The organism is Ectothiorhodospira mobilis (assembly GCF_016584115.1).
GTDB classification, from domain to species: domain Bacteria; phylum Pseudomonadota; class Gammaproteobacteria; order Ectothiorhodospirales; family Ectothiorhodospiraceae; genus Ectothiorhodospira; species Ectothiorhodospira mobilis.
In genome coordinates, this window is the sequence record NZ_NRSK01000020.1 from 1 (window position 1) to 52126 (window position 52126).

Sequence of the window (52126 nt, forward strand, 5' to 3'; positions counted from 1 at the left end):
CGGCTCAACCTTCGGCCTCGCAAGCGGCTCGGGTACCGGGCCCCGATCGAGGTCCTGGTGGGGTCTTTACAGCGGCAACGCGCCGCATGACGGGGCGTTGCGGTTATTGGTTGAATTCAGGTCCTGAATCACACCGAATCCGCCATGGCGCGGAATCTCTCGCCCTACACCCCGGCCAGCGGGAACGGGTTCGCGAGTGAATGAACGCATCACCCAAGCCCTGCGTGTCGGGCTCGGCGTTGCGGCCCTGATCCACGGGGTGGCCTCTGCCTCCGGTGATACCGGAGCCCGCGTCCTGGTGGAAGGGATGGGGGCGGCGGTGGAGCGGCTTACCTATGAGGGGGTGCTGGTGGTGGGCCGGGACGGGGCCATGGAAACCCTGCACGTGGCCCACACCCATGACGCCGTCCACGGTCCCCGGGAGCACCTCATGGCCCTCACCGGCGTGCCCCGGGAGGTGTTCAGAAGCCGCGATGCCGTCACCTGTCTGGCCCCGCAGGGGGTGGATCCCTGCCTGAAGCCGGGTGACGCCATGCTGGGCCTGCCCGGGGTGCTGCCGTTGCATCAGGAATCCGGAGAGCAGGAGGGATCGTACCGCTTCCTGCTCGACGGCGAGGATCGCGTCGCCGGGCTTGCCTGCCACCGGGTGCGGATCCAGCCCCTGGATCAGCTGCGTTACGGTTACGACCTGTGCATCCACGAAAAGACCGGCCTGCCCCTGCGCGGTGCGCTGCTGGACGGGGAGGGGCGGGTGCTGGAGCAGTTCCTGTTCACCCGCATCGCCTTCCCCGAGAGCTTGCCGGGGGAGCGCTTCGAGCCCTCCGAAGAGGATGGCCGGGCGGTGCAGCGACTCTCCGCGGTCACTCCGCAGACCCCGTCCGGGGAAGGGCATGACTGGCATCTGGAAGCCCTGCCGCCGGGATTCCGGTTGCGGGCGGCGGGGCTGCGGCGCATGGACGTGAGCCCCGAACCGGTACACCATCTGATGCTCAGCGACGGCCTGGCCACCGTCTCGGTCTTTATCGCCCCCGCCGAGGGCCCGGAATCGGAGCAGGTGCGTCTGCTGCGCTCGGGCCCCCTGCATGCGGCCTCCCTCACCCGGGACGGCCGCCAGGTGACGGTGCTGGGGGAGGTGCCGGGAGAGACGGTACAACGCATCGCCCGCGCACTGCGCTTTCCCCTGGAGGAGACCCCATGATCGAGGAAGACGCCCGGGTCATCGCCGTGGACGAGCCCGGTTTCGCCTGGGTGGACACCCAGCGCAGGAGCGCCTGCGGCGGCTGTTCCGCCTCCGGTACCTGCGGCACCGGTGCCCTGGCCCGGTTCTTCGGCGACCGCCGCACCCAGGTGCGGGTCCTGGATCCGGTGGGGGTGCGCCCGGGGGAGCGGGTGGTGGTGGGTATCGAGGAATCCACCCTGGTGCAGGGATCCCTTGCTGTCTATCTCCTGCCCCTGCTGACCCTCCTGGGGGGCGCCCTGCTGGCCAGTGCCCTCTGGCCCCAGGCGGGGGAGGGAGCTGCGGTCGCCGGCGGGGTCCTGGGGCTGGGGGCCGGTCTCGGGCTGCTGGCCCTGTTCACCCGGCGCATCGCCCGTGACCCGCGCTATCAGCCCGTGGTGCTGCGGCGCCTGGAGATCCCCATGCAGGGGCCGGAAGGCATCCTTGCCCCCTGACTCCGCCCCCCTGAATTCAAACGCGAGCATCGAACCATGATCAGAACCCTGATGCGCAGAACCGCCGTCCTCTATCTGCTGGGGGCGGTGGCCCTGGTCGCCGCGCCGCTCCAGGCCCGCGATCTGCCGGACTTCGTCCCCCTGGTGGAGGAGCACAGCCCGGCCGTGGTGAACATCAGCACCTCCCGCAAGGTCTCCGGGCCCGAAGGCTTCGGGCATCCCCCGCTGGAACTGCCGGAAGGCCTGCCCAAGGACAGCCCCTTCGGTGACCTGTTCCGTCATTTCTTCGGTGAGGGCGGCCCCGGGGCCCCCCGGCGTGAATTCGACAGCGAGTCCCTGGGCTCGGGCTTCATCCTCTCCCGGGATGGCTATGTGGTCACCAACCACCATGTGGTCAAGGACGCCGAGGCCATCGAGGTGCGCCTGAGCGACCGGCGCACCTTCGAGGCGGAGGTGGTGGGCTCCGATCCCAAGACGGACATTGCCCTGCTGCGTATCGATGCCCGTGACCTGCCGGTCCTGGAACTGGGGGATTCCCGGGACGTGAAGGTGGGGGAATGGGTGCTGGCCATCGGTTCCCCCTTCGGCTTCGATCACTCCGTCACCGCCGGCATCGTCAGTGCCAAGGGACGCAGCCTGCCCAGCGAAAGCTATGTCCCCTTCATCCAGACCGACGTGGCCATCAACCCCGGCAACTCCGGCGGGCCCCTGTTCAATCTGGACGGCGAGGTGATCGGCATCAACTCCCAGATCTACAGCCGTACCGGCGGCTTCATGGGCCTGTCCTTTGCCATCCCCGCCGAGGTGGCCCGGGACGTGGTGGACCAGATCCGGGAGAAGGGCCACGTCACCCGCGGCTGGCTCGGGGTCCTGATCCAGGAGGTCACCCGTGAACTGGCCGATTCCCTGGGGATGGACCGGCCCACGGGGGCCCTGGTGGCCCGGGTGCTCCCGGACAGCCCGGCCAGGGCCGCCGGACTGCAGGCCGGGGACGTGATCCTGGCCTTCAATGGCCACGAGATCCCCCGCTCCGCCGCCCTGCCGCCGGTGGTGGGTGCGGCCCCGGTGGGCGAGGCGGCCGGGGTGGAGATCCTGCGGGACGGGGAGCCCATGACCCTGGAGGTGACCATCGAGGCACTGCCCGAGGAGGAAAAGGTGGCCCGGGGGGCGAAACAGGAGGCGGAACCCGCCGAGGAGGACCGGAGCCTCGCCGGTGAGTTGCTGGGCATGGAGGTGACCCCGGTCCCCGCCGAGGTGCGCGAGCGCCTGGACCTGCCCGAAGGCGGGGTGCTGGTCTCGGATGTGACCGCGGGACCCGCCGCCCGGGCCGGGATCTTTCCCGGGGACGTGCTGGTGATGATCAACCACACCGCCCTGGAATCCCCCGATCAGCTGGAGGCGATCCTGAAGGATCTGCCCCGGGGCCGGGTGGCCCGTGTGCTGGTACAGCGCGAGCGCGGCCCCATCTGGCTGCCCCTGGAGATCCCCGAGTGAGGGGTATCCCCCCTGTGGTGACGGTGTATCACCGCGAGGGCTGCCACCTGTGCGACCGCCTTCTGGATGAACTGCGCCCCCTGCGGGGGCGCCTGGGGTTCACGCTGCGCGTCGTGGATATCGACGACGACCCCGCCCTGGTGCAACGCTTCGGCCTCAAGATCCCGGTGGTGGCGGTGGAGGATGAAGTGGTGTGCTGCCACCACCTGGATGCCGGGGCCCTGGAGGATGCCCTGGCCTCCTGACGCCCATGGGTGATGAGGGCCGCGGTTCCCGACCTAGTCCAGCGTTGCATGTTCGGCGATCTCGGCGCGCCGCTGAGGGCCGATCCCGTCGATGGCTTCCAGTTCGGCCATCTGACGGATCGGGCGGATCCGGGTGATGGCCTCGGCGCGTTCCGGGCCGATGTGCGGGAGTTCCTGAAGCGCCTCGATGGAGGCGCGGTTGAGATCGATCCGTCCGGGGACAGACCCCCTGGATGCCGACCCGTCCTCCGTGGCGGGCTCGGCCACCTGCATCCGCACCCCCGCGAAGTCACCCAGGACCTCAATCCACCGTGCCTGTCGTGCGGTGCGCCCACCCTGGGCAAGGGTCAGCTCATCGATCTCAAACAGGATCTCCGGCAGCGTCTCGCCCGGCAGCCGCGCCGCTGCCCGTCGGGAGAGCAGGCCCAGAAGGGCCGGTTCGGGATGCGGCCCATCAGTATTCGCCGAACGCCAGCGGACCAGGGTCTTCGCGGCCTCATCCAGGGCACCGCGCGCCCGCGACAGCACAGGGAAGGCCCTTTCTGATTCCAGGCGATCCCGGAGTGCGGGAAGGGCTGTCTGAAATGGCTCGCCGCGCCCCCAAACGCCCACGATCAAGGTCAGGGCAGCGGCCAGCCCCTCGGTGCTGAGCGCGTCCGCCTCGGTACCGATCACCCGCTCCAGGGCATTCACCCGTGCATCGAGTGCGGCGTTACGCCGTCGTCGTCGCCATAAACGCCAGACTTCCGGGATCGTTCCCAGGAGCCGATGGAGCAGCCCGGCGGTGTACAGGATCAACCCCATCGCACCTGCCATGAGGGCGATCAGCAGTTGCACCGTCAGGATCACCGCGGCCACGACCCCGTAGATCGTCTGCAGGTAGACGGCCGTCTTGCCGCGGAACTGCACGCCGAGGATCCTGGCGGAGGACCGATTCGGTTTGAACCAATTGATCGTGCCGATGGGGTTTCGCGTCGAGATCGACAGGCCGGTCTTGGACACGTTGAGCTTCGTCGGTCCACGGCCGTAGTGCCCGCGCAGGATGAAACGCCCATTCTGGGAGCCTACCTGGGTGCCCTTGAGCGGCGTGGTGGAGACCCGGAGGCCGTGGGTGGTGTTGGCGGTGAGATTCACACCGGCCGCCTTGACCTGTGCCCGCAGGGCCAACCCACCGGTGCGGCTGGCCCGCAGATGCCTTCCACGATGCTCAATCCGCCGCTGTCGTCCGTATTCGTCCTTGCTTCCGAGATTCAGAAAGCCCATCCATCCCCTCCTTGCCGGGCATCCCCCCCGTGGCCTGGAAGCCCTTGAGTATCAAAGCCTATTCCAGGCTCTTCCGCCCCCGCAATCACCAGGTCGTTACCCGCGGCCCCTGCTGGATGCGTTGAAGGGTTATCGGATGCTTACGGAGGGAAGCCCCCCCTGTGACGGCTACCGGCTGCCGTTTGCGCCCATCCTCCCCAGCCGCTACAGTGGAGCCGAGAAGACACACAGGGAACGTCGTCCTCCATGGATCTGCCCGCCGCTCCCCCATCCGCCCGCATCCAGCGAGCCGCGCACGACAACCCCGCACCATGGTTTCCCCGTGATACCCACTCAGTAACCCCGCACCATGGTTTCCCCCGTGATACTCACTCAGTGGGTCATCGAAGACACGGTCCTACTTGCCTGCGAATGGAAGGACATGCCCGGACCGCGGGTTCCAGGGCATGTCCTGCCGCCCAAAGGCGAGGTCGCATTGGGCTCCACTGAGTCAGATTGCTTTCCCAAGTCCGTGCCATTCTACGGCGGCAGCTGGCCCACCCTCTATCCATTCAGGCGTTGCGCTTATTCTGTGAATTCAGGCGGCATAACGCAGATGCCGATGGGCTTAACGCGCTTACCCGTTCGGAACCATGGATTCCCAATGCGCCACATGAAACCCAACCTGCCCACCAAGGTCTGCCCGGTCTGCGGGCGGCCGTTCACCTGGCGGCGCAAGTGGGCGCGCGTGTGGGATGAGGTGCGTTATTGTTCCGAGCGTTGTCGTCGCCAGCGCGGTTCGGGCAGGAAGGGCAGGGGATCGGCATGACGGCATTGCGCCTGGTGCTGGGGGATCAGCTCAACGCCTCACATCCCTGGTTTCGCCAGCCGGATCCCGGTTGTGTGGTGGTGATGATGGAGATCCGCAGCGAGACCGACTATGTGGTCCATCATGCACAAAAGGTGCTGGCCCTCTTTGCGGCCATGCGGCGTTTCGCCAAGGCCCTGCGTGCCGCCGGTCACCGTGTGCACTATCTGACCATCGGTGATCCGGATAACCGGCAGGATTTCGCCGCCAATCTCCAGTGGTTGGCCGCGCACTATGGGGCGACCCGATTCGAGCGCATGGAGGCCGATGAGTGGCGTGTGGAAAGGCGGCTGGACGAGGCCGCTGCCCGCCTCCACCTGCCGGCCACGGTGGTGGATTCGGCCCATTTTCTCGCGGGTCGGGAGGACCTGGCCCGGGCGTTCAGCGAACGGGTGCCGCGCCTGGAATATTTCTATCGGGACATGCGCCGCCGCCATGGCCTGTTATTGGACGAGCACTCCAGGCCGGTGGGCGGGCGCTGGAATTTCGATGCCGATAACCGCGCCCGCTGGCCGGGGGAGCCGCCCGCCCCGGACTGGCCCTGGGTGCCCACGGATGTATCGGCACTGTGGGAGGAGATCGTCGCCGCCGGGGTGCGCACCCTGGGGGATCCCGGTGCCGGTGCGCTGGCCTGGCCGTTGACCCGGGCCCAGGCCCGTGCAGGGCTTGAGGCGTTCGTGACCCGGGCCTTGCCGCATTTTGGGCGTTTCCAGGATGCCATGAGCCACCGGGAGCCGCTGCTGTTCCATTCGGCCCTGTCGTTCGCCCTGAACACAAAGATGCTGCATCCGCGGGAGGTCATGGATGCGGCGCTGGGGGCCTTTGCGGCGGGTGCGGTGGATATCGCCGCCTGCGAGGGGTTCGTGCGCCAGATCCTGGGCTGGCGCGAATACGTGCGGGGGGTCTACTGGGGGCGTATGCCCGGGTATGCCGAGACCAATGCCCTGCGGGCCCGCCGGCCCTTGCCCCGCTGGTACTGGACCGGCGAGACCCACATGGCCTGTCTGCGCCATGCCATCGGACAGTCCCTGGGTATGGCGTATGCGCACCACATCCAGCGCCTGATGGTGATCGGCAATTTCGCCCTGCTGGCGGGATGTGATCCCGATGCGGTGGATGCCTGGTATCTGGGGATCTATATCGATGCCTTCGAATGGGTGGAGATGCCCAATACCCGCGGCATGAGCCAGTACGCCGACGGTGGGGTGGTGGCGAGCAAGCCCTATGCGGCCTCGGCCGGCTACATCAAGCGCCAATCCGACTACTGCAAGGGCTGCCGGTACGACCCCGGCCGCCGCCATGGTGGCGATGCCTGCCCGTTCAATGCCCTGTACTGGGATTTCATGCTCCGCCACGAGGCGGAGTTTGCCGCCCACCCGCGTATGGCCATGCCCTACCGGGCCTGGCGGCGCATGGATGAGGGGGAGCGCACGGCCACCCTGGCGCATGCCCATCGCCTGCTGGAGCAATTGGATCGCCTTTGATCCCTTGTGCGGCAAGCACCCGGATGCCGCCGCTCTGCAGGACGCCCCCGTCCCGGGATTCCCCTGCACCCGGGCGGCCGCTGTTCCTGCCCGCGCCGGCCCTGTACAATGCCCGCAACCCACCGCGCACCCCCGCCGCGTGCCGTCCGATACGGGCCGCGGCGGGGGTACGTCATTGCGAGCCGCTTTCATGAGCAGTGATCTGACCGACGTCAAGCAGAAACACATCCGCAATTTCTCGATCATCGCGCATATCGACCACGGCAAGTCCACCCTGGCGGATCGTTTCATCCAGGTGTGCGGCGGCCTCACGGACCGGGAGATGGCGGAGCAGGTCCTGGATTCCATGGACCTGGAGCGGGAGCGGGGTATCACCATCAAGGCCCAGAGCGTATCGCTCCCCTATACCGCGCCGGATGGCCAGGTCTACCAGCTCAACTTCATCGACACCCCGGGGCATGTGGACTTCTCCTACGAGGTCTCCCGCTCCCTCTATGCCTGCGAGGGGGCCCTTCTGGTGGTGGACGCCTCCCAGGGGGTGGAGGCCCAGAGCGTGGCCAACTGCTACACCGCCATCGACCAGGGTCTGGAGGTGGTGCCGGTGCTGAACAAGATCGACCTGCCTGCCGCCGACCCCGACCGGGTGTGCCAGGAGATCGAGGAGATCATCGGCATCGAGGCCCACGACGCCCTGCGGGTGAGCGCCAAGACGGGGGAGGGGGTGCCGGAGCTGCTGGAGGCCCTGGTGCAGCGCATCCCGCCGCCGGAAGGGGACCCCGATGGGCCCCTGAAGGCCCTGATCATCGACTCCTGGTTCGACAACTACCTGGGGGTGGTGGCCCTGGTGCGGGTGAAGCAGGGCTGCCTGCGCCCCAAGCAGAAGATCGTCACCATGGCCACCGGCCGCACCCACCTGGTGGACAAGGTGGGCATCTTCACCCCCAAACCCACGCCCTGCGACGAGCTGTCCACGGGGCAGGTGGGGTTCGTGGTGGCCACCATCAAGGACATCAGCGGGGCCAAGGTGGGGGACACCATCACCAGTGCCGATCATCCCTCCGATGCGCCGATTCCCGGGTTCAAGGAGGTGCAGCCCCGGGTCTTCGCCGGCATCTTCCCGGTGAGCGCCGATGACTTCAACGACCTGCGCGACGCCCTGGACAAGCTGCGGCTCAACGATGCCTCCCTGCAGTATGAGCCGGAGACCTCCCAGGCCCTGGGCTTCGGTTTCCGCTGCGGCTTTCTGGGGATGCTCCACATGGAGATCATCCAGGAACGTCTGGAGCGGGAATACGGCCTGGATCTGATCACCACCGCGCCCACGGTCATCTACGAGGTGGAGACCACCGACGGCGAGGTGCTCTCCATCCACAACCCGTCGCAGCTGCCGCCGGTGAACCAGGTGGCGGAGATCCGCGAACCCATCATCAGCGCCAGTATCCTTGTACCCCAGGAGTACGTGGGGGCGGTGATCGGCCTGTGCACGGAAAAGCGGGGTGTGCAGACCAAGATGCACTATGTGGGTCAGCAGATCGCCCTCGGGTATGACATGCCCATGTCCGAGGTGGTGATGGACTTCTTCGACCGCCTCAAGTCGGTGAGCCGCGGCTACGCCTCCTTCGACTACGAATTCAAGCAGTTCGAGGCCTCGCCCCTGGTGAAGGTGGACATCCTCATCAATGGCGACCGGGTGGACGCCCTGTCCATCATCGTCCACCGGGACCAGTCCCAGACCCGGGGGCGGGATCTGATCGAACGCATGGCGGAACTGATCCCCCGGCAGATGTTCGAGGTGGCCATCCAGGCGGCCATCGGTTCCAAGATCATCGCCCGCTCCACGGTCAAGGCCATGCGCAAGAACGTCACGGCCAAATGCTACGGCGGCGACGCCACGCGCAAGCGCAAGTTGCTGGAGAAACAGAAGGCCGGCAAGAAACGCATGAAGAACATCGGCCGCGTGGAGGTGCCCCAGGAGGCCTTCCTGGCGGTGCTGCAGGTGGATCACAAGAACTGAGCACCGCCCCGGGGCGGTCTGGAGAAGGGGGAAGGCATTGGATCTGGAACTGGCACTGGTCCTGGGCACGGCGGTCACCGGCCTTGTCTGGCTGGCACATGCCCTCTGGCAGCGTCTGCGGGCCCGCTCACAGGGGCCGGATGCAGGGGGGGAGGCCCCGGGTCGGGGAAAGGGGAAGGAGCCCTGGTATGTGGAATACGCCCGCTCCTTCTTCCCGGTGCTGCTGGTGGTGCTGCTGCTGCGCAGCTTCGTGGCCGAACCGTTCCGCATCCCCTCCGGGTCCATGATGCCCACCCTGCTGGTGGGGGACTTCATCCTGGTGAACAAGTTCGCCTACGGCCTGCGCCTGCCCGTGGTGCACACCCGGATCCTGGATACCGGAAGCCCCGCGCGCGGCGATGTGGCCGTGTTCCGCTTCCCCCGCCGGCCCAGCGAGGACTACATCAAGCGCATCGTGGGGCTCCCGGGGGACCGGGTGGCCTTCCGGGACAAGCGCCTGTACATCAATGGCGAGCAGGTGCCCGTGGAGATCCTGGGGCGCTATGAGGGGGATGGGGCCGGGGAGGCGATGACCGGGGCCCGTTTGCTGGAGGAACGCCTCGGGCAGGTGCAGCATCGCATCCTGGAATGGCCCGGGCGTCCCTCGCCCCAGGGGGAGGTGAAAGTCCCCGAGGGGATGTATTTCGTCCTGGGGGACAACCGGGACAATAGCAACGACAGCCGGTTCTGGGGCTTCGTCCCCGAACAGAGCCTGGTGGGCCGGGCCATGCTCATCTGGATGAACTGGGACCCGGTGGCGCACACGGTGCGCCTTGAACGGCTGGGGGATCGGATCCGGTGAGGCAGGGACGGATCGATCCCGGCATCCCCAGGCAACCTTTCTGAAGAGGTGACAGTCATGCACAGACAAAGCGGCGGCGGCATCACGCAATGGTTTCTCCTCATCGCGGCCATCGTCCTGGTGGGGACGGTGGCCTTCCGGCTCATCCCCATCTATGCCGAGAACTGGACGGTGGTGTCCATCGTCGAGGATGTGGTGGACCGGCCCGGGGCCCGGGACAAGAACATCCGCCAGCTGCGCAGCGAGCTGGGCAAGGGATTCCAGGTGAATTCCGTGGACTCGGTGGAACCGGAGGTCATCTCCCTGGAGGAGAAGGAGGGCATCCAGACCCTGCGCCTGCAGTACGAGACACGCACCCACCTGTTGGGCAATCTGGATGCCGTGGTGGTGGTGGACCGCAGTTATCACCTCGCCCAATGAGTACAGGACGGCTGTTTGAACTGCTCCCCGCCCCGGTGCGGGATTCCACGGAGCTGCGCCAGGCCCTGACCCATCGCAGCGCCGCGCCGCGGCACAACGAGCGCCTGGAGTTTCTGGGGGATGGCGTGCTCAACTTCGTCATCGCCGCGCAGCTCTACGAGATGCGGCCCGAGGCCCCGGAGGGGGAACTCAGCCGTCTGCGGGCGGCCCTGGTGAACAAGGACAGTCTGGCGGCCATCGCCCGGGAGATGGACATGGGGGCCGTCCTCAGTCTGGGGGAGGGGGAGCGCAAGAGCGGCGGCCACCGCCGCGACTCCATCCTGGCGGACGCCCTGGAGGCGGTGATCGGCGCCGTCTACCTCCAGGAGGGGTTCGAGGCCACCCGGGCCTTCGTGCTGGCCCTCTACGCCCAACGCCTCCAGGACCTGCCCAGCGCGGAGTCCCTCAAGGATCCCAAGACCCGTCTGCAGGAATGGCTGCAGCGCCGGGGCCTGGAGACCCCGGAATACCGGCTCCTGGAGGTGACGGGCAAGCCCCACGACCAGCACTTTCGCTCCGCCTGCCGCATTCCCGGGCGCGACCTGGAGTGCGTGGGCGAGGGCAGCAGCCGGCGCCGGGCGGAACAGGCCGCCGCCCAGCAGGCCCTGGACACCCTGGCCGCGGCTCCGGAGGAGACATGAACATGCAGGATCCACCCGCCTCTCCCGCCCCGCAGGCGGACACCCGCTGCGGCTATGTGGCCATCGTCGGCCGCCCCAACGTGGGTAAGTCCACCCTGCTGAACCACCTGGTGGGGGAGAAGATCGCCGCCGCCAGCCGCAAGGCCCAGACCACCCGCCACCGCATCCGCGGCCTGATCACCCGCGGCCTGGATCAGCTGGTGCTGGTGGACACCCCCGGCATGGATCCGGACGCCCCGAAGCTCCTGGGTCAGGTGCTCAACCGCACCGCCGAGGCGGTGCTGCACGACGTGGACGCGGTGATCTTCGTGGTGGAGGCGGACCGCTGGCAGGCTGCGGACGAGGCCATGGCCCGGCTCCTGGAGGACTGCGGCCGTCCCCTGGTGCTGGTGGTGAACAAGGTGGACCGGCTCAAGGACAAGGGCCGTCTGCTGCCCTTCATCGACCGGCTGCGCCAGCGCCTGGAGTTTTGCGAGGTGGTCCCCCTGTCCGCCCTCAAGGGGGTGAACGTGGAGCCGCTGGTGGAGGCCCTGATGGCCCGGCTGCCGCCGGGGCCCCATCTGTTCCCGGAGGACGAGATCACCGACCGGCCGCAGCGCTTCCGTGTCGCCGAGGTGATCCGCGAGCAGCTCCTGGAGCGCCTGGGCCAGGAGGTGCCCTATGCCACCTCCGTGGACGTGGAGCGCTGGGAGGAGAAGGGGGATATAGTGCACATCGACGCCGTCATCTGGGTGGAGCGGGAGAACCAGAAGGCCATCGTGGTGGGCAAGGGTGGCCGCATGATCAAGGCCGTGGGCATGGGCGCGCGCCGCGAGCTGGAGGCCCTGCTGCAGCGCCGGGTGATGCTCCGGCTCTGGGCGAAGGTGCGTGAGTCCTGGCAGGCGGACCTGGCGGGTATCCGCCGCATGGGGATCGACGTGGACCCGTGAACCGCATTCAGGGCAGCCCCGGCTATGTACTCCACGCCCGCCCCTACCGCGAGAGCAGCCAGCTGCTGGAACTGCTCACCCCCGGGGAGGGGCGCATCGCGGCGGTGCTGCGGGGAGGGCGGGGCCGCGGTCGGGGCACCGCCCGGCCCTTCGTGCGCCTGGACCTGGCCTGGTCCGGCCGGGGCGAGGTGCAGACCCTGAACCGCTGCGACGAGGCCGCGGTGCTGCACCTGACGGGGGCGCGGGCGGTCTGCGGCCTCTATGTGAACGAGCTGGCGGTGAAGCTGCTGCCCCGGCAGCTGCCCGATCCCGGATTCTATGCCGCCTACGAGGCGGTCCTCACCGGCCTGGCCGATCCCGCAATGCCGCCGGAGCCCGGTCTGCGCCGCTACGAGCTGGCCCTGCTGCGGCTGCTGGGGGAGGGGCTGGACTTCATCGACCCGGCGGCCCTGGAGGCCCAGGTCACCTACGTGGTGCCTCCCCAGGCCCCGCCCCGGCCGGCGGCCCCCGGCGAGGATTCCCCCTATGCCATCGCCGGTGACAGCCTCGCCGCCCTGCTGCAGGACCGCCTGCAGGGACGCGGGCAGCAGCGGGAGGCACAGCGCCTGTTGCGCCGCCTGCTGGAACACCACCTGGAAGGAAAACCCATCGTCTCACGCCAACTCATCGCCCGCGGGCGATCGGATCGAACATCATGAATGCCGCAACGACACCACTGCGACTCGGGGTCAACATCGACCATCTGGCCACCATCCGCCAGGCCCGGGGCACGCCCTATCCCGACCTGCGTGAGGCGGTGCGCCGGGTGGAGGACGCCGGGGCCGACATCATCACCCTCCACCTGCGGGAGGACCGGCGCCATATCCAGGATGCCGATGTCTATGGCCTGCGCCCTGTGCTGCGCACCGGCATGAACCTGGAGATGGCCCCCACCCCGGAGATGCATGCCATCGCCCTGGATGTGCGGCCCGAGGCCTGTTGCCTGGTGCCGGAGCGGCGCGAGGAGCTCACCACCGAGGGGGGGCTGGATGTCCTGGGCAAGGAGGCGCATCTCAAGGCCTTCTGCGCGGAACTGGTGCGGGCGGGGATCCAGGTGTCCCTGTTCGTGGAACCGGAGCATGCCCATCTGGACGCCGCCCGGCGCATCGGGGCGCCGGTGGTGGAGCTGCACACCGGCGCCTACGCCAACGCCGCCGATGCACAGACGCGCCAGGCCCTGCTGGAGAAGATCCGGGACGCCGCCCGCTATGGCCGGGACCAGGGCCTGGTGGTCAACGCCGGTCACGGCCTGGATTACGACAACGTGGGGCCGGTGGCGGCCATCCCGGAGTTGCATGAACTCAACATCGGCCACGCCATCGTGGCCCGGGCCCTGTTCGACGGCCTTGGACCGGCGGTGGCCGGGATGCGCGCGCGCATGGACGCGGCCCGGGCATGCGCCTGATCGGGGTGGGCACGGATATCGTCTCCATCCCCCGGGTGGAGGCGGCCCTGGCGCGGCGGGGGGAGGCCTTCGCCCGCCGCATCCTGCATCCCGAGGAGTGGGCCGCCTTTTGTGCAAGCCCCGCCCCGGCGGCCCTGCTGGCACGACGCTTCGCCGCCAAGGAGGCGGCGGCCAAGGCCCTGGGGGTGGGCCTGGGGGCGGATATGGGGCTGCAGGATGCCCGGGTGTGCAGCGACCCCCGGGGCAAGCCCCTGCTGCGCTTGTCTGGAAGGGGTCAGGAAACGGCCCGGCGCCTGGGGGTGGTGCAGATGGAGCTCAGCCTCTCGGACGAGCGGGAATTCGCCCTGGCCTTCGTGGTCATGAGCGGCTGACCCCGGTATCCCAGGCCTGGAGCAGCCGCTGCACCTGGGTGTGCAGATCCGCCCGCAGCCCCTCCACGTCCTCCTCACCCGCCCGCAGGGCCTGTTCCAGGGCGGCGGCGGACTGCTCCAGAGTCGGTACGGCGCAATAGCGGGCCGCCCCCTTGAGGCGGTGGGCCAGTTCCACCAGTTCCTCGAACGGCAGGTCCGGCCGCTGGAGCTCGCCCCGGGCCGAGCGCAGGTCCTTCAGCAGCAGCCAGCGCAGTTCCTCGGCCAGCTCTGGACATCCCCCTGCGGCCTGTACCGCCTGTTGTGGATCGTGCAGGCCCTCTTCCGTTCCGGTCTTGGGGGCCCATGCCCCGTTGGCCTGGGGTGTGCTGCGGATGGCCGCCCGCAGCTGCGCCTGGGTGATGGGCTTGGACAGGACCTGATCAAAGCCCATGGCCAGCAGGGATTCCCGGAACTCGGGACGGGCATCGGCGGTGAGGGCGATGACGAAGGCCCCCGGATCCTCCTCCCGGATGGCCTGCAGGGCCTGGGGTCCGTTCTGCACCGGCATGTGCACGTCCATGAGTACGGCGTCGCAGGGTTCCTCCCGGTAGCGCGTCACCGCTTCGCGGCCATCCTCCGCCTCGTCCACGATACCACCGGCACGGCGCAGGAAGGTCTTCAGCAGGTGGCGGTTGACCGCATTGTCGTCGGCGATGAGGATGCGCCAGCCGTCGATGCCCGGCGGGTCGTTGGCGGGCGCTTCCGCGACCGTCGGCGGTGTCCCTGCCAGCCGCTGCAGGGTCTGGTGCAGGTGTGCCTCCAGGGTGCGCGACGAGATCATGGGGGGCATGAGCACGGCCCCCTGGCGCCGCAGGGCCGTGGTCAGATCCTCGGGCAGATGGGCGAAGGCGGCGAGGATGAGCCGTGGGATGCGGTGGCCCTGTGTGCGCAGCAGCGTGTCCAGACCCGGGTCCCCGTGCTGCGGCCAGACCAGGGCCAGGGCGCGCTCCGGCCCTTCTTGCAGGGCCTGCAACAAGGCTTCCAGGGAGTCGCAGGGGCGGTGATCGATGCCCAGGGCCCGCAGGCAGGCGCTGCAGGCCTGCAGCGCCTCGGCATCGTCCATCAGGAGATACACCGCATCCACGGCGGGGGGCGACACCGGGCGGGGCGGGGTGTCGTCGGGGGACACCGGCAGGTTGAGGTGGAAGGTGCTGCCCTCGTCCGGCTGGCTCTCCACATGGATTTCCCCCTGCAGTGCCTGCAGCAGCCCGCGGGTGATGCTCAGTCCCAGGCCGGCGCCCGTACCCCTGCGGCTGCCCTCCCGGTTCACCTGATAAAAGGGTTCGAAGATGGATTCCCGCTGGTCCTCGGGGATGCCGGGGCCGAAATCCTGCACCTCCATCTCCAGCAGCAGGGCGGGGGCGAAGGGGCGGATGCCGATGCGCACGATCACCCGCCCATTGCGGGTGAACTTGACCGCATTGCTGAGCAGGTTGGTGAGCACCTGCTTGATGCGCATGGCATCGGAGACCAACCGCTGCGGGATATCCGGGTCCATGTACACGACCACATCCACGGCCTGATGCCCCCCTCCCTGACGGCAGACCCGGGCCACCTCCGCCACCAGTTGTTCCAGATCGAACGGGGCCTTTTCCAGGGGCAGGTTGCCGGATTCAATGCGGGAGATGTCCAGCAGGTCGTTGACCAGCTTGAGGGTGTCCTGGCTGGATTCATCGATGACCGCGACCCAGGTGCGCACCTGTTCATCCAGGTCGCTGCGCTGCCGCAGCAGCTCGATATAGCCACGGATCGCCGTCAGCGGGGTGCGCAGTTCGTGGCTGATGCTGGCCAGGAACTGGGACTTGCGCCGGTTGGCCAGGTCGGCCTCGGCCCGGGCCCGGGTGAGGGCGCGGTTCTTCTCGTCGATCTCCGCCAGCTTCTCCTGCAGGCTGCGGGTGGCCTGGTTCACCCGCTCCGCCATGGAGCGCTGGGAGCGTTCGATGCTCTCGGCCATGGCATTGATCCCCCGCTGCAGCACCCCCAGTTCCCCGCTGACCCGGGCCCGGCTGCGGGCCGACAGGTCGCCGCGGCCGATGTGGCGCACGGTGGCGGCGATCCCCTCCAGGGGCCGGGACAGGCGCAGACTCCAGCGCAGTACCAGCAGCCAGGTGAGCAGTACGATGATCAGGATCAGGGCCAGGCTCTGCAGCACCCAGCGGATCTGATGCACCAGGGTGGGCTGGCTGGTGAGGCTCACGGACACGCTGCCCAGCAGCCTTGGGTCCTCCGCCAGGGCCCCTTCCATGGGGTCGGGCAGGGGCAGGTCGTATTCATCCAGGGCCGTCAGGGTGATGCGCTCCCGGAACGGGCGTACCTCGGCGTCGAACAGGTGGGCCGCCACCCAGGGCAGGAGTGCGTTTTCCCCGTCCGGCTCCTGCATCTCCTGGCGGTGGGTATAGAGTGGCCGGCCCCGCCGGTCGCGGATGATCACCTCCACCACATCGGGCTGGGCCCGGGCCTTGGCGGTGACCGCCTCCAGATACTGGCGGTTGCCGGAGATGACGCCGTATTCGGCGGCCGGGGCGAGGAAGGCCACCAGCATGTGGCCCCGCTCCATCATCTGGGCCTCCAGTTCCCGCACCTTGACCCCCGTCCAGTAGACCGTCAGCGCCATCGCCACCGCCAGGGTGGGCAGGAGGGCCAGGGCCAGGATGCGGTAGCGGATGCGCCCCTGCATCAGGGCCGCTCCACGTGGATACGCAGGGCCCGGGCCACCTGCTCGTTGACGGCGACCACCTGTTCGCGGGTATGGCGGCGGACACCGCCCCAATCCGCCGGGGGCCGGAGGATGAGGCTGGCGGCCTCGGTCCCCAGACGCTGCGGCGGGGCGTGGATGGACAACAGGGCACCGGCGCGCAGCAGGGCTTCGGAATGGCCGATGAGGGGGATCCCCTGGCGGTAGGTGGTCATCATGATGCTGACGATGGTGCGCGGGTTGTAGACCCGGCGGTCGGGGAGGGTGAGGATGGCGTCAGCCTGGCGGGCGGCGCGGGTGAAGGTGTCCACCAGGTCGGCCTCCCCGTGGCTGACCAGGCGCACCACCTCAGCGGGATCGTCCGCCCCCTGTGCGGCGAAGGGGCCCTGGGCGCTTTGCACGATGGCGAAGCGCTCCATGCCGGCCAGGTGGCGCCGGGTGATGGCGATGCGCTGCCCCAGGGGGATGTCCATGTAGACGGCGGCGTAACGCCGGAAATCGGGGACCTGCGCCATGATCCGGTCGTAGGCCTCCCGGGGGATGGTGATGCTCAGGATCCGGGCCCGGGAGACCCGTTTCACGGCGTGTTGCAGGGCGCGGGTGCCGGAGGTCACCACCAGGCAGCAGGGGCAGTCGGTGCTCTGCACCCAGGGGGCGGCGTCGGGACCGCCCAGGGCGGTGTAGACCAGGGGGATCTCCCGGGGCAGACGGCTGCGCAGTCCCTGGAAGACCTCCTGGTGCAGGCGCGTGTCGTCGCTGGCCAAAAAGAGGATGCGCTGGAACGCCCCGCAGGGGGCAAAGCCTTCCTCTGCCCGCGTGGATGGGCTGAAGAGGCAGAGGGCCGCCGTGAAGAACAGGGCGAACCAGGCTTTCCGTGTCTGCGTCATCTCTTTCCGTGTCAGTTTTCCCGGGATGGGTGGAGGGCGGTCCGTGTCCGCCGATCATGCCCCGGAAACCGCTTCCTGCACAGGGGGGGTGTGCGGGGCGCGCGGTCGGGGCCCGCGGGGCTCCGGGGCTGGCAGGGCGGCCGCCGCGGTCATGGTGGGATCAGAACTCCATGGACAGGCTGACATAGCCTTCGGTTCCCCGCCGGTTGGCCGGGGGCAGGGAGGCCGGCGTGCGGGTGTCGTACCCCGAGGCCAGCAGGTCGGTGAGGGACACGGCCAGGTGGGTTTCGGGTCCCAGGCGGCGGCGCAGGTGCAGGTCCAGGAATCCGTCCCCGGCGTCGGTGGGAGGACCGCGGGAATCGTCCACCCAGCGGATGTCGTCATAGTAGTAGTACTCCGCCGAAAGGCGCCACGGGCTGGAGAAACGGTACAGCAGCCCCAGGTTGAATATGTGTCCCGGCACCGAGTCGGCCTGGCGCCGGGCCTCGGGGTCTTGGGGGTCGGCATCCAGGAGGGAGAGCCCGCCGCGCAGCCGCAGGTCCGCAAACGGGCGGTAGTCCAGGTCTGCCTCGATGCCGCGCAGGTCCATGTCGCCGGCGTTGCGGAAGTAGCCATCGGTGCCGATGCGGTAGTAGGCGGCGTCGTAGGGGATCTGGATCAGGTCGCTGAATCGGTCCCGGAAGAGCTTGACGTCGCTGGCCAGACGCCCTTCGAGCCACTGGCCGTGATAGCCCAGTTCGAGGGACTGGATCGCCTCCGGTTCCAGGTCCAGGCCGGACATGGGGGGCGGGGCCAGGCGTTCGTTGAAGCGCTTCTCCACCTGGCTTGGGCTGCGCAGGGCCCGGGTGGCCACCAGGCGCAGGCTGTGGTGTGCATCGGGCATGTAGACCAGGGCCAGCCGGGGCATGAGATCGCTGCCGCTGAGCTCGTTGGATTCGTACATGCCGCCGAGATGGACCAGCCAGCGCCGGTCCGGGGACCATTCCAGGTTGGCGAACAGGCGGTAGACGTGGTCCCGGACCCAGCGGTCATGGCCCAGGTAGGCCTGGCTGCGGGAGGCGTCCAGGCGGGCGCCACCGCCCCAGACCATACGCAGGCCGTCCCGGACCTGGAGGTGGGACTCCACCTCCAGGTCGTGGCGGCGGGAATGGGCGTCCCGTTCCACGGTGCGCCGGGGGTCCAGGCTGTAGCCGTCGTGGAGGTTATTGAAATTGAAAAAATACTGCACCTTGAGCAGGGCATCGGGATCGCGGTTGTCCTGCAGGGTCAGGTGCAGGTGCCCCGAATCCTGTGTGAAGCCCCCCTCGGGGTACTCGGGGGTGGCATCGGAGCCGAAGTCGTTGTCCGCATAGGTGAGTCCCAGTTGTGAGGTGAGGGTCACCCCCGGGGCCAGATCCCAGTCGAAGCGCCCGCGCAGGGCGGTATTGTCCCTGGCGTCATGATTGCCGGTAAACCCCTCGTCCTCCCGGTGATATACCGACAGGCGATAGGCGCTTTGCTGCGTGGTGCCGCCATGGCGCAGGTAGAGGTCCCGGATGCCATTGCTGCCCAGGCGGGTGACCACCTGCTCCCCCCGGGTCTCCGCCGGATGGCGGGTGATGATATTGATGATGGCGAGAAAGGAGTTGGACCCATAGGCAGCGGCGTTGGGGCCGCGGATCACCTCGATGCGTTCGATCTCCTGTGGCGGCAGGGCCAGTTCCAGCCACTGGGCGCCGCCGCTGGTGGGGTTGTAGATGGAGCGGCCATCCACCAGCACCTGCACCTGGCGCATGAACTGCTCCGCCAGGGCGTGGTAGGTGACGATGGGCCGGTTGCCGTTCTCCCGTCCCACGATGATTCCGGGGACCTGACGCAGGATGTCGGTCAGGTTGCGCGCCTCGCTCTGGGCCAGCCATTCCCGGTCGATGACCGTCACCGAGGCCGGCGCCTCCTGCAGGGGCTGCTGCAGCCGCGTGGCGGTGAGGGCCACGGGCAGGTCCATGTAGTAGTCCTGCTCCGTGGGCCAGTCCTCCTGCGCCATGGCAGGGTGGAGGCAGGCACCTGCCAGCAGCAGGCCGGCGAGGGCGGCGGTGCCACGGGGGGGGAAGGGCTGGATCATGCGGGCAAGGGCCATGTCGTTCCCGGTGGGGGAGTTTGAGATGCCGTTCTCATTATGCCATCGGAGCGTTTCCTGTGGGCCGGGTGTGCCGGATCGGTTTCCGGCCTCCTTGCCCAGGTTCGAAACGTGTGTCCCGAGTCTATATACTAGATGGCACATCAAAATGCCGCGCTCTGGTGCAGCCCCGCTCCCGAATCCCCGCCGGCCCCGAGGCAGATGCAGATGGCCTATCCCACCCTGGAAGACTTTGTCGGCAATACCCCGCTGGTGCGTCTTGTCCGCCTGCCCGTGGGGAACGGCAATACCCTCCTCGTGAAGCTGGAGGGGAACAACCCCGCGGGATCGGTGAAGGACCGGGCGGCGGTGCACATGATCCGCCAGGCCGAGGCGCGGGGCGAGATCCGCCCCGGGGACACCCTCATTGAGGCCACCAGCGGCAATACCGGCATCGCCCTGGCCATGGCGGCGGCCATCCGCGGTTATCGCATGGTGCTGATCATGCCCGAGAACATGAGCGCCGAGCGCCGTGCCTCCATGAAGGCCTTCGGTGCCGAGCTGGTGCTGGTGGGCCGGGAGGAGGGCATGGAAGGTGCCCGGGACCGGGCCCTGGCCATGGAACGGGAGGGCCGTGGCCGGGTGCTGGATCAGTTCGCCAACCCGGACAACCCCGGTGCCCATTATGCCACCACGGGCCCGGAGATCTGGCGCGACACCGGAGGTGCCGTGACCCATTTCATCAGCTCCATGGGGACCACCGGCACCATCATGGGGGTGTCCCGCTATCTCAAGGAGCGCAACCCCCAGGTGCGCATCGTCGGTGTGCAGCCCGCGGAGGGGTCCAGCATCCCCGGCATCCGCCGCTGGCCCCAGGCCTACCTGCCGCGCATCTACGAACCCCGGCGCGTGGATACGGTGCTGGAGGTGAGCCAGGCCGAGGCGGAGGAGACCATGCGCGCCCTGGCGGCGCGGGAGGGCATCTTCGCCGGGGTGTCCTCCGGCGGGGCCGTGGCGGTGGCCCTGCGCCTGGCCCGGGAGCTGAACGATGCCGTCATCGTGGCCATCGTCTGCGACCGGGGGGACCGCTACATCTCCACCGGTGTGTTCCCGGCATGAGCCTGGCCCTGAGCGAACCGGTGATGGTCTTCGATATCGAGACCATCCCCGATACCGAGGGCGGCCGGCGCATCCACGGCATGGCGGAGCTGGACGACGCCGGGGTGGCCAAGGCCCTGTCGCAGTTGCGGGTACAGAAGACCGGCAATGACTTCCTGGCCCATCACCTGCACCGGGTGGTGGCCATCTCCGTGGTCCTGGCCACCCGCGATCAACTCAAGGTGTGGTCCCTGGGCACGCCCGAGTCCGGGGAGGCGGAACTGGTGGGGCGTTTCTTCGAGGGCATCGAGCGCTACTGTCCCGTGCTGGTGAGCTGGAATGGCGGTGGCTTCGACCTGCCGGTGCTGCATTACCGCGCCCTGGTCCATGGGGTGTCCGCCCCGCGTTACTGGGATATCGGTGACGAGGACCGGGCCTTTCGCTACAACAACTACCTCTCCCGTTTCCACTGGCGTCATGTGGACCTCATGGATGTCCTGGCGGGATACCAGATGCGGGCCAACGCCCCCCTGGACGAGGTGGCCACCCTGCTGGGCTTTCCCGGCAAGATGGGCATGAGCGGCGCCGGTGTCTGGGACGCCTGGCAGGGCGGGGATATCCAGGGCATCCGCAATTACTGCGAGACGGATGTGCTCAACACCTACCTGGTGTTCCTGCGCTTCGAGCGCCTGCGCGGGCGTCTGAGCCCCGAGGGTCTGGCCCGGGAGGAGGCGCGTCTGGCGCAGCTCCTGGCCCAGGCCGACGGGGGGCACCTGCAGGATTTCCTCGCCGCCTGGCGGGGTGCGCCCGCCGCCGGTTGACCCGGGGCGCCCCGGCGACGCCCCACCGTGTAACCCACAGCAAGCGATCCCATCTCCATGACCGATTCCCCGCAGACCCCGTCCCCCGACGGGGCGATCCGCACCCGTATCGATTCCCTGACCCACGAGGGCCGGGGTGTGGCCCATGTGGAGGGCAAGGCGGTGTTCATCGACGGCGTCCTGCCGGGCGAACAGGTGACCTACCGCCCCCTGCGCCAGCGGCGCCGTTATGACGAGGGCCGGGTGGAGGCCGTGCTGGAGCCTTCCCCCGACCGGGTTAGTCCCCGTTGCCCCCATTTCGGGGTCTGCGGCGGTTGTGTGCTGCAGCATATGGATCCCCGGGCCCAGATCCAGGCCAAGGCCCAGGTGCTCATGGACAACCTGGCCCGCATCGGCGAGGTGACCCCCCGGGCGGTGTTGCCGGCCATCACCGGACCCGCCTGGGGTTATCGGCGCAAGGCACGGCTGGGGGTGAAGCATGTCCCCAAGAAGGGGGGGGTGCTGGTGGGATTCCGGGAGCGGGGCAGTCCGTACCTGGCGGTGCTGGAGGGGTGCCCCGTGCTGCATCCGGCGGTGGGGGAGCGCATCCTGGCGCTGCGTGAACTGCTCACGGGGCTGCGCGCCCGGGACCGCATCCCCCAGATCGAGGTGGGGGTGTCCGATGATGACCGGGTGGCCCTGGTGTTCCGCCATCTGGATCCCCTGGGGGAGGCGGACCGGGAGCGTCTGCAGGCCTTCGGCGAGGAGACGGGCCTGCAGATCTGGCTGCAGCCCAAGGGCCCGGAAAGCATCCATCCCCTGTGGCCCCGGGACCCTGCAGAACTGTGCTTCGCCCATCCGGATGAAGGTCTGGAGATCCCCTTCTCGCCGGTGGATTTTATCCAGGTGAACCGGGACGTGAACCGCAAGATGGTGCCCCAGGCCCTGGAGCTGCTGCAGGTGGAGGCGGATCATCAGGTGCTGGACCTGTTCTGCGGCCTGGGCAACTTCACCCTGCCCCTGGCCCGGCGGGCGGCCCGGGTCACCGGCGTGGAGGGGGAGGCCGCCATGGTGGAACGGGCGCGGGCCAATGCGGTCCGAAATGGTATCGGCAACACCCGTTATTTTGCAGCCGATCTGGCGGCCGATGTGAGCGATGCCCCCTGGCTGCAGGGTCCGGTGGACCGGGTGCTGCTGGATCCGCCGCGTTCCGGTGCGCGGGAGATGCTGGCGTCACTGGCCCGGCTGGGGCCGCGGCGCATGGTCTACGTCTCCTGCAACCCGGCCACCCTGGCCCGGGATGCGGGGGAACTGGTGCACCGTCACGGCTACCATCTGGAGGCCGCCGGGGTGATGGATATGTTCCCCCATACCGCCCATGTGGAGTCCATGGCGGTCTTCACCCGGGAGTAAGGGCTGGGCCAGGGATCACGCGCGCTGCCCAGGGAGGAGCTGTGCGGCGGGGGCTTTTGCAGCGGGTGTCGACCGCAGGGATGCGGTCGTCAAGCCTCCAGGGATGGATTCACGGCGTCCCGCTGCAAAAGCCCCCGCCGCACGGAACAACGGTCCCGTCCCCCAGGACGTGGAACGGAACGAGACCCCGCCGAGCGCCCGGGATCGGCTTTGCCCCCGGCTTCGGCTATACCGAAGTCCCCCTTTACCCCTGGACGGAGGTCCCCGCCATGATCGACACCACCACCCTGGTCCTGGGCAAGGGCCTGCTCACCGCCGGTGTCCTTTTGGGGTTCTGTGCCTGGCAGATCGTGGCCGTGCGCCGCGCCCTGCGGGAACGGCGCCGGCAGTCCTCTTCATCCCACCATGGCCCGGGGCGCCCGGACTGATCCGGGGCCACCCTTCCCGGCGCCCTGGGGCGCCGGGGTCGGCCACGGCCTACGCCATAGCCTGAAAGGCTTGGCGGGAGTAGTTCATAGGTCCCGCAGCAGTTCGTTGATGCCCACCTTGGAACGGGTCTTCTCGTCCACCTTCTTCACGATGACGGCGCAGTAGAGGCTGTACTTGCCGTCCCTGGAGGGGAGATTGCCGGAGACCACCACCGAGCCGGCGGGGATGCGCCCGTAGATGATCTCGTCCCGCTCCCGGTCGTAGATGCGGGTGCTCTGGCCCAGGTAGACCCCCATGGAGATCACCGACCCCTCCTCCACGATCACCCCCTCCACCACCTCGGAGCGGGCGCCGATGAAGCAGTTGTCCTCGATGATGGTGGGGGCGGCCTGCAGGGGTTCCAGCACGCCGCCGATGCCCACGCCGCCGGAGAGGTGCACGTTCTTGCCGATCTGGGCGCAGGAACCCACCGTGGCCCAGGTGTCCACCATGGTGCCGGCGTCCACGTAGGCGCCGATGTTCACATAGGAGGGCATGAGCACCACCCCGGGGGCGATGTAGGAACCCTTGCGGGCGGTGGCCGGGGGCACCACGCGCACACCGCCTTCCCGCAGTTCCCGGGAGTTCACGTCCGCCCACTTGGCCTCCACCTTGTCGTAGTAGTTGGTGAAGCCGCCCTTGATGAACTGGTTGTCATTGAGGCGGAAGGAGAGCAGCACCGCCTTCTTCAGCCACTCGTTGACCACCCACTGGCCGTCCCGCTTCTCCGCCACCCGGGCGGTGCCCCGGTCCAGCATGTCGATGGCCTCGTGGACGGCGTCCCGCAGCACGGGATCGGCATCCCGGGGGGTGATCTCGCTGCGGTGCTCGAAGGCGTCTTCGATCAGGGTCTGAATGTCGCTCATGGTGTGGTTCTCCAGGGAGGGTGAAAGGGATCGGATCAGGCCCCGGCCTGCAGGAAACGCCGTATGCGCTGCGCCGCCTCGACGCAGTCCTCCAGGGGGGCCACCAGGGCCATGCGCACCCGCCCGCGCCCCGGGTTGCCGCCGGGGGTCTCGCGGGAGAGGTAGCTGCCGGGCAACACGGTGACATGCTCGCGGGCGAACAGGTCCCGGGCGAAGGCGGTATCGTCCCCGGGCACGGGGGCCCAGAGGTAGAAACCGGCGGGGGGGCGCTGCAGGTCCAGAACCCCGTCCAGGATCTCCAGCACCGCCCGGAACTTGCGATCGTACAGGGCCTGATTCTCCGCCACATGGGCCTCGTCCCGCCATGCGGCGATGCTGGCAGCCTGGGCGGGGGGCGCCATGGCGCAGCCGTGGTAGGTGCGGTAGCGGTGGAAGGCCTCCACCAGGCGGGCGTCGCCGGCCACAAAGCCCGAGCGCAGACCGGGCAGGTTGGAGCGCTTGGACAGGCTGTGGAAGACCATCACACGCTCAAAACCATCGTACCCGGCCCGGTGGGCCGCCCCCAGCATCCCCGGGGGCGGGGTCCCGTCCCGGGGGTGGATCTCCGAATAGCATTCGTCGGCGGCGATGACAAAGTCGTGCCGGTGGGCCCGCTCCAGCAGACGCACCAGGGCCGCCTCGTCCATCACGGCCCCGCTGGGGTTGCCCGGGTTGCACAGGTACAGCAGCTGACATTGGTCCCAGAGGTCCGGGTCCACCGCGTCCGGATCGGGCAGGAAGCCGTTGTCCGCCGTCAGGTCCATGAAGGCGGGTCGGGCCCCCGCCAGCAGGGCCGCCCCCTCATAGATCTGATAGAAGGGGTTGGGCATGAGCACCCGGGGATCCGGCCGGGTGCGGTCCACCACACACTGGGCCAGGGCAAAGAGGGCCTCGCGGGTGCCGTTCACCGGCAGCACATGGCGCCCTGGGTCCAGGGCCGTCTGCGGCAGCTGAAAGCGCCGCACGGCCCAGGCGGCGATGGCCTCGCGCAGGGCGTCCCCGCCCCGGGTGACGGGATAGCGGGAGAGCCCGTCCAGGGCCCCCTGCAGGGCCTGCACCGCCACCTGGGGGGCCGGGTGACGGGGCTCGCCGATGGACAGGGGGATGTGGGCCCGGTCCTGCGGCGGGGTGATCCCGGCCTTGAGGGCGGCCAGGCGCTGGAAGGGGTAGGGCTGGAGGCGGTCCAGGTCGGGGTTCAGGTTCATGGGGATGCGACCGTGCAAAAGGCCTGAGAGTATACGCCAGCGCCCGGGCCGCCGGGGAAGGGCGCGACCGTTTTCATGAGCCCTCGCCGCCGCCCGCGGGCGGATCCAGGGCCTCCCGCAGGCGCGCGGCGATCTTTGCCTGATCCTCCGGGTCCTGGATGGGGGTGTCGTCCAGGTGGGTGATGTAGAAGATGTCGTCGGCCTGTTCCCCGGCGGTGGCGATCTTGGCGTTATGCACCTTCACCCGGCAGTCGGTGAGGATGATGCCGATGCGCGAGAGCAGCCCCGGGCGGTCCGAGGTGGTGACCGAGAGCACCGTGCGCTGATGGTGGGGGCGGGGGGCGAAGCTCACCTCCGTGGGCACGTCGAAGTGCTTGAGCTGGCGTGGGGTGTTGCGGCGCACCGCGCCGGGACGCCGGTCGGGCTCCTTCAGGCGCTCCTTGAGCAGCCGGCCGATCTCCTGCACGCGGTAGTCCTGGGTGATGGGCTGGCCGCTGTCCTCCAGCACCAGGAAGGTGTCCAGGGTGCGGCCGCTGGCGGTGGTGATGATGCGCGCGTCCACGATGTCCAGTCCCAGCTGGGTAAGGGCGGTGGCGGTGAGGGCGAACAGGTGGGGATGGTCCTCGGTGTAGAGGAAGATCTCCGTGCTGCCCCGGGCCGTCTCCTGGCGTACCTGCACCACGGGCAGGTCCTCGTCATCCGCCTCCAGGATGGCCCGGGTGTGCCAGGCGATCTCGTCCGCCGAATGGCGCAGGAAGTAGTCGCTGTCGAAATCGTTCCAGATGGCAAGCACCGTGGCCTTGTCCACCCCCCGTTCCTTCAGCATCCCCAGGGCCTGGGTCTGCGCCTCCGCCACCATCTCGTCCTGGTCCGGTGGGTTGTCCAGGCCGCGGCGCAGCATGCGCCGGGTGGCGGTGTAGAGGCTCTCCAGCAGGGAGTTCTTCCAGGAGTTCCACAGTTGGGGGTTGGTGCCGCGGATGTCCGCTACCGTGAGCAGATAGAGGTAGTTCAGGCGCATGAGGTTGCCCACCCGGGCGGCGAATTCCATGACCACCTCCGGGTCGGAGGTGTCCCGGCGCTGCGCGGTGAGGGAGAGCAGCAGGTGGGAACGCACCAGCCAGGCCACCAGGTTGGCGTCGAAGGGGGGCAGGCCGTGGTGCAGGCAGAAGGCGCGGGCCTCCTCGGCCCCCAGCTCGGAGTGGTCGCCGCCGCGCCCCTTGGCGATGTCGTGGAACAGCCCCGCCAGGTAGAGCAGCTCCGGTTTGGGGATGCGGCGGAAGATGCGCGAGCACTCGGGCAACTCGTCCGCATGTTCCGGATCGGCCATGCGCCGCAGGTTGCGGATCACCACCAGGGTATGCTCGTCCACGGTGTAGACATGGAACAGGTCGTACTGCATGCGCCCCACGATCAGGCCAAAGGCCGGGATGTAGGCGGCGAGTACGCCGTAGCGGTTCATGCGCCGCAGCTGATGGGTGACCCCCCGGGGCTGGCGCAGGATCTCCATGAACAGGGTGCGGCAGGCCAGGTCGTTGCGGAAACGGTCGTCGATCAGATGGCGGTGGGCGCGGATCTCGCGGATGGTGGAGGCACGGATGCCCTGCAGGTCGGGATGCTGCTGCAGCAGCAGGAAGGCCTCCAGCAGGGCGGGTGGGTACTGGCGGAAGACCCCGGGATGGGTGATCTCCAGAAACCCCCGGCGGGCCTGGAAGCGGCGGTTGATGGGGACCACCTCATCGCCGTCGTCCTCCAGCAGGATGGCTTCGCGAAAGTGCTGCAACAGCATCTCGTTGAGCCGTTCCAGGCCCATGACCGTGCGGAAATAGACCTGCATGAACTGCTCCACCGCCAGGTTGTGGTCCTGGTCGCTGAAACCCAGCAGATGGGCGAGGCGGCGCTGGTGGTCAAACAGCAGCCGGTCCTCCTTGCGGCCCGCCAGCAGGTGCAGGGCGAAACGCACGCGCCACAGGAAATCGCGCCCCTCCATCAGATCGCGGCACTCGTTCCCGGTGAGAAAGCCGTGGTCCACCAGCTCCTCCAGGTCGCCGGAGCCGAAGTGGCGGCGGGTGACCCAGGCGATCATCTGGATGTCCCGCAGTCCGCCGGGGCTCTCCTTGAGGTTGGGTTCCAGGCGGTAGGCGGTCTCCCCGAAGCGCAGATGCCGGGCCTGCTGCTCCTCCAGCTTGGCGGCGAAGAAGGCCCGGCTGTTCCACATGCGCTCCGGTGCGATGTGCGTCCCGAGATCGGCGAACAGGGTATCGGGGCCGGCCAGGGGGCGGTATTCCAGGAGATTGGTGGCCACGGTGATGTCCCGTTCGGCCTCGCGGGTGCAGTCCTCCAGGCTGCGTACGCTGTGGCCCACCTCCAGGCCGATGTCCCAGAGGAAGGTGAGCAGGTCCACCAGGGCCTCCTCGGTGGCGGTGGGCAGGTCACCGCCGCGGTAGAGGATGAGGATGTCGATGTCCGAACCCGGGTGCAGCTCGCCGCGGCCATAGCCGCCCACGGCGGCCAGGCCCAGGTCCGCCTGGCCGCCCAGGCCCAGGGCCGACCAGGCCTGTACCAGCAGGCGGTCCACGACGGCGGCCCGCCCCCGCACCAGATCCTCCACCGGGCATCCGGCCTCGAAGGCGGAGCGCAGGGCCGCATGCACACCTTCCAGGACCTGGACGAAGGCCTGGCGGTCCGGGGCGGGCGTGGCCTGCAGGGCCGCCTCCCGCGCGGGCCAGTCCAGTCGCTGTGCCAGGGCCTGGGGGAGGGGGATCACGCGGGGCATGGCATCAGCCGGGGCGCTCGTCGCGCCGCAGGGTGAGGATCTCGTAGCCGTCCTCGGTCACCACCAGGGTGTGTTCCCACTGGGCCGACAGGCTGTGGTCCTTGGTCACCACGGTCCAGCCGTCCGCCAGCACCTTGGTATGGCGCTTGCCCAAGTTGACCATGGGCTCGATGGTGAAGGTCATCCCCGGGCGCAGTTCCAGACCCTCCCCGGGCTTGCCGAAGTGCAGCACCTGCGGGTCCTCGTGGAACTCGCGGCCGATGCCGTGGCCACAGTATTCGCGTACCACGCTGCAGCGCTGGGCCTCCACATAGGTCTGGATGGCGTGGCCGATGTCCCCCAGGCGCACGCCGGGGGCCACCTGGTGGATGCCGCGCCACAGGGCCTCGTGGGCCACGTCCACCACCCGCTGTGCCTTCACCGAGGGCTTGCCCACGATGAACATGCGGCTGGTGTCGCCGTGGTAACCCTCGTGGATCACGGTGATGTCGATATTGAGGATGTCCCCGTCCTTGAGCCGCCGATCCCCGGGGATGCCGTGGCACACCTGGTGGTTGAGGGAGGTGCAGATGGAGCGGGGGAAGCCGCGGTAGTGGAGGGGGGCGGGGGTGGCCTTCTGCACGTTCACGATGTGCTCGTGGCAGAGGCGGTCCAGTTCATCTGTGGTGACCCCCACGCGCACATGGGGCTCGATCATCTCCAGGACCTCGGCGGCCATGCGGCCGGCCACACGCATCTTCTCGATCTCTTCGGGGGTCTTGATGGTTACGGGCATCGTTGGGGTGGGATCCTTCGGTGAGGCGCCGGCAGGGTGGGTTTACGGGCCCGGCGCGCCGCGCTATGCATTTGTTGTGAAAGACCGTTTATGGTATAAAGCGCCCGCGTTCCATGCAAACTGCAGGACCGGAGCGCCCACGCTCGATCCAAGAAACCACACATGCGCCGACACGTACAGCGGGGTGCCCCCAGCGGGTTGCTGTGCGGGGCGCATGGAGGCCCAACCCTATACAGGAGAATCCTCATGGCCAACGTGACCATGCGTCAGATGCTCGAGGCCGGTGTCCATTTCGGCCACCAGACCCGGTACTGGAACCCGAAGATGGAACCCTACATCTTCGGCCACCGCAACAAGATCCACATCATCAACCTCGAGAAGACGGTCCCCTGCTTCAACGACGCGATGAACTACCTGGGCAAGATGGCCGCCAATGGCGGAACCATCCTGTTCGTGGGCACCAAGCGCTCCGCCCGGGACCAGGTGGTGGAGCACGCCAAACGCTGCAAGATGCCCTATGTGAACCAGCGCTGGCTGGGGGGCATGCTCACCAACTTCAAAACGGTGCGCCAGTCCATCCGGCGCCTCAAGGACCTGGAGACCATGCACGAGGACGGCACCCTCAACCGCCTGGCCAAGAAGGAGGCCATGATGCGGGTGCGGGAGATGGAGAAGCTGGAGCGCAGCCTGGGGGGCATCAAGGACATGCCGGGCCTGCCGGACGTGATGTTCGTGATCGATGTGGGTCATGAGCGCATCGCCATCAGCGAGGCCCGCAAGCTGGGTATCCCGGTGGTGGCCGTGGTGGACAGCAACAATTCCCCGGACGGCGTGGATTACGTCATCCCCGGCAACGACGATGCCATGCGCGCCATCCAGTTGTACCTGACGGCCGCTGCCGATGCCATCAATGAGGGCCGTAATGTGGCCCGCGCCGGCTCGGCCGAGGACTTCGTGGAAGTGGAAGAGGGCGCGGCCCCGGCCCCGGCCGGTGAGGCCGCTGCCCCCGCCGCCCAGTCCTAAGGCGCGCTTCAGCCGAATCGCCCCGTCGCGCCCGGATGCCCCGGCGCGGCGGGGAAACCGAACATTCAGGAGTGATTTTCTAATGCAGATTTCCGCATCCATGGTCAAAGAACTGCGCGAGATCACCGGCGCAGGCATGATGGAATGCAAGAAGGCCCTCACCGCCGCCGGCGGGGATATGGACGCCGCCATCGAGCAGATGCGCAAGTCCGGTGCCGCCAAGGCGGTGAAGAAGGCGGACCGGGTGGCCGCCGAGGGCCGTATCGTGGTCTCCGCCTCCGGGGACGGCCACCGCGCTGCCATCGTTGAGGTGAACTGCGAGACCGATTTCGTGGCCAAGGATGAACACTTCCAGGCCTTCAGCCAGCAGGTGGCAGACCAGGTGCTGGCCCATGAGCCGGCGGATGTGGACGCCCTCATGGCCCTGTCCGGCGAGGAAGGCACCCTGGAGGAGACCCGGGCCGCGCTGGTGGCCAAGATCGGTGAGAATGTCCAGGTGCGCCGTTTCGAACTGGTGGGGGGTGCCGACAGCGTGCTCGGTCACTATCTGCACGGCGCCCGCATCGGCGTGGTGGTGGAGCTGGAAGGGGGCGACGAATCCCTGGCCCGGGATCTGGCCATGCATATCGCCGCCAGCCACCCGGTGTGCGTGGACGAGTCCCAGGTGCCCCAGGAACTGCTGGAGAAGGAAAAGGCCATCTTCCGTTCCCAGGCCGAGGAGAGCGGCAAGCCCGCCGAGATCATCGAGAAGATGATCAGCGGCCGCATCAAGAAGTACCTGAGTGAGATCACCCTGGTGGGGCAGCCCTTTGTCAAGGATCCGGACCAGGCCGTGGGCAAGCTCCTCGAGCAGGCCGGGGCCCGCGTGCGCCGCTTCATCCGCTACGAGGTGGGCGAGGGCATCGAGAAGAAGAGCGAGAATTTCGCCGAAGAGGTGATGGCCCAGGCCAAGGGGTCCTGAGTCTCGGGACCCTCCCGGGGCATCGCCCCCGAGCAAGACACCCCGGGGTCCCTCGGGCCCCGGTCCCGAACCACCAGCCATCCAGGTTACCCCATGACAGACGACAACCGGCCCGCCTTCAAGCGCATCCTGCTGAAGCTGAGTGGTGAGGCCCTCATGGGGGACCAGGACTATGGCATCTGTCCCCAGGTGCTGGGCCGGGTGGCCCGGGAGGTGGCGGAGTTGAGCCGGTTGGGGGTGGAGGTGGCCATCGTCATCGGCGGCGGCAACATCTTCCGCGGCGCGGGCATGGCCCAGGCGGGCATGGACCGGGTGACTGCGGACCATATGGGGATGCTGGCCACGGTGATGAACGGCCTGGCCATGCAGGACGCCCTGGAACGGGTGGGCAAGTTCTGCCGCGTCATGTCCGCCCTGAAGATCAACCAGGTGTGCGAGGACTACATCCGCCGACGCGCCGTGCGCCACCTGGAAAAGGGGCGGATCGTGGTCTTTGCCGCGGGCACCGGCAATCCCTTCTTTACTACTGACACCGCCGCCAGTCTGCGGGCCATCGAGATGAACGCGGACGTCATGATCAAGGCCACGAAGGTGGATGGCGTCTACGATGCCGATCCGGTATCGAATCCCGCAGCGAAACGCTATGAACGGCTCACCTATGACGAGGTCCTGAATCACCGCCTCGGGGTGATGGACGCCACCGCCATCGTCATGTGCCGGGACAACGACATGCCCCTTCGGGTCATCAATATCTACAAGGAAGGGGAACTCCTGCGCCTGGTTATGGGAGAGCGCGTGGGGACCCTGGTCGAGAGAGGTTAGCGCCACATGCTGGATACCATCAAGAAAGACGCCGCCACGCGCATGGGCAAGAGTATCGAGTCCCTGCGCCAGGAGATGGCCAAGATCCGCACCGGCCGTGCCCACACCAGCCTGCTGGACCATATCCATGTGGAGTACTACGGCAGCGAGGTGCCCATCCACCGGGTGGCCAGTGTCAACGTGGAGGATGCCCGCACCCTCACCGTGACCCCCTGGGAGCGGGATATGGTGGGCAAGGTGGAGAAGGCCATCATGAATTCCGATCTGGGTCTCAATCCGGCCACCGCGGGGACCGTTATCCGTGTACCCATGCCCGCCCTCACCGAGGAGCGCCGCAGGGAGCTGGTGAAGGTGGTGCGCCACGAGGCGGAGAATGCCCGCGTGGCCATCCGCAATATCCGCCGCGATGCCAACGGTGAACTCAAGTCCATGCTCAAGGACAAGACCCTTTCGGAGGACGATGAGCGCAAGGGGCAGGACGAGATCCAGAAGCTGACGGACCAGTACGTGGCCGAGGTGGACAAGGTCCTGGCCGAAAAGGAAAAGGAACTGATGGCTGTCTGAACGGCGCGGCGCAGTCCCGGCAGTGACAGAATTCTCCTCCAGCTTCGAAGGCGTACCCCGGCACGTGGCCATCATCATGGATGGCAACGGGCGCTGGGCCCGGGCCCGCATGCGGCCGCGCACCGAAGGACACCGCCAGGGGGTGAAGGCGGCGCGCACGGCCGTGCGCGCCTGTGCCGCCCGCGGCGTGCAGACGCTGACCCTGTTCGCCTTCAGCAGCGAGAACTGGCGGCGTCCGCGTCAGGAGGTGGGCACCCTCATGGACCTGTTCGTGGGCTCCATTGGACGGGAGGTGCCCGAGCTGGTGGAGAAGGGCATCCGCCTGCGCTTCATCGGTGACCGGGGTGCGTTCTCCGAACGTCTGCAGGCACGCATGGCCGAGGCCGAGGCGCGCACCGCGGACAACGATCACATGGATCTGGTGGTGGCGGTGAGCTACGGCGGACGCTGGGACATCACCCAGGCCGCCCGGCGTCTGGCCGAGCAGGTGCGCAGCGGCGCCCTGGAGCCGGAGGCGATCACCCCTGAAGTGATGGATGTGCAGCTGGCCACGGCGGACCTGCCGGACCCCGATCTCTTCATCCGCACGGGGGGGGAGAAGCGCATCAGCAACTTCCTCCTCTGGCAACTGGCCTATACCGAGCTCTACTTCTCCGACATCCTCTGGCCCGATTTCGAAGAGGCCGAACTGGACCGGGCCTTTGCCTTCTTCGCCGGCCGGCAGCGCCGGTTTGGTCATATCCAGGAACAGATCGCGGGGAACGGGGATGCTTAGGCAGCGGGTGATCACCGCCGTGCTCCTGGCCGCCGGGCTGGTGGCCGGGGTGCTCTGGTTGCCGGGGGTGGCCTTCGCCGCCGCCATGCTGGGGGTGATCCTCCTGGGGGCATGGGAATGGGGTCGCCTGTGCGGTCTGGAGGGCCGTGCCCAGCGGGGACTCTATGTCACCGCCCTGGGGGCGGTGGCCCTGGGTTGCGCCCAGTCGGTGTTCGTCCAGGGTCTGATCTGGCCCGTGGCCCTGGCGGTCCTCTGGTGGCCGCTGGTGGTGGCGGGACTGACCGTCTACCATCCCGGGCATCCCCTCCTGCAGGGCCCCCGGCGTCCCCTGCTGTTCGCCCTGGCCGGGGGGCTGACCCTGATCCCCGCCTGGCTCGCCCTGGTCTGGCTCCATCAGGTCCAGCCCCTGCTGGTGCTCTATCTCATCCTGCTCACCGCCAGCGCCGATACCGCCGCCTATTTCACCGGACGGCGCTTCGGCCGCACGCGCCTGGCCCCCGAGATCAGTCCCGGCAAGACCCGGGAGGGTCTGCTGGGGGCCGTCCTGGGGACCCTGCCCCTGGCCCTGCTGGGGATGTGGGCCCTGGAGATCACGCCGGGTCCGGGGGTCTATTTCGTGCTCCTGTGCCTGGTCACGGTGCTGGCCTCCGTGGCCGGGGATCTTTTCGAGAGCGTGCTGAAACGGGAGGCGGGGGCCAAGGACAGCGGTACCCTGCTGCCCGGTCATGGCGGCATCCTGGATCGCATCGACAGCCTCACCGCCGCTGCGCCCATCTTTCTGGCCGGTCTGATCTGGGGCGGATTTGTGGCAAGATAGCGCCTTCACGATGGCCCGCCAGGGAGCCCGGGGCACAGGCACGGCAATCCCAACGACCGCTTGAACACCGGAAGAGGATTCACATGAGCGCTACCCCCATGGGCATCACCGTCCTGGGCGCCACCGGCACCATCGGGGTCAATACCCTGGACGTGGTGGCCCGGCACCCCGGGCGCTACCGGGTTGTGGCCCTCACGGCCCACGCCAACGTGGAACGGCTGGTGGCCCAGTGCCGGGTCCATGCCCCGGAATTTGCCGTGGTGGCCGATCCGGCCCGCGAAGGGGAGCTGGCTGCCGCGCTGCGGGAGGCCGGTCTGCAGACCCGGCCCATGGCCGGCCCTGATGCCCTGGAGGAGGTGGCGCGGCTGCCCCAGACCCACTGCGTCATGGCCGCCATCGTCGGCGGCGCCGGGTTGCTGCCCTCCCTGGCGGCGGCCCGGGCCGGCAAGCGGGTGCTGCTGGCCAACAAGGAGGCCCTGGTGATGTCGGGCCGCCTGTTCATGGACGAGATCCGCAAAAGCGGCGCCGAGCTGCTCCCCATCGACAGCGAGCACAACGCCATCTTCCAGTGCATGCCCCGGGACTTCGGCGACGGTCTGGACCGGGTGGGGGTGGAGCGCATCCTGCTCACCGCCTCCGGCGGCCCCTTCCGCGACTACGCCGCCGAGGATCTGGAGGCGGTGACGCCGGAGCAGGCCTGCGCCCATCCCAACTGGGTGATGGGGCGCAAGATCTCCGTGGATTCCGCCTCCATGATGAACAAGGGGCTGGAGCTGATCGAGGCCTGCTGGCTGTTCGACACCACCCCCGACAAGGTGGAGGTGGTGCTGCACCCCCAGAGCGTCATCCACTCCATGGTGTCCTACAGCGACGGCTCCGTGCTGGCACAGCTGGGCAATCCGGACATGCGCACCCCCATCGCCCACGCCCTGGCCTGGCCCGAGCGCATCCACTCCGGGGTGGACCCCCTGGACATCGTGCGGGTGGGGCGGCTGGACTTCGAGGCCCCGGACATGGGGCGCTTCCCCTGCCTGCGGCTGGCCTATGAGGCCTTCCGTGCCGGCGGCACCGCCACCGCCATCCTCAACGCCGCCAACGAGGTGGCGGTGGAGGCCTTCCTGCAGGCCCGCGTCCGCTTCACCGACATCCCCCGGGTGATCGAGGCGGCCCTGGAGGCGATCCCCCGGGGGGACGCCCTGGAACTGGCGCAGATCCTGGAGGCGGACCGGGCCGCCCGGGAGGCGGCGGGTGAGGCCGTGACCCGCATCGGCGGCGCGGGGCGGGGATGAGTCTGTTGGTGAGCATCGCCGCCTTCGTGGTGGCCATCGGCATCCTCGTCACCGTGCACGAGTTTGGCCACTACTGGGTGGCGCGGCGTTGCGGCGTCAAGGTGCTGCGCTTCTCCGTGGGGTTCGGCCGCCCCCTGTGGCGGCGCGTGGCCGGCCGCGACGATACCGAGTACGTCCTCGGTTCGATCCCCCTGGGGGGGTACGTGAAGATGCTGGACGAACGCGAGGACCCGGTGCCGGAGGGGGAACGCCACCGGGCCTTCAACCGCCAGACCGTGGGCCGTCGCATCGCCATCGTGGCGGCGGGGCCCATGGCCAATTTCCTTTTCGCCATCGCCGCCTTCGCCCTCATGTACAGCCTGGGGGTGAGCGGCGTGAAGCCCGTGGTGGGGGCGGTGGAGCCTGCGACCGTGGCCGCCGCTGCGGATCTGGCCCCCCGGGACGAGCTGCTGGCCGTGGGGGATACCCGGGTGCGCACCTGGGAGCAGGCCGCCGTGGCCCTGCTGGATGAGGGCATGGACGGCGGTTCCCTGGCGCTGCGGGTGCGCACCGGGGATGGCGCCGAGGCGGTGCGGAGGCTGGACCTGGACGGACGCCGGCATCTGCTCTCCGGCGAGGGTTCGGTGCTGGACAAGCTGGGCATCCGCCCCTGGCGCCCCTGGTCCGAGCCGGTGCTGGGGGAGCTGGTGGAGGACGGCGCGGCGGCCCGCGCCGGCCTGCGCCCGGGGGACCGCATCCTGGAGGCGGATGGTCAACCCATCCAGGACTGGAACGACTGGGTGGCCTATGTCCAGTCCCGGCCGGACCGGGACCTGCGCCTGCGCATCCTGCGCGATGGCCGCGAACTCGGCGTGACCCTGCATACCGATGCGGTGATGGAGGAGGGCGGCAGCGTGGGCCGCATCGGCGCCTACCCCCGGGTGGACCAGGCGGCGGCAGAGGCCATGCGGGTGGTGATCCGTCACGATCCCTTCACCGCCGTGTGGCTGGGGCTGGAGCGTACCTGGGAGATGTCCGCCCTGACCCTGCGGGTCATGGCGCGGCTGATCACCGGGGACGCCGCCCTGAGCAACATCGCCGGCCCCGTGAGCATCGCCGAGTACGCCGGGACCAGCGCCCTCATCGGGGTGACCGCCTTTCTCGGTTTTCTCGGCCTGGTGAGCCTGAGCCTGGGCATCATCAACCTCATGCCCATCCCCGTGCTGGATGGTGGCCATCTGTTGTACTACGCGGTGGAACTGGTCAAGGGCAGCCCGGTGTCCGAGACCGTGGAGGCCGTCGGGCAGCGCATCGGCCTGGCGCTGATCGCCATGCTCATGACCCTGGCCCTCTACAACGACTTCATGCGAATCCTGGGTTGAAACTGAATGCTCCCTGAGGTGCAACGACTCATCGCAGGCGCGGGCCTGGTCCTGTCCATTGCGGCCCCCGCCTCCCTGCACGCCGAAGAGGAAGGACGCTTCATCATCGGCGACATCCGGGTGGAGGGGCTCGAGCGCATCACCCCCGGCACGGTCTACAGCTACCTGCCCCTGGAGGTGGGGGATGCCTTCGATCCCGGCCGCAGCCCGCAGGTGATCCAGACCCTGTACGAGACCGGATTCTTCTCCGACGTGCGCCTCTCCAGACGCGACGACACCCTGGTGGTGCGCGTGGAGGAACGGCCGGCCATCAACGAGATCCGCATCAGCGGCAACCGGGACATCAAGACCGAACAACTGGAGGAGGCCCTGCGGCAGGTGGGGCTGGACCGGGGGCGGGTGTTCAACCGTGGCGTGCTGGAGCGCCTGGAGAACGAACTGCTGCAGCAGTACTTCGCCCGGGGCAAGTACAACGTCCAGGTGGACGTGCAGGTGGAACCCCTGGAACGCAACCGGGTGGACGTGATCATTGACATCGCCGAGGGCCAGGTGGCCCGCATCCGGGACATCCGGGTGGTGGGCAATGAGACCTATTCGGACGAGACCATCCTGGACCGTTTCGAATCGGGCAACGCCCCCTGGTACAACCCCTTCAGCCGGCGGGACCAGTATTCCAAGCAACGTCTCTCGGGGGATCTGGAGCGCCTGCGCTCCCTGTACCTGGACTCGGGGTTTCTCAACTTCAACCTGGATTCCACCCAGGTCACCCTCACCCCCGACTTCAAGGATCTCTACGTCACCATCAACGTACAAGAGGGCGAGCAGTACCGCATCCGCGGGGTGAAGCTGGCCGGGGAACTCATCGTGGACGCGGATGAGCTGCGGGAATTGCTGCAGGTGGAGGCCGGGGACATCTTCTCCCGCCGCCGGGTGACCGAATCCGCCGAGGCCCTGACCCGCCGCCTGGGGGATGAGGGCTATGCCTTCGCCAACGTCAATCCCATCCCCGAGGTGGACGAGGACAACGGCGAGGTGGACCTGACCTTCTTCGTGGACCCGGGGCAGCGGGTCTATGTGCGCCGCATCCACTTCCATGGCAACGAGCGCACCCGGGATGAGGTCCTGCGCCGGGAGATGCGCCAGATGGAGGCCGGCTGGTACGACGCCTCGCGGGTGGAACGTTCCCGGGTGCGCCTGCAGCGTCTGCCCTACATCCAGGATGTGAACGTGGAGACCCGGCGCGTGCCGGGATCGGCCAATCAGGTGGATCTGGACGTCACTGTGGAGGAGCGCCTCTCGGGCAACTTCATGATCGGTGCCGGGTACTCCCAGAGCGACGGTGTGCTGCTCAACCTGAGCCTTTCGGAGGACAATTTCCTGGGTTCGGGCAATCGCGTGTCCGTCACCCTGAACAACAGCCAGGTGAACACCGTCTACAGCCTGTCCTACATGAACCCGTACTACACCCTCGACGGCATCAGCCGCGGGTTCAATCTCTATTACCGGGAGACGGACGCCTACGAGGCGGACATCTCCCGCTATTCCTCGGACCGTTTCGGCGCCGACGTCACCTACGGCATACCCCTGACGGAATACGACACCTTCCGCATCACCCCGGGGATCGAGGGGGTGGATGTGATCACCTCCGACTACACCCCGGACGAGATCTTCGACTACCTGGACCGGGAGGGCAACGACTACCAGCTCTACACCCTGGGGGCCAGCCTGAGTCACGACACCCGCAACCGCACGGTCTTCGCCGAAAAGGGTAACCTGCAGCGGCTCGGTCTGGATCTGTCCCTGCCCGGGAGCGATCTGGAGTACTACAAGCTCAGCTACCGCAACCAGCATTATCTGCCCCTGCGCGAGCGCCTGGTCCTGAGACTCTCCGGGGAGGTGGCCTACGGGGATGCCTATGGCGACACCTCGGATCTGCCCTTCTTCGAGAAATACTTCGCCGGGGGCTACCGCTCCGTGCGGGGTTTCGAGGACTACACCCTGGGGGCCCCGGGCACCCGGGACAGCGAGGGGGATCCCTATGGCGGCAATTTCCGCCTCCTGGGGGGCGCCGAACTCATCTTTCCGCCCCCCTTCATGCAGGAGGCGGACAACATGCGCATGAGCGTCTTCCTGGACGCCGGCCAGGTCTATCCCACCTACGAAGACTTCGAGGCCGGTGAGATCCGTTTCTCCACCGGGGTGGGCTGGACCTGGCTCTCGCCGGTGGGCGCGTTGACATTCAGTCTGGCCGAAGCGTTAAATGACAAGCCCGATGATGAGCTGCAGACCTTCCAGTTCAACATCGGCGCTTCGTTCTAGCCACGGCCGCATCCCGATCCAAGACACCGCCCACGGTGGGCAGCATCTGGAGAAAGACATTGAAGAGGCATATCCGTCCACTGGGTTACGCACTGAGGCTTATGATCCTGCTGGCGGTCCCCGCCGTGACCCTGGCCGCCGATGCGGTGGCCTTCGTCAACATCAGCCGGGTGATGGAACAGTCCCCCCAGACGGAGGCCCTGTTCAAGCAGCTGGAACGGGAATTCTCCCCGCGGGAGTCGGAGCTGGTGGCCGAACGGGATGCCCTGCGGGAGATGCAGCAGCGCCTGGAGCGGGATGCGGAGATCATGGGCAGCGATGAGCGTTCCGAGCTGCAGCGGGAATTCCGCAACCGTTCCCGGGAGTTCCAGCATAATCAGGAGATGTTCCAGGAGGATCTCAACTCCCGGCGTAATGAGGAGCTGGCCCGGGTGCAGCGCCTGGTGCAGTCGGTGATCCTGGACATCGCCCAGCGGGACGAACTGGACCTGGTGGTGACCGAACGCACCGTGGTCTATGCCAGCGACGGGGTGGACATCACCGGCCGGGTCCTGGAGGAACTGCGCCGCCGGCACGAATCCTCCGGCGGATAAGGCCCGGGGCGGCATGGGTTTCACCCTGCAGACCCTGGCCGGGCATGTGGGTGGTGTGCTCCACGGCGGGGATCCCCAGGCCCATGTGGAGTCCGTGGCCCCCCTGGAGCGCGCCGGACCCGGACAGGTGGCCTTCGTCTCCCGGGGGCGCTATCGCCAGGCCCTGGAGGGAACACGGGCCGGCCTGGTGATCCTGGGGGCGGAGGATCTGCCCCTGTGCCCTGTCCCCGCCCTGGTGTGCGACGATCCCCACCTGGGTTTCGCCCGTGCCGCGCGCCTGCTGCACCCGCCGCCGGAGCCTGCGCCGGGGATCCATCCCTCCGCCCACGTGGATCCCGGGGCCCGGCTGCATCCCTCCGCCGCCGTGGGTCCCCATTGTGTGGTGGGGGCGGGCTGCGAACTGGGGGAGTGTGTCGTCCTCGGCCCCGGCTGTGTCCTGGAACCGGGCAGCCGCGTGGGGGCGGACTCCCGCCTCGAGGCGCGGGTCACCCTGGGCCGTGGCGTGGTGGTGGGCCGCCGCGCCCTGATCCAGCCGGGGGCCGTCATCGGCGCTGATGGCTTCGGCTTCGCCCGGGACGGCGAGGCCTGGGTGCGCGTGCCCCAGGTGGGCGGGGTGCGCATCGGCGACGATGTGGAGGTGGGGGCCAACACCACCATCGACCGGGGGGCCCTGGAGGACACCGTCATCGAGGACGGCGTCAAGCTGGACAATCAGGTGCAGGTGGCCCACAACGTGCACATCGGCGCCCACACCGCCGTGGCCGGGTGCGTCGGCATCGCCGGCAGCGCCCGTATCGGCCGGGGCTGCGCCATCGGCGGCGGCGCCGGCATCCTCGGCCACCTGGAGATCGCCGACGGGGTCACCGTCACCGCCATGACCCTGGTGACCCGTTCCATTCCCACCCCGGGGGTCTATTCCTCGGGGGTGCCCCATGCCCCCTCCGGCGATTGGAACCGGAGCCTGGCCCACCTGCGCCGCCTGGGGGATCTTGTTCGGCGCATCCGCCGTATCGAGCGGGTCCTGCAGGGGGACGCACGCGATTGAGCGCGGCGCAGGCCCGCCCCGCCCATGGCCGGAAGCCGTGGGCGTTACTGGATCATGCCCCACGGAAGGCGCCAGGGGTTCCCTGGCAAGCCAATTGCAAATCCATCACGAGCCCGATCCGAATCGACCCAGAAAAGAACAGGAACAATCCGTGGACCAGATGACCATTCATGAGGTGCTGCGCTGCCTGCCGCACCGTTTTCCCTTCCTGATGGTGGACCGGGTCACCGAGTACAAACCCGGTGAATACCTGGACGGCATCAAGAACGTCTCCTTCAACGAACCCTACTTCCAGGGGCATTTCCCCATCCGTCCGGTGATGCCCGGGGTGCTCATCCTGGAGGCCCTGGCCCAGGCCACGGGTCTGCTGGCCTTCAAGACCCAGGAACACCGGGGCGAGGGGGGCGACCGGCAGCAGCTCTATCTCTTCGTGGGCATCGACGAGGCCCGTTTCCGCCGTCAGGTGGAGCCCGGGGACCAGCTGCACCTGCACGTGGAGCATGTGCGCACCATGCGGGGCATCTGGCGATTCAACGGCGAGGCCCGGGTGGACGGCGAGGTGGTGGCCTCCGCCAGTCTCATGTGCGCCGGCAAGGACGTGGAATCATGATCGACCCCCGGGCGGTGATCGATCCCGGGGCGCGGATCGGGGAGGATGTGCACATCGGGCCGTTTACGGTCATCGGCCCGGATGTGGAGATCGGCCGCGGCACCCGCATCGGTCCCCATGTGGTCATCCGCGAGGGCACGCGGCTGGGGGAGGACTGCCAGATCTTCCAGTTCGCCTCCCTGGGGGAGGCCCCCCAGGACCTGAGTTATGCCGGTGAACCCACCCGGCTGGAGATCGGCGACCGCAACATCATCCGCGAGTTCGTGACCCTGAGCCGCGGCACCCCCAAGGGGGGCGGCTGCACCCGCGTGGGTTCGGACAACCTCATCATGGCCTATGTCCACATCGCCCACGACTGCCGCGTGGGCAGCCATGGGGTCTTCTCCAACGCCGCCTCCCTGGCGGGCCACTGCCAGGTGGGGGACCGGGTGGTGCTGGGGGGCTTCACCCTGGTGCACCAGTTCTGCCGTATCGGCGATCAGGCCTTCACCAGCATGGGCACGGCCCTGAACCGGGACCTGCCGCCGTACTGCCTGGCCTCCGGCAACTACGCCCGGGCGGTGGGCATCAACAAGGTGGGGCTCCGGCGCCGTGGGGCCTCCCCGGAACTGGTCTCCGCCCTGCACCGCGCCTTCAAGCATCTGGTGCGCGGGCGTGACCGGGAAGGCGGGCTGGCGGCCGTGGCCCCGCTGGCCCAGGCCCACCCGGAGGTGGCGGCCTTCGTGGCGTTCATCCGCGAGAGTCAGGAGAAGCACCGGGGCATCGTGCGCACCGCCCCCCGCCGGGGCGAGGGCTGATCCGGGGGATCAGCGTCCGCCGGCGGCGTCATCCCCGCCACCTTCCCGCTGCCCCAGGCGCACGTCCAGGATGCGGATGCGCCGGATGGCCTGCGTGTCCCGGGCGGCGAAGAGGCGCTCCACCAGCCCCTTCAGATCCTTGAGGCGGATCCGGGTCAGGTCCACGTCCAGCTCCAGGCGCAGTTCCACCTTCATGACCGGCCTCCCGCCGGTGCGGCCTCTTCCGGATCCTCCCGCAGGGGGTCCAGCAGGTCCTGGACCTTCATGGGATCGGCCAGTCCATGGATCTTCAGGCTGCTCTCGTCGTGGCAGATCACCCCCACCTTGCCGTAGCGCAGCACACGGCCCAGCCATCCCCGGGACACCCCGGCCGCCTGGATCTCATTCAGGGGGATGATGCGCCGCCGCCGCCAGAGGGTGCCGGTGACCGTGATCAGGTGGCGGTCGGTCACCGTCACCTCCGTGTTGATGAAGGTGGTCAGGGCCCGGGCCAGCAGGCCGGGCAGCAGCAGCAGGTAGATCATGGCCGCCATGGACAGCCCCCCCAGACCGAAGGGGCCCAGGGCCAGCACCAGGGCCAGGGTGGCCAGCAGGATGGAGGGCAGGAACACCCCCCAGTGGGTCTCGGCATGAAAGCGGATCACCTCGCCGGGCTCCAGCAGTTCCTCGGTGGGATCGTCCCGGCTCAGGGAGAAGGCCAGCAGGGTGAGCACCATGGCCGGGGGCACCAGCAGCGTCCCCGCCGTGAGCAGCGTGGTGCCCACGGTGGTGCCGAAGAAACGCATCCCCCCCAGCAGGTTCACCGCCGCGGCCAGCAGGAAGCCGGCGGCGGCGAAGTACAGGCGCCGCCGCCAGCGGGCGGCCCCTTCCAGGGTGCGGCAGTGACGCCGGGGCCACCAGCGCACCAGCAGGGTCATGAGGGTGACGGGGAAGAGGAGGATGAACAGCACCAGGGAGAGCAGGGCGGATTGCCCCGGCAGGCCCAGGGCCCCCACCAGGGTCAGGATCGTACCCCCTGCCAGGATCAGGGGGGTCCAGCGGCGCGGGCTGCGGTGTTCGCTATCGGTCATGGCTGCGGCCATCATGCTCCGTCGATCGTGGATGAGGCGTTGCCGGACGGCAGCAGACGTCCGTGCTCCATGAGTTCCAGGGCCATGCGGGCCACGTTCTCCGAGGCGCCGCCGCGGCCCAGGCGCACGCGCACCCGGGCCAGTCCCCGGCACACCTGCTGATGATAGTCCGGATCGGTGATCAGGCGCTCCACCTCGGCCCCGATGGCCTCCGGCCGGGCCCGGGACTGGACGAACTCCTGCACCACCCGTTCGCCGGCGACGATGTTGGCCAGGCCGATGTCCCGGATCAGCAGCATGCGCTTGAGCACGGCGTAGGTCAGCGGGGAGACCCGGTAGAGGATGGCCATGGGGGTGCCCATCAGGGCCGCCTCCAGGGTGGCCGTGCCCGAGGCGATGATCAGGGCCCGGCTGGCGGCCAGGACATCGTGGGTGCGTCCCGTCACCTGCAGGATCCCCAGGTCCGGATCCAGGTGGGGGGTCACGTCCCGTTCCACGTTCACCCCCGGGGCCAGGGGCAGGACGAATTGCACCCCGGGATGACGCCGGCGCAGCCAGCGGCAGGTCTGCATCATCACCGGCAGGTGACGGCGCAGTTCCCCCCTGCGGCTGCCGGGCAAAAGGCCCACCACAGGCCCATCCGGATCCAGTCCCAGGTCCCGGCGGATCACCTCCGGCGGGGCCCCGGGGCGCACCGTGTCCACCAGGGGATTGCCCACGTAGCGCACCGGGATACCGTGGCGTTCGTAGAAGTCCGTCTCGAAGGGGAACAGCACCGCCATGGCGTCGATCACCTCGCCGATGCGCCGCACCCGCCGCGCGCGCCAGGCCCAGACCTGGGGGCTGACGTAGAACAGCACCGGGATCCCCAGGGCCTTGGCCGTGCGCGCCAGGCGCAGGTTGAACTCCACATAATCCACCAGCACCAGCAGGTCCGGTGGATCCGACCGCAGCCGGGCCTTGAGGGTGTCCAGGGCGCGGCGGATGTCGCGGTAGTGGGCCAGGACCTCCCACAGGCCCACCACCGCCAGGTCCCGGGCGTCCACGATGCGCTCCATGCCCGCCGCCGCCAGGGCATCGCAGCCCATGCCCGAGTAGCGGTTGCCCGGGCGCAGCCGCTCCAGGGCACGCACCATCTCCGCCCCGTGCTGATCCCCGGAGGCCTCTCCGGCCACCACCATGATGTGCCGGGGCCGGGTGTTCACCGCGGGGCCGCCTCCCGCACCAGGGCGGCGATGCGGTCCGCCGTCTCCAGGGGCAGCTCGGGATGGATGGGCAGGGACAGGCAGCGGGCGGCCACGTCATCGGTCACCGGCAGGTCCACGCCGGTGGTGACGTCGGCAAAGGCCTTCTGCCGGTGCAGGGGGATGGGGTAGTAGATGGCCGAGGCCACCTCCGCCGCCTTCAGGGCGGCCATGATGGCGTCGCGGCGGTCGCTCAGCAGGGTGTACTGGTGGAAGACATGCACCCCCAGGCCGTCCTCGAAGGGGGGCGTGGCGCCGCTGTCCGCAAGGCCCGCATGGTAGCGCTGGGCCACCGCCCGGCGGCGGGCGTTGAAGTCATCCACATGGGGCAGTTTCACCCGCAGGATGGCCGCCTGCAGCTCGTCCAGGCGGCTGTTGTAGCCGATGCGGTCGTGGTGATAGCGCACGTCACTGCCGTGGTTGCGCAGGTTGCGCAGCAGGGCGGCGTGTTCCGCGTCCCGCGCCGTCACCAGGCCGCCGTCGCCGAAGGCCCCCAGGTTCTTGCTGGGGAAGAAGCTGAAGCAGCCGAAATCCCCAAAGGCCCCGGTCTGACGCCCGTCCAGGGTGGCCCCGAAGGACTGGGCGCAGTCCTCGATCAGCATCAGGCCGTGGTTTTGGCACAGCTCCGACAGTCGCGGCAGGTCCGCCGGCTGCCCGAACAGGTGCACCGGCAGCAGGGCCCGGGTGCGGGGGGTGATGGCGGCCTCCACCCGCTCGGGGTCGATGTTGAAGGTCTGCGGGTCGATGTCCACGAACACCGGCGTGGCCCCCACGTAGCGGATGGCCTCGGCGGTGGCGATGAAGGTGAAGGCGCTGGTGATCACCTCATCCCCGGGACCGATGCCGGCGGCCAGAAGGGCCAGGTGCAGGGCATCGGTGCCCGAGGCACAGGTGACGGCATGCTCCACCCCCAGATACGCCGCCAGTTTCGACTCCAGGGCCTGGACATTGGGGCCCAGGATGAAACGGGTATCGGCCAGCACCTCCTGTACGGCGGTGTCGATCTCCGCCTTGAGGTGGGCGTACTGGGCCTTGAGGTCAACCATGGGGATCATGCGCAATCCTTCTTCGTCGTTCGTCTGGAAAATGCTGCCCGCAGGGGCGCAGGGCAAGGGGGTCAGGGCGCGGACTGCCCCAGCACGGGGGCCTCGCCGTGCAGCAGTTCGCTGATGCGGATGGCCGTCTCCAGGGCCCGCTGGCCGTCCTCGCCGCTGACGATCACCGGCGCCTCGCCGCGTACCGCCTCCAGAAAGGCCTGGATCTCCACCTTCAGGGCGTCCCCCTCCTCGAACACGGTGTTCTCGCTGGTGATCTCCGGGATCCCCGGAAAGGCCTCCCGGTCCCCCAGCCGGTGCACCGACAGGCCCCGGTTCTGGAAGTCGATGGATACATAGGCGTTCTTCTGGAAGATCCGCATCTTGCGCTCGCTCTTGAGGCTGACCCGGCTGGAGGTGACGTTGGCCACGCAGCCGTTTTCGAACTCGATACGGGCGTTGGCGATGTCCAGGGCATCGGAGAGCACCCGGGCCCCGCTGGCCGCCAGGGACTTCACCGGCGAACGCACCATGTCCAGGATGATATCGATGTCGTGGATCATCAGATCCAGGACCACGTTCACGTCCGTGGTGCGCGGCTTGAAGGGGGCCAGCCGGTGGGACTCGATGAACAGGGGCGGGGTGGGGCGGCGGCTCACCTCCATGAGGGCGGCGTTGAAACGCTCCAGATGCCCCACCTGCAGGCACACGTTCTTTTCCCGGGCCAGGCGGTTGAGTTCCGCGGCCTCCTCCACCGTGCGGGTGATGGGTTTCTCCACCAGGACATGCACCCCGTTTGCGATGCACTCCCGGGCCACCTCGAAGTGCAGCGTGGTGGGCACGACGATGCTCACCGCGTCCACCTCCCCGAGCAGTTCGCGGTAGTCGGTGACGGCGCGGCAGCCGCACTCCGACGCCACCCTTGCGGCGGCCTCGGGGTCCGTGTCGGCCACGGCGACCAGTTGGGCATGATCGGCGGCGGCGTACTTCTGGGCATGGAATCGGCCAAGATAGCCGACGCCGATGACGGCGCATCGGATGGGGGTCATGGGCAATACCCGGTGGAAAGCGTGGATGGGGTCGGTGCCGGCGCGGGCCGGACCGTATGTTAAACTTTGGCGCCCATTTTACGGGATCCCCATCGCCAACATAAGGCGGCCACACCGCCGGTCTCTTCCGGGACGATGCCTGTACCCCGCATGGCCTTGGCCGCTTCCAACGCAGAGTGCGGGAAACCCTATCCCTGCCTCCCCACCTCGAATAGGGTCACCGGATAACGGCGGATGGCCTCGTCCATGGTCACCAGGACCAGGGCGTGTTCAATGGCCTGGCAGATCAGCATGCGATCGAAGGGGTCGCGATGTAATGCGGGCAGCTTGACCAGATGGCGGATGCTGGCTTCATCCAGATCAAGGGGAGCGATTCCATGTCGTTGCCTTTGCAAAGGCAGATAGGCTTCCGGGGCCTGTGGCAGTGGGAGTTTGCCCAATTGATGTTTAACGAGACATTCCCAAAGGGAAACGGCGCTCAGGTGGATCTGATTCTCCGGTCGGCGGATGGCGTGCGCGATTTCGGGGGAGAGGCGTGCATCGTCAGTGATGTACCACAGGAAGATGTGGGTATCGATCAACAGGTTCATGACTCGAAATCGCGCAGGACCTCATCAGGCAAGGGGGCATCGAAGTCATCCGGTACCCTGAATTCCCCCTTGCACAGGCCCATGGGTCTGTCCTTGGCGGGAATCGGCCTGCGGGAGCGGATGAACTCGATGAAATCGAGCACCTCTTCCTGCTGTTCCGGCGGCAGGGCGCGAATGCGCTCCAGTACCTGGGCTTCAATACGCATCGGTGTGCACCAAAGAGGCGTGGCCGGACAGCGCCGGGCCGTATGCTAGAATCTCCCGCCCATTTTACGGGATCCCCGTCGTCAACATAAGGCGCCCCCGGGCGTTGCGACGGCCGCCGATCCCATCCATCCACTGCGTTTCCCATGGGAGAGCCCCGTCCGTGGTGTCCGATACAGATCCTGCCCTGGTGCGGCCCGATGTGGCCGGTGTGGACGAGGCGGGCCGGGGCCCGCTGGCCGGACCCGTGGTGGCCGCCGCGGTGATCCTGGATCCGGAGCGCCCCGTGGACGGGGTGGCCGATTCCAAGACCCTCTCACCCGCCCGGCGCGAGGCCCTGGAAGGGGTGATCCGGGAAACGGCCCTGGCCTGGGCCCTGGGCATCTGCAGCCCGGAGGAGATCGACCGGCTGAACATCCTGCAGGCCACCTTCCTGGCCATGCGCCGGGCCGTGGAGGGGCTGGACCGCGCCCCCGCCCTGGCCCTGGTGGACGGCAATCGCTGCCCCGAACTGCCCTGCACGGCCCGTGCCGTGGTGGGCGGGGACCGGCGCGTGGCCGCCATCGGCGCCGCCTCCATCCTCGCCAAGGTGCACCGGGACCGCCTCATGGTGGAACTGGATGCCCGCTACCCCGGTTACGGCCTGGCGGGACACAAGGGCTATCCCACCGCCGCCCATCGCGCGGCCCTGGCGCGTCTCGGCCCCAGTCCCTGCCATCGCCAAAGCTTTGCCCCGGTGCGCGCCGCCGCACCGGGGTGAGCCGGCGGCACGGCGGCTTCCCCGGCATCGGCGGGAGGTCCGGCCGTCCCCTGTGCAACGTCCGTCCGGGAGGATTTGAGTCGGCCCGGAAGACGGGCGACAATCCCCGCCTCCCTGATGGCCCCGCAAGCCGATCCCTGGATCCATGACCCCCCGATTCGTACACCTGCACGTGCATTCCGAGTTCTCCCTGGTGGATGGCCTGGTCCGGGTCAGTCCCCTGGTGGAGGCCTGCCAGGCGGCGGGGATGCCCGCCTGCGCCGTCACCGACCAGGACAACCTGTTCGCCATGGTGAAATTCCACAAGGCCGCCCTGGGGGCCGGCCTGAAGCCCATCACGGGGGTGGATGTGCGGGTGACGGCGCAGCAGCCCACGGACCCGCCCACCCGCCTGGTGCTGCTGTGCCAGGATGACGAGGGCTACCGGAACCTCACCCGGCTGGTGAGCCGCGGCTACCTGGAGGGCCAGGACAGTGGCAGCCCGGTGCTGCAGCGGGACTGGTTCACGCCGGAGATCTGCCGCGGCCTGATCGCCCTCTCCGGCGGGCGCGAGGGGGAGGTGGGCCGTCTCCTGCTCGCCCGCCACGACGAGGCGGCCATGGAATCCTGTGCCCACTGGTCGGCCCTGTTCCCGGACCGCTTCTACCTGGAACTGGTGCGCACCGGCCGGGAAGGGGAGGAGGACTACCTCCATGGCGCCGTGGAGCTGGCGACGCGCATGGGCCTGCCGGTGGTGGCCACCAATGACGTGCGCTTTTTGCGAGCGGAGGACTTCGACGCCCACGAGGCCCGGGTCTGCATCCACGAGGGCCGGGTGCTGGACGACGAGCGCCGCCCGCGGCTCTACAGCCGCCAGCAGTACCTGCGCACGCCCCAGGAGATGCAGGACCTGTTCCAGGACATCCCGGAGGCCCTGGAGAACACGGTGGAGATCGCCCGCCGCTGCAACCTGACCCTGACCCTGGGGGAGAACCACCTGCCGCAGTTCCCCATCCCCGAGGGCATGACCACCGACGATTATTTCCGCAGCCAGTCCCGGGAGGGGCTGGAGGAACGCCTGCGGGTCCTCATCCCCGAGGACACCCCGGCGCGGGAGGAACGGGCCCGCCCCTACCGCGAGCGCCTGGAACGGGAACTGGACGTCATCTGCCAGATGGGATTCCCCGGCTACTTCCTCATCGTGGCCGACTTCATCCGCTGGGCCAAGGACAACGGCGTGCCGGTGGGTCCGGGGCGGGGTTCCGGCGCCGGGTCCCTGGTGGCCTTCGCCCTCAAGATCACCGACCTGGACCCCCTGCGCTACGAGCTCCTGTTCGAGCGCTTCCTCAACCCCGAACGCGTCTCCATGCCCGACTTCGACGTGGACTTCTGCATGGAGAAGCGGGACCGGGTCATCGAGTACGTGGCCGAGCGCTATGGCCGGGAGAAGGTCTCCCAGATCATCACCTACGGCACCATGGCCGCCAAGGCGGTGGTGCGCGACGTGGGCCGTGTCCTGGGGCATCCCTACGGCTTCGTGGACCGCATCGCCAAGCAGATCCCCATGGAGCTGGGGATGACCCTGGACAAGGCCCTGGAACAGGAGGAGGACCTGCGCCAGAGCTACGAGGACGACGAGGAGGTGCGCACCCTCATCGACCTGGCGCGCAAGCTGGAGGGGGTGACCCGCAACGCCGGCAAGCACGCCGGCGGGGTGGTCATCGCCCCCACCCGCCTCACGGACTTCTCGCCCCTGTTCTGCGAGCCCGGCGGCCAGGGGGTGGTGACCCAGTTCGACAAGGACGACGTGGAGGCCATCGGCCTGGTGAAGTTCGACTTCCTGGGCCTGCGCACCCTCACCATCATCGACTGGGCGGTGGCCAACATCGGGGCCGCCACCGGTCAGATCCCGGACATCAACGCCATCCCCCTGGACGACCCGGACACCTTCGCCCTGCTCAAGCGCCAGGAGACCACCGCCGTCTTCCAGCTGGAATCCCGGGGCATGAAGGACCTGATCAAGCGCCTGCAGCCGGATGACTTCGAGGACATCATCGCCCTGGTGGCCCTGTACCGCCCCGGGCCGCTGCAGTCGGGGATGGTGGACGACTACATCAACCGCAAGCACGGCCGGGCCGAGGTGCACTATCCCCATCCCGCCCTGGAGCCCATCCTGCGGCCCACCCACGGCGTCATCCTCTACCAGGAACAGGTGATGCAGATCGCCCAGGTGCTGGCGGGCTACAGCCTGGGGGGCGCCGACCTGCTGCGCCGGGCCATGGGCAAGAAAAAGCCCGAGGAGATGGCCAAGCAGCGGGAGATCTTCCTCAAGGGGGCCCTGGAACAGGGGGTGGAGGAGGCCACGGCCACCTACATCTTCGACCTTATGGAGAAGTTCGCGGGGTATGGATTCAACAAGTCCCACTCCGCGGCCTATGCCCTGCTGTCCTACCAGACCGCCTGGCTCAAGTGCCATTACCCGGCGGCCTTCATGGCGGCGGTGCTCTCAGCGGACATGGACCACACGGACAAGATCGTCCATCTCATCGATGAGTGCCGTTCCATGGACCTGGAGGTGATCCCGCCGGACGTGAACGCCTCCAGCCACGAGTTCACCGTGCGCGACCCGCGCACCATCGTCTACGGCCTCGGGGCCATCAAGGGGGTGGGGGAATCGGCCATCCAGGTGCTGCTGGAGGCGCGCGCGGGGGGCGGGCCCTTCCGGGACCTGGATGACCTGTGCCTGCGGGCCGATTCCCAGAAGATCAACCGTCGCACCCTGGAGGCCCTGATCCGGGCCGGCGCCCTGGATTCCATCGGCCCCAACCGGGCCACCCTCATGCACCGCCTGCCCCAGGCCATGTCCCGGGCGGAGCAGCACCTGCGGGATGAGAGTGTGGGGCAGGGGGACCTGTTCGGCGTGGTGGAGCCGCCCCGGGCCGAGGCCCCGGAGACCGAGACCCTGCCCGAATGGGACGAGGAGAGCCGCCTGCTGGCGGAGAAGGAGACCCTGGGGCTCTATCTCACCGGCCACCCCATCCTGCGCTACGAGCAGGAACTGGCGCAGATGACGAAAAAACGCATCGCCGACCTCCTGGCGGACCTGTCCGGGGACAACGGCCAGGACGGCGGCAACGCCCCGCCGGGGCGGGGCCGCCCCCGGGAGCAGACGGTGGTGGTGGCCGGCCTGATGGTGGCCATCCGCACCCGCAACGGACAGTCCGGGCGCATGGCCTTCCTCACCCTGGACGACCGCAGCGGCCGCGTGGAGGTGGCCCTGTTCGGTGACGACTACCAGCGCTACCGCCATCTCCTGGTGAAGGACCGCCTGCTGGTGGTGGAGGGGGGCGCCGCCATCGACGAGTTCAGCGGCGGCGTGCGCCTGCGCTGCCGCCAGCTCATGGACCTGGATCAGGCCCGGGAGCACTTTGCCCGGCGCCTGGACCTGACCGTGAACGGCAACGCCACGCCGGAGCTGGCACAGCACCTGCGCACCCATCTGGAACCCCACCGCAACGGCAACTGCGCCGTGGTCCTGGACTACTGCAACCCCCAGGCCCGGGCCCGGCTGCGTTTCGGCGAGGGTTGGCAGGTGCGCCCCAGCGAGGAACTCCTCCACGGCCTCAGGGAACTGCTGGGGGAGGACGGGGTGCGGGTGCGCTATCCGTGAGGCACTTTTCTGCGCCGGCGCCCCGTGTACAATGGCCGGTTCCGAGCAACCGAACCGACGGCGACCGATGAACCCGGACTTCCTTGATTTCGAGCAGCCCATCGCCGAGCTGGAGGCGAAGATCGAAGAGCTTCGCCGCGTCAGCGACGACGCCGAGGTGAACATCCAGGACGAGATCAACCGCCTGGAGGCCAAGTGCAAGAGCCTCACCGAGTCCATCTTCTCCAAGCTGTCGGCCTGGCAGGTGGCCCAGCTGGCGCGCCATCCGCGGCGGCCGTACACCCTGGACTACGTGGAGCACATGCTCACGGACTTCGAGGAGCTCCACGGCGACCGGGCCTTTGCCGATGATCCCGCCATCGTCGGCGGGGTGGGGCGCCTGGCCGGCAAGCCGGTGATGGTCATCGGCCATCAGAAGGGGCGGGACACCCGCGAGAAGATCCACCGCAACTTCGGCATGCCCCGCCCCGAGGGCTACCGCAAGGCCCTGCGGCTGATGCAGACGGCGGAGCGCTTCGGCTTACCCATCATCACCTTCATCGACACCCCCGGGGCCTACCCCGGCGTGGGGGCCGAGGAACGGGGCCAGAGCGAGGCCATCGCCCGTAACCTCATGGAGATGTCCCGGCTGCGCACCCCCATCGTCTGCACCGTGGTGGGCGAGGGGGGCTCCGGCGGGGCCCTGGCGGTGGGG

The 52126-nt window shown here is 68.5% G+C and carries 49 protein-coding genes; 34 read left to right on the top strand and 15 right to left on the bottom strand.

Going from position 1 to position 52126, the window contains the following annotated elements:
• The first annotated feature begins 196 nt into the window (after positions 1 to 196).
• From CKO33_RS08925 to CKO33_RS08940, 4 genes are read left to right on the top strand one after another with little or no spacing between them, the layout of a single operon-like run.
• Entirely contained in the window at positions 197 to 1198 is a 1002-nt protein-coding gene (locus CKO33_RS08925) for a MucB/RseB C-terminal domain-containing protein (protein ID WP_200181639.1), read from the top strand.
• Positions 1195 to 1671: a SoxR reducing system RseC family protein gene (locus CKO33_RS08930; protein WP_200181641.1), complete on the top strand. Its 477-nt coding sequence runs from the start codon at positions 1195 to 1197 to the stop codon at positions 1669 to 1671. Before CKO33_RS08925 ends, CKO33_RS08930 begins: the two co-directional genes overlap by 4 nt.
• A 51-nt stretch (positions 1672 to 1722) precedes the next feature.
• A complete protein-coding gene (locus CKO33_RS08935) occupies positions 1723 to 3165 on the top strand; it encodes a DegQ family serine endoprotease (protein WP_242472564.1) in 1443 nt (480 codons plus the stop codon).
• Positions 3162 to 3410: a glutaredoxin family protein gene (locus CKO33_RS08940; protein WP_439099432.1), complete on the top strand. Its 249-nt coding sequence runs from the start codon at positions 3162 to 3164 to the stop codon at positions 3408 to 3410. Before CKO33_RS08935 ends, CKO33_RS08940 begins: the two co-directional genes overlap by 4 nt.
• A gap of 33 nt (positions 3411 to 3443) precedes the next feature.
• On the opposite strand, the gene CKO33_RS08945 is transcribed toward CKO33_RS08940, so the two are convergent.
• Positions 3444 to 4673: a ComEA family DNA-binding protein gene (locus CKO33_RS08945; protein WP_200181645.1), complete on the bottom strand. Its 1230-nt coding sequence runs from the start codon at positions 4671 to 4673 to the stop codon at positions 3444 to 3446.
• 652 nt (positions 4674 to 5325) lie between these two features.
• Here CKO33_RS08945 and CKO33_RS08950 point away from each other — a divergent pair.
• From CKO33_RS08950 to acpS, 10 genes are all read left to right on the top strand, one after another.
• Complete coding sequence (locus CKO33_RS08950; protein WP_242472565.1) at positions 5326 to 5481, top strand: DUF2256 domain-containing protein; 156 nt, start codon at positions 5326 to 5328, stop codon at positions 5479 to 5481.
• Entirely contained in the window at positions 5478 to 7004 is a 1527-nt protein-coding gene (locus tag CKO33_RS08955; RefSeq protein ID WP_200181649.1) for a cryptochrome/photolyase family protein, read from the top strand. Before CKO33_RS08950 ends, CKO33_RS08955 begins: the two co-directional genes overlap by 4 nt.
• Before the next feature lie 190 nt (positions 7005 to 7194).
• Positions 7195 to 9018: a translation elongation factor 4 gene (gene lepA / locus CKO33_RS08960; RefSeq protein WP_200181651.1), complete on the top strand. Its 1824-nt coding sequence runs from the start codon at positions 7195 to 7197 to the stop codon at positions 9016 to 9018.
• A 37-nt stretch (positions 9019 to 9055) separates the two neighbouring features.
• Positions 9056 to 9859 carry a signal peptidase I gene (lepB, locus tag CKO33_RS08965; protein ID WP_200181653.1) on the top strand — a complete coding sequence of 268 codons (804 nt, stop codon included), beginning with the start codon at positions 9056 to 9058 and terminating at the stop codon, positions 9857 to 9859.
• A gap of 57 nt (positions 9860 to 9916) precedes the next feature.
• A complete protein-coding gene (locus CKO33_RS08970; RefSeq protein ID WP_200181655.1) occupies positions 9917 to 10279 on the top strand; it encodes a DUF4845 domain-containing protein in 363 nt (120 codons plus the stop codon).
• Positions 10276 to 10959 (top strand): ribonuclease III, encoded by a 684-nt coding sequence (gene rnc, locus CKO33_RS08975; RefSeq protein WP_200181656.1) that lies wholly within the window; start codon positions 10276 to 10278, stop codon positions 10957 to 10959. Before CKO33_RS08970 ends, rnc begins: the two co-directional genes overlap by 4 nt.
• Complete coding sequence (gene era, locus CKO33_RS08980) at positions 10956 to 11888, top strand: GTPase Era (RefSeq protein ID WP_439099433.1); 933 nt, start codon at positions 10956 to 10958, stop codon at positions 11886 to 11888. Before rnc ends, era begins: the two co-directional genes overlap by 4 nt.
• Positions 11885 to 12586, top strand: a complete 702-nt coding sequence (gene recO, locus CKO33_RS08985; protein ID WP_200181660.1) for a DNA repair protein RecO — start codon at positions 11885 to 11887, stop codon at positions 12584 to 12586. The genes era and recO overlap by 4 nt, the downstream gene beginning before the upstream one ends.
• Entirely contained in the window at positions 12583 to 13332 is a 750-nt protein-coding gene (gene pdxJ / locus CKO33_RS08990) for a pyridoxine 5'-phosphate synthase (RefSeq protein WP_200181662.1), read from the top strand. Before recO ends, pdxJ begins: the two co-directional genes overlap by 4 nt.
• Positions 13323 to 13703: a holo-ACP synthase gene (gene acpS, locus CKO33_RS08995; RefSeq protein ID WP_200181663.1), complete on the top strand. Its 381-nt coding sequence runs from the start codon at positions 13323 to 13325 to the stop codon at positions 13701 to 13703. Before pdxJ ends, acpS begins: the two co-directional genes overlap by 10 nt.
• Here the strand turns inward: acpS and CKO33_RS09000 are convergent.
• The 3 genes from CKO33_RS09000 to CKO33_RS09010 form a co-directional block, all read right to left on the bottom strand.
• Entirely contained in the window at positions 13690 to 16419 is a 2730-nt protein-coding gene (locus CKO33_RS09000; protein ID WP_200181665.1) for a response regulator, read from the bottom strand. The two genes, acpS and CKO33_RS09000, sit on opposite strands and share 14 nt — an antisense overlap.
• On the bottom strand, positions 16419 to 17324 hold the full coding sequence (locus CKO33_RS09005) for a type 1 periplasmic-binding domain-containing protein (RefSeq protein ID WP_200181667.1): 906 nt from the start codon (positions 17322 to 17324) through the stop codon (positions 16419 to 16421). Before CKO33_RS09005 ends, CKO33_RS09000 begins: the two co-directional genes overlap by 1 nt.
• A gap of 160 nt (positions 17325 to 17484) precedes the next feature.
• The gene (locus CKO33_RS09010; protein WP_200181669.1) at positions 17485 to 19440 is read right to left on the bottom strand and encodes a TonB-dependent receptor plug domain-containing protein; all 1956 of its coding nucleotides are present in this window, start codon (positions 19438 to 19440) and stop codon (positions 17485 to 17487) included.
• Between the two features lie 207 nt (positions 19441 to 19647).
• Between CKO33_RS09010 and cysM the strand changes: the two genes are divergently transcribed.
• The 4 genes from cysM to CKO33_RS09030 all read left to right on the top strand — a co-directional run bounded on the left by cysM (position 19648) and on the right by CKO33_RS09030 (position 23158).
• Positions 19648 to 20538, top strand: a complete 891-nt coding sequence (cysM, locus tag CKO33_RS09015; RefSeq protein ID WP_200181671.1) for a cysteine synthase CysM — start codon at positions 19648 to 19650, stop codon at positions 20536 to 20538.
• Entirely contained in the window at positions 20535 to 21338 is an 804-nt protein-coding gene (locus CKO33_RS09020; RefSeq protein ID WP_242472566.1) for a 3'-5' exonuclease, read from the top strand. Before cysM ends, CKO33_RS09020 begins: the two co-directional genes overlap by 4 nt.
• Positions 21339 to 21395: 57 nt before the next feature.
• Complete coding sequence (rlmD, locus tag CKO33_RS09025) at positions 21396 to 22730, top strand: 23S rRNA (uracil(1939)-C(5))-methyltransferase RlmD (RefSeq protein WP_200181678.1); 1335 nt, start codon at positions 21396 to 21398, stop codon at positions 22728 to 22730.
• A 269-nt stretch (positions 22731 to 22999) separates the two neighbouring features.
• Positions 23000 to 23158 carry a hypothetical protein gene (locus tag CKO33_RS09030; RefSeq protein ID WP_200181680.1) on the top strand — a complete coding sequence of 53 codons (159 nt, stop codon included), beginning with the start codon at positions 23000 to 23002 and terminating at the stop codon, positions 23156 to 23158.
• Between the two features lie 84 nt (positions 23159 to 23242).
• On the opposite strand, the gene dapD is transcribed toward CKO33_RS09030, so the two are convergent.
• From dapD to map, 4 genes are all read right to left on the bottom strand, one after another.
• Complete coding sequence (dapD, locus tag CKO33_RS09035) at positions 23243 to 24064, bottom strand: 2,3,4,5-tetrahydropyridine-2,6-dicarboxylate N-succinyltransferase (RefSeq protein ID WP_200181686.1); 822 nt, start codon at positions 24062 to 24064, stop codon at positions 23243 to 23245.
• 35 nt (positions 24065 to 24099) lie between these two features.
• On the bottom strand, positions 24100 to 25302 hold the full coding sequence (dapC, locus tag CKO33_RS09040; protein ID WP_200181735.1) for a succinyldiaminopimelate transaminase: 1203 nt from the start codon (positions 25300 to 25302) through the stop codon (positions 24100 to 24102).
• 79 nt (positions 25303 to 25381) lie between these two features.
• A complete protein-coding gene (glnD, locus tag CKO33_RS09045; RefSeq protein ID WP_200181688.1) occupies positions 25382 to 28081 on the bottom strand; it encodes a [protein-PII] uridylyltransferase in 2700 nt (899 codons plus the stop codon).
• A 4-nt stretch (positions 28082 to 28085) separates the two neighbouring features.
• The gene (map, locus tag CKO33_RS09050; protein ID WP_200181690.1) at positions 28086 to 28856 is read right to left on the bottom strand and encodes a type I methionyl aminopeptidase; all 771 of its coding nucleotides are present in this window, start codon (positions 28854 to 28856) and stop codon (positions 28086 to 28088) included.
• 246 nt (positions 28857 to 29102) lie between these two features.
• Between map and rpsB the strand changes: the two genes are divergently transcribed.
• From rpsB to lpxA, 13 genes are all read left to right on the top strand, one after another.
• On the top strand, positions 29103 to 29879 hold the full coding sequence (gene rpsB / locus CKO33_RS09055; RefSeq protein WP_200181692.1) for a 30S ribosomal protein S2: 777 nt from the start codon (positions 29103 to 29105) through the stop codon (positions 29877 to 29879).
• An 82-nt stretch (positions 29880 to 29961) separates the two neighbouring features.
• Positions 29962 to 30840, top strand: coding sequence for a translation elongation factor Ts (tsf, locus tag CKO33_RS09060; protein ID WP_200181694.1), 879 nt, complete (start codon positions 29962 to 29964; stop codon positions 30838 to 30840).
• A 93-nt stretch (positions 30841 to 30933) separates the two neighbouring features.
• Positions 30934 to 31662, top strand: coding sequence for a UMP kinase (gene pyrH / locus CKO33_RS09065; RefSeq protein WP_200181696.1), 729 nt, complete (start codon positions 30934 to 30936; stop codon positions 31660 to 31662).
• 6 nt (positions 31663 to 31668) lie between these two features.
• A complete protein-coding gene (frr, locus tag CKO33_RS09070) occupies positions 31669 to 32226 on the top strand; it encodes a ribosome recycling factor (RefSeq protein ID WP_200181698.1) in 558 nt (185 codons plus the stop codon).
• Between the two features lie 22 nt (positions 32227 to 32248).
• Positions 32249 to 33001 (top strand): polyprenyl diphosphate synthase, encoded by a 753-nt coding sequence (gene uppS / locus CKO33_RS09075; protein ID WP_338081757.1) that lies wholly within the window; start codon positions 32249 to 32251, stop codon positions 32999 to 33001.
• Positions 32994 to 33818, top strand: a complete 825-nt coding sequence (locus CKO33_RS09080; RefSeq protein ID WP_200181700.1) for a phosphatidate cytidylyltransferase — start codon at positions 32994 to 32996, stop codon at positions 33816 to 33818. The genes uppS and CKO33_RS09080 overlap by 8 nt, the downstream gene beginning before the upstream one ends.
• A gap of 83 nt (positions 33819 to 33901) precedes the next feature.
• A complete protein-coding gene (gene ispC / locus CKO33_RS09085) occupies positions 33902 to 35107 on the top strand; it encodes a 1-deoxy-D-xylulose-5-phosphate reductoisomerase (protein WP_200181702.1) in 1206 nt (401 codons plus the stop codon).
• The gene (gene rseP / locus CKO33_RS09090; RefSeq protein WP_200181704.1) at positions 35104 to 36468 is read left to right on the top strand and encodes an RIP metalloprotease RseP; all 1365 of its coding nucleotides are present in this window, start codon (positions 35104 to 35106) and stop codon (positions 36466 to 36468) included. Before ispC ends, rseP begins: the two co-directional genes overlap by 4 nt.
• Before the next feature lie 6 nt (positions 36469 to 36474).
• On the top strand, positions 36475 to 38787 hold the full coding sequence (bamA, locus tag CKO33_RS09095; protein ID WP_200181706.1) for an outer membrane protein assembly factor BamA: 2313 nt from the start codon (positions 36475 to 36477) through the stop codon (positions 38785 to 38787).
• 101 nt (positions 38788 to 38888) lie between these two features.
• The gene (locus CKO33_RS09100) at positions 38889 to 39380 is read left to right on the top strand and encodes an OmpH/Skp family outer membrane protein (protein ID WP_200181708.1); all 492 of its coding nucleotides are present in this window, start codon (positions 38889 to 38891) and stop codon (positions 39378 to 39380) included.
• 13 nt (positions 39381 to 39393) lie between these two features.
• Positions 39394 to 40425 (top strand): UDP-3-O-(3-hydroxymyristoyl)glucosamine N-acyltransferase, encoded by a 1032-nt coding sequence (gene lpxD, locus CKO33_RS09105; RefSeq protein ID WP_200181710.1) that lies wholly within the window; start codon positions 39394 to 39396, stop codon positions 40423 to 40425.
• A gap of 160 nt (positions 40426 to 40585) precedes the next feature.
• Positions 40586 to 41035 (top strand): 3-hydroxyacyl-ACP dehydratase FabZ, encoded by a 450-nt coding sequence (gene fabZ / locus CKO33_RS09110; RefSeq protein ID WP_207146506.1) that lies wholly within the window; start codon positions 40586 to 40588, stop codon positions 41033 to 41035.
• Complete coding sequence (lpxA, locus tag CKO33_RS09115) at positions 41032 to 41832, top strand: acyl-ACP--UDP-N-acetylglucosamine O-acyltransferase (protein WP_200181712.1); 801 nt, start codon at positions 41032 to 41034, stop codon at positions 41830 to 41832. Before fabZ ends, lpxA begins: the two co-directional genes overlap by 4 nt.
• A 9-nt stretch (positions 41833 to 41841) precedes the next feature.
• Here lpxA and CKO33_RS09120 read toward each other — a convergent pair whose 3' ends face one another.
• From CKO33_RS09120 to CKO33_RS09150, 7 genes are all read right to left on the bottom strand, one after another.
• Positions 41842 to 42027, bottom strand: a complete 186-nt coding sequence (locus CKO33_RS09120) for a hypothetical protein (RefSeq protein WP_200181714.1) — start codon at positions 42025 to 42027, stop codon at positions 41842 to 41844.
• Entirely contained in the window at positions 42024 to 42902 is an 879-nt protein-coding gene (locus CKO33_RS09125) for a PH domain-containing protein (protein ID WP_200181716.1), read from the bottom strand. The genes CKO33_RS09120 and CKO33_RS09125 overlap by 4 nt, the downstream gene beginning before the upstream one ends.
• Before the next feature lie 11 nt (positions 42903 to 42913).
• Positions 42914 to 44107: a lipid-A-disaccharide synthase gene (lpxB, locus tag CKO33_RS09130; RefSeq protein WP_338081758.1), complete on the bottom strand. Its 1194-nt coding sequence runs from the start codon at positions 44105 to 44107 to the stop codon at positions 42914 to 42916.
• Positions 44104 to 45201: a DegT/DnrJ/EryC1/StrS family aminotransferase gene (locus tag CKO33_RS09135; RefSeq protein WP_200181718.1), complete on the bottom strand. Its 1098-nt coding sequence runs from the start codon at positions 45199 to 45201 to the stop codon at positions 44104 to 44106. Before CKO33_RS09135 ends, lpxB begins: the two co-directional genes overlap by 4 nt.
• 62 nt (positions 45202 to 45263) lie before the next feature.
• Entirely contained in the window at positions 45264 to 46235 is a 972-nt protein-coding gene (locus CKO33_RS09140) for a Gfo/Idh/MocA family protein (protein ID WP_200181720.1), read from the bottom strand.
• Between the two features lie 182 nt (positions 46236 to 46417).
• Complete coding sequence (locus CKO33_RS09145) at positions 46418 to 46819, bottom strand: type II toxin-antitoxin system VapC family toxin (RefSeq protein ID WP_200181721.1); 402 nt, start codon at positions 46817 to 46819, stop codon at positions 46418 to 46420.
• Positions 46816 to 47025, bottom strand: a complete 210-nt coding sequence (locus CKO33_RS09150) for a DUF2281 domain-containing protein (RefSeq protein ID WP_200181723.1) — start codon at positions 47023 to 47025, stop codon at positions 46816 to 46818. Before CKO33_RS09150 ends, CKO33_RS09145 begins: the two co-directional genes overlap by 4 nt.
• Positions 47026 to 47186: 161 nt before the next feature.
• Here CKO33_RS09150 and rnhB point away from each other — a divergent pair, with 161 nt between their 5' ends.
• The 3 genes from rnhB to accA form a co-directional block, all read left to right on the top strand.
• Positions 47187 to 47783 (top strand): ribonuclease HII, encoded by a 597-nt coding sequence (gene rnhB, locus CKO33_RS09155; RefSeq protein ID WP_439099434.1) that lies wholly within the window; start codon positions 47187 to 47189, stop codon positions 47781 to 47783.
• 145 nt (positions 47784 to 47928) lie between these two features.
• A complete protein-coding gene (gene dnaE, locus CKO33_RS09160) occupies positions 47929 to 51432 on the top strand; it encodes a DNA polymerase III subunit alpha (protein ID WP_200181726.1) in 3504 nt (1167 codons plus the stop codon).
• A gap of 67 nt (positions 51433 to 51499) precedes the next feature.
• Positions 51500 to 52126, top strand: a 627-nt coding sequence (accA, locus tag CKO33_RS09165) for an acetyl-CoA carboxylase carboxyl transferase subunit alpha (RefSeq protein WP_200181729.1), incomplete at its 3' end; no start/stop codon positions are given.

What these genes read in the sequence shown, in the direction of transcription:
- CKO33_RS09000 (WP_200181665.1), bottom strand. Translation starts at nt 16,419, where the DNA reads ATGCAGGGGCGCATCCGCTACCGCATCCTGGCCCTGGCCCTCCTGCCC.
- map (WP_200181690.1), bottom strand. Translation starts at nt 28,856, where the DNA reads ATGCCCGTAACCATCAAGACCCCCGAAGAGATCGAGAAGATGCGTGTG.
- frr (WP_200181698.1), top strand. Translation starts at nt 31,669, where the DNA reads ATGCTGGATACCATCAAGAAAGACGCCGCCACGCGCATGGGCAAGAGT.
- cysM (WP_200181671.1), top strand. Translation starts at nt 19,648, where the DNA reads ATGGCCTATCCCACCCTGGAAGACTTTGTCGGCAATACCCCGCTGGTG.
- ispC (WP_200181702.1), top strand. Translation starts at nt 33,902, where the DNA reads ATGAGCGCTACCCCCATGGGCATCACCGTCCTGGGCGCCACCGGCACC.
- CKO33_RS09145 (WP_200181721.1), bottom strand. Translation starts at nt 46,819, where the DNA reads ATGAACCTGTTGATCGATACCCACATCTTCCTGTGGTACATCACTGAC.
- glnD (WP_200181688.1), bottom strand. Translation starts at nt 28,081, where the DNA reads ATGCCCCGCGTGATCCCCCTCCCCCAGGCCCTGGCACAGCGACTGGAC.
- CKO33_RS08945 (WP_200181645.1), bottom strand. Translation starts at nt 4,673, where the DNA reads ATGGGCTTTCTGAATCTCGGAAGCAAGGACGAATACGGACGACAGCGG.
- CKO33_RS08935 (WP_242472564.1), top strand. Translation starts at nt 1,723, where the DNA reads ATGCGCAGAACCGCCGTCCTCTATCTGCTGGGGGCGGTGGCCCTGGTC.
- rpsB (WP_200181692.1), top strand. Translation starts at nt 29,103, where the DNA reads ATGGCCAACGTGACCATGCGTCAGATGCTCGAGGCCGGTGTCCATTTC.
- CKO33_RS08930 (WP_200181641.1), top strand. Translation starts at nt 1,195, where the DNA reads ATGATCGAGGAAGACGCCCGGGTCATCGCCGTGGACGAGCCCGGTTTC.
- rnc (WP_200181656.1), top strand. Translation starts at nt 10,276, where the DNA reads ATGAGTACAGGACGGCTGTTTGAACTGCTCCCCGCCCCGGTGCGGGAT.
- acpS (WP_200181663.1), top strand. Translation starts at nt 13,323, where the DNA reads ATGCGCCTGATCGGGGTGGGCACGGATATCGTCTCCATCCCCCGGGTG.
- fabZ (WP_207146506.1), top strand. Translation starts at nt 40,586, where the DNA reads ATGACCATTCATGAGGTGCTGCGCTGCCTGCCGCACCGTTTTCCCTTC.
- CKO33_RS08955 (WP_200181649.1), top strand. Translation starts at nt 5,478, where the DNA reads ATGACGGCATTGCGCCTGGTGCTGGGGGATCAGCTCAACGCCTCACAT.
- CKO33_RS09100 (WP_200181708.1), top strand. Translation starts at nt 38,889, where the DNA reads ATGATCCTGCTGGCGGTCCCCGCCGTGACCCTGGCCGCCGATGCGGTG.
- CKO33_RS09010 (WP_200181669.1), bottom strand. Translation starts at nt 19,440, where the DNA reads ATGGCCCTTGCCCGCATGATCCAGCCCTTCCCCCCCCGTGGCACCGCC.
- CKO33_RS09030 (WP_200181680.1), top strand. Translation starts at nt 23,000, where the DNA reads ATGATCGACACCACCACCCTGGTCCTGGGCAAGGGCCTGCTCACCGCC.
- lepA (WP_200181651.1), top strand. Translation starts at nt 7,195, where the DNA reads ATGAGCAGTGATCTGACCGACGTCAAGCAGAAACACATCCGCAATTTC.
- bamA (WP_200181706.1), top strand. Translation starts at nt 36,475, where the DNA reads ATGCTCCCTGAGGTGCAACGACTCATCGCAGGCGCGGGCCTGGTCCTG.
- lpxA (WP_200181712.1), top strand. Translation starts at nt 41,032, where the DNA reads ATGATCGACCCCCGGGCGGTGATCGATCCCGGGGCGCGGATCGGGGAG.
- CKO33_RS09020 (WP_242472566.1), top strand. Translation starts at nt 20,535, where the DNA reads ATGAGCCTGGCCCTGAGCGAACCGGTGATGGTCTTCGATATCGAGACC.
- pyrH (WP_200181696.1), top strand. Translation starts at nt 30,934, where the DNA reads ATGACAGACGACAACCGGCCCGCCTTCAAGCGCATCCTGCTGAAGCTG.
- tsf (WP_200181694.1), top strand. Translation starts at nt 29,962, where the DNA reads ATGCAGATTTCCGCATCCATGGTCAAAGAACTGCGCGAGATCACCGGC.
- pdxJ (WP_200181662.1), top strand. Translation starts at nt 12,583, where the DNA reads ATGAATGCCGCAACGACACCACTGCGACTCGGGGTCAACATCGACCAT.
- CKO33_RS08950 (WP_242472565.1), top strand. Translation starts at nt 5,326, where the DNA reads ATGAAACCCAACCTGCCCACCAAGGTCTGCCCGGTCTGCGGGCGGCCG.
- dnaE (WP_200181726.1), top strand. Translation starts at nt 47,929, where the DNA reads ATGACCCCCCGATTCGTACACCTGCACGTGCATTCCGAGTTCTCCCTG.
- CKO33_RS09080 (WP_200181700.1), top strand. Translation starts at nt 32,994, where the DNA reads ATGCTTAGGCAGCGGGTGATCACCGCCGTGCTCCTGGCCGCCGGGCTG.
- dapD (WP_200181686.1), bottom strand. Translation starts at nt 24,064, where the DNA reads ATGAGCGACATTCAGACCCTGATCGAAGACGCCTTCGAGCACCGCAGC.
- rlmD (WP_200181678.1), top strand. Translation starts at nt 21,396, where the DNA reads ATGACCGATTCCCCGCAGACCCCGTCCCCCGACGGGGCGATCCGCACC.
- CKO33_RS09120 (WP_200181714.1), bottom strand. Translation starts at nt 42,027, where the DNA reads ATGAAGGTGGAACTGCGCCTGGAGCTGGACGTGGACCTGACCCGGATC.
- CKO33_RS09125 (WP_200181716.1), bottom strand. Translation starts at nt 42,902, where the DNA reads ATGACCGATAGCGAACACCGCAGCCCGCGCCGCTGGACCCCCCTGATC.
- era (WP_439099433.1), top strand. Translation starts at nt 10,956, where the DNA reads ATGAACATGCAGGATCCACCCGCCTCTCCCGCCCCGCAGGCGGACACC.
- CKO33_RS09135 (WP_200181718.1), bottom strand. Translation starts at nt 45,201, where the DNA reads ATGATCCCCATGGTTGACCTCAAGGCCCAGTACGCCCACCTCAAGGCG.
- CKO33_RS09005 (WP_200181667.1), bottom strand. Translation starts at nt 17,324, where the DNA reads ATGACGCAGACACGGAAAGCCTGGTTCGCCCTGTTCTTCACGGCGGCC.
- CKO33_RS08970 (WP_200181655.1), top strand. Translation starts at nt 9,917, where the DNA reads ATGCACAGACAAAGCGGCGGCGGCATCACGCAATGGTTTCTCCTCATC.
- lpxD (WP_200181710.1), top strand. Translation starts at nt 39,394, where the DNA reads ATGGGTTTCACCCTGCAGACCCTGGCCGGGCATGTGGGTGGTGTGCTC.
- rseP (WP_200181704.1), top strand. Translation starts at nt 35,104, where the DNA reads ATGAGTCTGTTGGTGAGCATCGCCGCCTTCGTGGTGGCCATCGGCATC.
- CKO33_RS09150 (WP_200181723.1), bottom strand. Translation starts at nt 47,025, where the DNA reads ATGCGTATTGAAGCCCAGGTACTGGAGCGCATTCGCGCCCTGCCGCCG.